The sequence below is a fragment of the Pseudomonas abieticivorans genome, from assembly GCF_023509015.1.
Lineage (GTDB): Bacteria > Pseudomonadota > Gammaproteobacteria > Pseudomonadales > Pseudomonadaceae > Aquipseudomonas > Aquipseudomonas abieticivorans.
In genome coordinates this window covers 407036-460973 of record NZ_CP094975.1, presented here as the reverse complement: position 1 = coordinate 460973, position 53938 = coordinate 407036, and the positions used below count along the sequence as shown (strand labels likewise).

Genomic DNA, 53938 nt, shown 5'->3' with positions numbered 1-53938 from the left:
ACTTGTTTCTACAACCCATTGAATTAAATCAATTTTTATTATTGGTAAAACTGGCACGTGCGCTGCACTCACTTTCAGTGCAGTCACTTTAATCGAACCATTCGATCCTGCCGGGAGTACCACAATAATGATGACTAACGCAGAAGTAACCCATGGCGTACTGCCTGACTCCTCGAGTCATTCGGGCGTCTCCTGGGCGGCGATCTTCGCAGGTGCCGCGGGGGCGGCGGCCTTGTCGATGATCCTTGTGCTGCTGGGCTTTGGCCTCGGCTTTTCGGCGGTATCGCCGTGGGCTGGGCACGGCATGAGCGCCAAGGGCCTGGGCATCTCGACGATTGTCTGGTTGGCATTCACCCAGATCGTGGCGTCGGGCCTGGGCGGTTACCTGGCCGGACGTCTGCGGGTCAAGTGGGCCAGCGTGCATGGCGATGAAGTGTACTTTCGCGACACCGCGCACGGCTTCCTGGCGTGGGCGGTAGCAACCCTGGTCACTGCCGTGCTGTTGGTAGGTTCGGTCAGCAGCGTGGTCGGTGGCGGTGTGCAAGCCGGTGCCAGCGTTGCTTCCGGGGCTGTGAGCGCCATCGGTGGGGCGGCCGGTGCCGGCGCCAGCAATGGCTCCAACGACCCGTTCGGTTACTTCGTCGACACGCTGTTTCGCGATGATCGCCCGGCTGCCGTCAGCGATGACGCCGCACACGGTATCGTCACCCGCATCTTTGCCCGTACCGTCAACAACGGTGGCCAGTTGAGCGCCGAAGACCGTACCTACCTGGCCCAGTTGATTGCCCAGCGTACCAACCTGTCCCAGGCCCAGGCCGAACAGCGTGTCGACCAGGTGTACGGCCAGGCTCGTCAGGCCGTCGAGGATGCCAAACTCGCCGCGCAGAAAGCTGCAGACACTGCGACCAAAGTCGCCGCCTGGACGTCTATCTGGATGTTCATCGCCCTGTTGTGCGGTGCCTTCTTCGCCAGCCTGTCCGCAACCTACGGTGGCCGTCGCCGTGATGCGGTGATTGTGCTGGGCAGCGACCGTTATACCACCACCCCGACTACCACGACCGTTCGTTAAACCTGGAGAACGACCATGCGCTCATTACTGCTGTTTTTCCTCGGTGTGCCGATCCCGGTGATTATTTTGATTGCCCTGTTCATGCACTAAACACCTCGCGTTCACTGCCGATACACCTTGAAACCGCCTGGGTCTTAACCCAGGCGGTTTTTCTTGTACGCTTGTCTCATTTTGTATAAAGTTTGTACAAGTAAGGCGTTTTGATATCGGTTTATCGAAAGTCCCTTTGCTCAAGGCCGAGCGCGACCCAATAACCCTTGAGAAAGCCACCATGTTGTTTTCCTCTGCCCGCAAGACCATCGATGCCCTCGAACTGACCCTGGCCAGCCAGCTAGGCCTGATCCAGGCGCTGGACCGTTCGATGGCGATCATCGAGTTCGACCCCAGCGGCCAGGTGCTGCACGCCAACGCCAATTTCGAAAAGACCATGGGTTACCGCGCCGAGCAGATCATCGGGCAGCCGCACCGGATGTTCTGCTGACCCTGCCTACGTGCGCAGCGCCGAGTACACGCAGTTGTGGGCGCGGCTCAAGGCCGGGGAGTTCGTTGCCGACACCTTCGAGCGATTCGACGCACAGGGCCGCCGTGTGTGGTTGCAAGCCAGCTATAACCCGGTGAAGGACGCCAGCGGGCGGGTGCTCAAGGTGGTCAAGTACGCGGTGGACGTGACCGCGCGCATCGAGCAGGAGCATGAGGCCGAAGGCAAGTTGCACGCCATCGAGCGCGCCATGGCGGTCATCGAGTTCAACCTGGACGGCACCATCATCACCGCCAATCGCAACTTTCTCGACCGCGTGGGCTACACCCTGGCCGAGATCAAGGGCAAGCACCACAGCCTGTTTTGCCCGCCGGCGCTTGCGGCCAGCAAGGATTACCAGGAGTTCTGGCGCAGCCTTAACAAGGGCGAGTTCTTCAATGGCCAGTTCCAGCGCGTGGGCAAGCACGGGCAGACCGTGTGCCTGGAGGCCAGTTACAACCCGGTGTATGACAGCAGCGGCAAGCTGAGCAAGATCGTCAAGTTCGCCTCCGACATCACCGAGCGCATCAACCGCCAGGAGCATGACGGCCAGAGCGCCGCCCAGGCTTATCACATCTCGGTGGACACCCGCCGCGTGGCCCAGGAAGGTACCGGGGTGATCCAGCAGGCGGCCGGGCAGATGCGCGAGATCGCCGGTAACATCGACGAGTCCTCGCAAATACTCGCTCAACTGGGCGAGCGCTCCCAGCAGATCACGGCCATCGTCAACACCATCCGCGGCATCGCCGACCAGACCAACCTGCTGGCGCTCAATGCCGCCATCGAAGCGGCCCGCGCCGGCGAGATGGGCCGTGGCTTTGCCGTGGTCGCGGACGAGGTGCGCTCGCTGGCTGGCCGCACCAGTGGGTCAACGGCCGAGATCTCGAACATGATCCACCTGATCCAGGAACAAACCCGCGCCGCCATCGCCAGCATGGAAACCACCCGGTTGCAGGCCAGCAAAAGCGTGGAGTTGGCCGACCAGGCTGGCGAGGTGATCGTGCAGATCTACGACGGCACCAGCCGGGCGGTAGAGGCGGTGAGTATGTTTGCGGCGGATCGTTGAGCGGGTCGCCTCAAGCCTGAACCTCTGGCCGCGGCAACGCCAACTGCGGGTAGTACTGAGCAAATTGCACCTTGTCGCTCTGGTCCACCAGTTTTTTCAAACGCTCGTTGAACGCCCGGCTCACCCCGTACTGGCCACCGGAGATGGTGCGAAATTGCGCCGTCAGGGTGATGCCGTTCAGGTCCATCTTGTCGACGCCGAACACCTGCAACGGGCCTTGCAGGTTGTGTTTGAGCACGATGTCTTCGCTGATGGACTGGCCCGCTTCGCGGATCATGTCCAGTGCCGAGTCGACATCGGTCTCATAGCTCACCTGCACCGAGAAAAACGCATAGGCAAACTGGCGTGACTGGTTAGTAACCGCCTTGATCTGGCCAAACGGCACCGAGTGCACGAAGCCCTTGCCGTCACGCAGGCGCAGGGTGCGGATGGTCAGGCTCTCTACGGTGCCGGCATGGCCGGAGTCGAGCACCACCCAGTCACCGATGGCGATGGTGTCTTCGATCAGGATAAACAGCCCGGTGATCACGTCCTGCACCAGTTGTTGGGAGCCAAAGCCGATGGCCAGGCCCACCACCCCGGCACCGGCCAGCAGGGGCGCCACGTTGATGCCCAGGTTGGCCATGGTGGTGATCGCGCAGATCACCACCAGGATGATTTTGATGGCGTTGCGGATCATCGGCAAGATGGTCTTGACCCGGGTCGAGGGCTGGCGTGAGGCGCGTTTGCCTACCGAGGGTTTCAGGGCTTCCTGGATCGCGGTGTCCAGTACCACCCACAGCAACCAGGTCACCAGCAGGATCACGCCAATACTACTGATCGAGTCACTGATGGCCCGGCCCAGGGAGTTGTTGGCGGCAAACGCCAGGATCGACAAACCCCAGATGCGCCCCAACAACTCTATGAAGGCCACGGCCATGGCGATGCGTGCCAGGGCGTGCGCCAGGCTGCGCAGCAGTTCCTTGTAGGGCCGCAGGCGCTGGGCCGGCTCATCGGCGGGGCTTCGAAACAGGTGTTGCAGCAAGGTACTGAGGAACACCGTGCCTACCAGCAACAGGGTGGTCAGCAGGGCGCTTTGCAGGGCTTGCTGGCTGCCTTGGCCGGCGCCAATCAAGTGCACCACCGACACCAGGATCATCAGCAGGATCGGCAGGTACCATAGCCCGGAAAAGATCCGCAGCGTCTCTTGCACCGCCCGATGTTGCAGGCGTTGATGCAAGGGGCGGTTGCGGATCAGGTGCGCGACCGGGCGGCGCATGCGAATCACCAGCACGGCGAAGGCCAGGGTGGCCAGCAGGCCGGCGAACACGGCGATGCTGGCGGTGATGTTGCCGCCCAGTTGGCGGGCGATCTGCGGGCTGGTCAGGGCGTCGGCCAGTGCCACCAGAAAGCCGATCACAAACAGCCGCCGTGGGGCTTCGCGGCGCAGGATCGCCACTGCGGTGCGTTTGTGCCCGGCGTTGAACAGCACGATCACGCACAAGATGATGGAGGTCGAGAATACCCCGCTGCTGGTCGCGTAGCCCAGGCATAGCGCCAGCGCACGGGCAACCGAGGGGGGCAGGCTGTGACTGGCCGCCAGCGTCAAGGGCAGGCTGGCCAGCGCTGGTATCGTGTAGGGCAGCACATAGCCCAGCAAGGCCAACACCCGAGGCCTGCGGGCAATAAAGCGTTTGCGCCCGGCACTGCGTACCAACAGCCGGCCCAACACTGACAGCAGGCCGAAGGCGACCATCCAGCACAGGGTGAGCAGACCGAAGTCGCCGATCAGGCCCAGGGGCGACAGGGTCGACTGGCGGTTGACCAGTTGGTCGACCTCGTCGGCCGCACGGTCAGCCCGCAGGCGCCAGGCGTCGGCGAGGTGGCCGTCCAAGGCCAGGCTGTCTTGCACCTCATCGATCCCGCTGGAGAGGGTTTCCAGCAAGCCGCCCTGTACCAGCACCTCCTTGGGCTCGGCAGGGGCGGCTGGCGTGGCGGCGTACAGATTGAAACTGAGCAAAACGCCAGGCAGCAGCGTCAGGATCCGGCGAAGGGGTGGGCGTTGCACACGATGTCTCCTTGGTCCCAGGCAGGGTTACCTGAGAACTGATCGAAATATCGCGCGTGAGTTCGTTTTGACTCGATGAAACCTCAGGCTTCGCCCGCCAGCGCCGCCAACACCGAGGGGCGCCGGGCCAGCCGTTGCAGGTAGTGCTGCAGCGCCGGCCACGGCGCCAGGTCAATGTCCAGATGGCAGGCCCAGCCCATCACGGTGAACAGGTAGGCATCGGCCACGCCAAACGTCTCGCCCAATAACCAGGCCTGCTGCGCCAAGTGCTGGTCGAGCAGGGCGAACCGCAATTGCAGGCGCTGGATAAACACCTCGCGCACCGGCGCAAGCGTCGGGTTGAACAGCGGCGCCAGGCCGCCGTGCAACTCGCAGGCTATGAAGTTAAGCCACTCCTGCAGGCGCACCCGTTGCCAACTGCCGGGTGGGGGAGCTAACCCCTGTTCGGGTTTCAGGTCGGCCAGGTACTGGAGAATGGCCGGGCCCTCGGTCAGCACCCGGCCGTCGTCCAATTGCAGCGCGGCGACATAGCCCTTGGGGTTGATCAGCCTGAAGTCCTCACCTTGGGCGGTGAGCTTGGTCTGGTTGTTCACGCGGATCAGTTCGAACGGCAGATCCAATTCTTGCAGCACGATGTGCGGTGACAGGGAGCATGTGCGTGGGGCGTAGTAGAGCTTCATGGGGGGTGTCCGCTGGAGGGTTGCGTGCAGTGTCCAAGTGCCCAGGGTTGCAGTAAAATTAATGATTCAACGTTCTTCCATAAGGCCAGCTACTGCCATGATGAATTTGATGCACTGGCGCCTGCTGGTGGCGGTGGCCGATTGCGCCAACATCACCCGTGCTGCCGAGCAGGTGGGGATGACCCAATCCGGCGCAAGCCAGGCCATTGCGCTGTTGGAGGATCACCTGCAGGTCAGCCTGTTCAGCCGCGAACACCGCAGCACCCTGCCCACGGCAGTGGGCCTTGAAGTGGTGGCCCAGGCACGCCTGATGCTCGCGGCGCTCGACGGCATACGCCAATGCGCCGATGCTGCGCGCGGTGCGCAACGCGCCACGGTGCGCCTGGCAAGCTTTCCCATGGTGCTGGCGAACCTGTTGCCGCCTTTGCTGCGCAGGCTTCGCCAGCGCCACCCGGGCATTCAGGTGGTGGCGTTGGAGGCCAGTGATAGCGAGGTGGAGGCGATGCTTGCGGCCGACACGGCGGACCTGGGCGTGGTACTCAACCCCGGCCCAGGGCGCCAGACCTGGCCATTGGGCCGCGAGCAGTGGTGCGTGGTGGTGCCGCGCAACCACCGCTGGGGCGCCGGCCCCGTGGCCTTGGCCGCGTTGGTGGGCGAGCCGTTCGTGCTGGCCACTGGTGGTTGCTCGGTGAATGCCCGCAGCATCGCCCTTGACGCAGGCCACGCATTGGCCGATGTGCGGGTGGAGGTGCGCGACTGGTCCACCGCGTTTGCCTTGGTGCGTGAACAGTTGGGCGTTACGCTGGTCCCGCAGATGACCTTGCCGGTGGAACGCCAGGGCTTGCGTGTACTCGAACTGAACGAGCCAATCTATCGCGAGTTTGCCCTGGCGGCCTCGCCAGCAGGCCTGCGCTGCCCGGCAGTTCAGGCTTTGCTGCGCACCCTGGCTGAGCCGCATTAAGCTTGCTTTCCTGTCGCGTCACGGCCAAGGTTGTGACCGATGACACCCCCGACTAGGCCGTTTTCAATGTCTTCCAGCAGCACCTATGCCCAGGCGCAGCCGCGCAAGTACGAGCAGTTTTCTACGCGCATCGCTTTTTTTATCGCAGGCTTCACCATGTCGGCCTGGGCGCCGCTGGTGCCCTTGGCCAAACAACGTGCGGGGCTGGATGACGGCGCCTTGGGCTTGCTGTTGTTGTGCCTGGGCGTGGGCTCGATCGTGGCCATGCCCATGGCCGGTTTTCTTACTTCGCGCTTTGGTTGCCGCCGGGTCATCCTGGTGGCGGGCACCGCGCTGTGCCTGGTGATGCCATTTTTGGCCATCGCCTCCAACCTGTGGTCTTTGATGCTGGCGATCCTGGTGTTTGGCGCGGCCATCGGGGGCGTCGACTGCGCCATGAACATCCAGGCGGTGATCGTCGAGCGGGCCAGTGGCCAGGCGAAGATGTCTGGTTTCCATGGCCTGTTCAGTGTCGGCGGGATCGTTGGTGCGGCGGGCATGACGGCGTTACTCAGCCTGGACCTGAGCGCTGTGCAGGCGGTGCTGTGCGTGGTTGCCATCACGGCAGTGGCGCTGCTGGCCGCCGGGCCGCACCTGCTGCGCGAAGGCAGTGGCAGCGGCGGCCCGCTGTTTGCCGTGCCCCACGGCATCGTGCTGTTCCTGGGGGTGGTGTGCTTTATCGTGTTCCAGACCGAGGGCGCGATACTGGACTGGAGCGCGGTCTATCTGGTCGGCTCCCACGGCATGCAGGCCGCCTACGCAGGCCTGGGCTATGCCACCTTTGCGGCCACCATGACGTTGGGGCGCTTGACCGGCGACGCCATCGTCACCCGCTTGGGCGGGCCACGGGTGGTGATATATGGCGGAGCCCTGGCTGCCGTGGGCATGGCCCTGTCGATCCTGGCGCCAGGCTGGCAACTGGCGTTGGTGGGCTATGGGTTGGTGGGGGCCGGGTGTTCGAACATCGTACCGGTGCTGTTCACTGCAGTCGGTCGGCAAAAGGTCATGCCGCAGAACGTCGCCGTGCCGGCGATGACCTCGCTGGGGTACTTGGGTATCTTGATGGGGCCTGCGGCCATCGGCTTTATTGCCCACCTCAGCAACCTGTCGATCGCCTTGGCAGTGTTGGTGCTGCTGCTGATGTATGTCTCGTTCAGCGGGCGCAAGCTGGCGCGGGTGTGAAACGAACGGTGTGCATTGAGGGTCTAGGGTTGTAAGCCCCACGATCTGGAGGTTACCCCCATGCACCTTGAAGGCTCCTGCCATTGCGGCGCCGTGAGTTTCAGCCTCGACAGCGCCCATCCCTATCCTTACCAACGTTGCTATTGCTCGATCTGCCGCAAGACCCAAGGCGGTGGCGGCTATGCGATCAACTTGGGCGGCGACGCAAAAAGCCTCAAGGTACAGGGCCGCAAGCACATCTCGATCTACCACGCACGCATGAAGGAACAAGGCGCCAGCCGCGCCCACGCCAGCACCGCCGAGCGGCACTTTTGCAACCTGTGCGGCACCGGCCTGTGGCTGTTCAGCCCAGAGTGGCCGGAGCTGATCCACCCCTTCGCCAGTGCCATCGACACACCGCTGCCGGTGCCGCCGGAACATACGCATTTGTTACTGGATTCGAAGGCATCGTGGGTGGAGGTGGACGTAAGGAAGGGCGACCAACAGTTCGAGCATTACCCCGAGGAGTCGATTGCGCAGTGGCATGAACGACTCAACCTCACCCGCTGACGGGATGCCCTGTAGGAGCGGATTCATCCGCGAAGGCCGCACCGCGTACGACAAGCGGCACCGCGGCGATCTTTTCGCGGATGAATCCGCTCCTACGGGGGGGGCGGTAGCCAGTAGGAGCGGATTGATCCGCGAAGGCCGCACCGCGCACGACCAGAGGCACCGCGGCGATTTTTTCGCGGATAAATCCGCTCCTACGGGGGGGGGCGGTAGCCAGTAGGAGCGGATTGATCCGCGAAGGCCACGCCGCGCACGACCGGAGGCACTGCGGCGATCTTTTCGCGGATGAATCCGCTCCTACGGGGGGGGGCGGTAGCCAGTAGGAGCGGATTGATCCGCGAAGGCCGCACCGCGCACGACCAGAGGCACCGCGGCGATCTTTTCGCGGATGAATCCGCTCCTACGGGGGGGCGGTAGCCAGTAGGAGCGGATTGATCCGCGAAGGCCGCACCGCGTACGACCAGCGGCACCGCGGCGATCTTTTCGCGGATGAATCCGCTCCTACGGGAGGGGGCGGTAGCCAGTAGGAGCGGATTGATCCGCGAAGGCCGCACCGCGCACGACCAGAGACACTGTGGCGATCTTTTCGCGGATAAATCCGCTCCTACAGGGGGGGCGGTAGCCAGTAGGAGCGGATTGATCCGCGAAGGCCACGCCGCGCACGACCAGAGGCACTGCGGCGATCTTTTCGCGGATAAATCCGCTTCTACAGGGGGTGCGGTAGCCAGTAGGAGCGGATTCATCCGCGAAGGCCACGCCGCGCACGACCAGAGGCACTGCGGCGATCTTTTCGCGGATAAATCCGCTCCTACAGGGTGTGGAGCGGTTGCCGGTAGGGGCGGGTTAGTTGATGGGGGTTTGCCGCCATTGCCTGGGGCTCACCCCGAACCAGCGCTTGAAGGCCCGGGAGAACGCGCTGGTTTCCGAATAGCCGAGCAACGGTGCAAGTTGGGAAATACTCATGGTTTGCTGGCGCAGGTACTGCAAGGCCAGGTCCTGGCGAACCTGGTCTACCACTTGGCTGAAGCTCAGGCCAAAGTCACGCAGTTTGCGTTGCAGGGCCGAGTCAGTCAGGTTCAGCCCCTCGGCGATCTGCTCCAGCACCGGCTCGCCGTGGTGCAGCAACGTGCGGATCAGTTGCCGGGTGCATTCCAGCAGATCGGGGCCGGTGTCGGCCTCGCCCAGCTGGCGGATGGCGTCCTTGACCAGCATCAACAGCACCGGGTCGTGGCCGGGCATGGTCTTGCCAGTCAGTTCGCGCTTGGGAATCAGTAGCGAGTTGCAAGCCTGATCGAAGCGCACCGGCGCATCGAACACTGCGCGGTGTTCTTGCCAATCCTGGGGCCGGGAGTGTTCGAACAGCACTTCGCGCGGCGCCCATTTAGGCCCGAGCACGTGGCGCACCAGGTTCATGGCCATGCCCATGGTCAGCTCGGCGTCTTGCCGGCGTTCCAGAATGGCGCCATGGCGCACTTGATAGTCAAAACGGTAACACTCGCCCTGGTCCACCAACTGGATCAGCGTGCTGTGCTGATGAAAAGGAAAGGCTTCGGAAAAATTGATCAGCGCCTCTTCCAGCGTTCCCGAGCACAACCCCACATAGCCAAGCAGGCCCAGGGCCTGGGGCTGGAACTGCTCGCCGTAACGCAGCCCGAAGTTGTCGCAACCGGTTTGCCGGGCGGCTTCTTCCAGCACTTGGCAGTAATTGGGCAAGCCCAGGCTCAGGGTGGGGTGGCGCAGTTGCTCGGGGTCGATGCCGGCATGGCCGAACACCCGGTCCAGATCGCCGCCATGGTGGGTGATGAAGGTGTCCAGGCCATTGGCCGCAGCCGACAGTACCCCCCTGTTGTTGGCCCGTGGCGCGGAGGGTGGAGCGGGCTGGAACAGGGAGGGGGTCATGGGAAGAAACTGCCTGACGAGTGTGTATGAAAATATTTCAAGCAAGGTTTGTTCCGCATTCATGTTTTCCGCAGGGTTGCGGGGTTGCGACGGGCGGCTGATGAAATTCGTGCACAAGGTTGATACCCATGGAAACACCTGTGCGCCGTTATGGGGCGCCAATCGCATAACTTGACCGCAGGGCGCAAAACCGGCTTTGAGCGGTCAAGTCTTGGCGCGATGGCCTTGGTTATGCTGGGCCTTGCCGGGTGGCCTCTGACCCCCAGGCATCCTTTCGGGTCAGCATTGAAGGTGAACAGACATGAGCAGCACGCAACTCAAACCGACATTGGGCACCCTGCACCTCTGGGGCATTGCCGTGGGGCTGGTGATTTCCGGCGAGTACTTCGGCTGGAGCTATGGCTGGGGCACGGCGGGTACCTTGGGCTTTTTGGTGACCACGCTGATGGTCGCGGTGATGTACACCTGCTTTATCTTCAGCTTCACCGAGCTGACCACCGCCATCCCCAATGCCGGCGGGCCGTTTGCCTATAGCCTGCGCGCCTTTGGGGTGGGCGGCGGGATGATTGCCGGCATGGCCACCTTGATCGAATTCGTCTTCGCACCACCGGCCATCGCCATGGCCATCGGTGCCTACCTCAACGTGCAGTTCCCGGGGCTTGATCCCAAGTGGGCGGCGGCGGGGGCTTACCTGGTGTTCATGTCGCTGAACATCGTGGGCGTGAACATCGCCGCCACCTTCGAGTTGGTGGTCACCATCCTCGCGGTGCTGGAACTGCTGGTGTTCATGGGCGTGGTAGCGCCGGGCTTCAGCTTCAGCAACTTCGTGCTGGGCGGCTGGTCGGGCAGTGACACCTTCAGCTTGCCGGCGTTGTCCGGGATCTTCGCGGCCATCCCGTTCGCGATCTGGTTTTTCCTGGCCATCGAAGGTGCGGCCATGGCCGCCGAAGAGGCCAAGGACCCGAAGAAAACCATCCCCCGAGCCTACATCGGCGGCATCCTGACCCTGGTGGTGTTGGCCATCGGCACCATGATCTTCGCCGGCGGCGTGGGTGACTGGCGCGCGCTGTCGAACATCAACGACCCGCTGCCGCAGGCCATGAAAGCGGTTGTGGGCAACAACTCCAACTGGATGCATATGTTGGTGTGGATCGGCTTGTTCGGCCTGGTTGCCAGCTTCCACGGCATCATCCTGGGTTACTCGCGCCAGTTCTTTGCCCTGGCCCGCGCCGGCTTTTTGCCTGCCAGCCTTGCCAAGCTGTCGCGCTTCCAAACCCCGCACCGTGCCATCCTGGCCGGCGGCGTGATCGGTATCGCGGCGATCTTCAGCGACGGCCTGGTCAACCTGCAAGGCATGACCCTGACCGCAGCCATGATCACCATGTCGGTGTTCGGCGCCATCGTGATGTATATCATCAGCCTGCTCAGCCTGTTCAAGCTGCGCCGCAGCGAGCCGAACCTTGAGCGTAGCTTCCGCGCACCGGGCTATCCTGTGGTACCGGCCATCGCCTTGGTGCTGGCGGTGGTTTGCCTGATCGCGATGATCTGGTTCAACCTGCAGATTGGTTTGATCTTCCTCGGCCTGATGCTTGCAGGCGCACTGTTCTGCAAAATCATCCTCAGCCGCGGCGCAGCACGTGCCGCGCTGGTGGGTGGGGCTTGATACAGGAGTACGGCGATGAGTGGTTTTGTGCATACCGTGGGCGGGCAGGTGTGGCGGTTCGACAGCTTGAAAGAGCTGATGGCCAAGGCCAGCCCCGCGCGTTCCGGTGATTACCTGGCCGAAGTCGCCGCCGGCAGCGATGCCGAGCGCGCGGCGGCACAGATGGCCCTGGCTGATGTGCCGCTCAAGCGCTTTTTGCAAGAAGCGCTGATCCCCTACGAGGACGACGAAGTCACCCGGCTGATCATCGACAGCCACGACAAGGCCGCGTTTGCCCCGGTCAGCCACCTGACCGTGGGCAGCTTTCGCGACTGGCTGCTGGGCGACGCCGCCGATGAATCCAGCCTGCGCGCCCTGGCGCCGGGCCTGACGCCTGAGATGGCGGCGGCGGTGTCCAAGATCATGCGCGTGCAGGACCTGGTGCTGGTGTCGCAGAAGATTCGCGTGGTCAGCCGCTTTCGCAACACCGTGGGCCTGCGTGGCCGGTTGTCGACCCGCCTGCAACCCAACCACCCCACGGATGACCCGGCGGGCATCGCCGCCAGCGTGCTGGATGGCCTGCTGTACGGCAACGGCGATGCCATGATCGGCATCAACCCGGCCACCGACAGCTTGAGCGCCATCAGCGAGTTGCTGAAGATGCTCGACGGGGTGATCCAGCACTATCAGATCCCGACCCAGTCCTGCGTGCTCACCCACGTGACTTCGTCTATCGCTGCGATCGAGCGCGGCGTGCCGCTGGACCTGGTGTTCCAGTCCATCGCCGGCACCGAGGCGGCCAACAGCAGTTTCGGCATCAGCCTTGAGTTGCTGCGCGAAGGCTACGAAGCCGGCCTGAGCCTTAAGCGCGGCAGCGTGGGCGAGAACCTGATGTACTTCGAGACGGGCCAGGGCAGTGCGCTGTCGGCCAACGCCCACCATGGCGTCGACCAGCAAACCTGCGAGGCCCGCGCCTACGCCGTGGCGCGCCACTTCAAGCCATTCCTGGTAAACACCGTGGTCGGCTTCATCGGCCCGGAATACCTGTACAACGGCAAGCAGATCATTCGCGCAGGCCTGGAAGATCACTTCTGCGGCAAGCTGCTGGGCGTGCCCATGGGCTGCGACATCTGCTACACCAACCATGCCGAAGCCGACCAGGACGACATGGACATGCTGCTGACTCTGCTGGGGGTGGCCGGCATCAATTTCATCATGGGCATCCCGGGTTCGGACGACATCATGCTCAACTACCAGACCACCTCCTTCCACGATGCCCTGTACGCGCGCAAGACCCTGGGCCTGCGCCCGGCACCGGAGTTCGAGGACTGGCTGGCACGCATGGGCATCCTGCATCAGGGCGAGGGCACGCTGCGCCTGGGCAACGGCCTGCCGCCGGCATTTCGCCAGGCGCTGGCGCACTTGAGTTAAGGACAGGGCATGAGCGACGAACCCCGCAACCCGGCGCAGGCCGACCCCTGGCAACAACTGCGCGGCCTGACCTCGGCGCGCATCGCCTTGGGCCGCGCCGGCACCAGCCTGCCAACCGCCGCGCAGCTGGATTTCCAGTACGCCCACGCCCAGGCGCGGGACGCGGTGCACACGCCGTTCGAGCAGGCCGAAATCATCCAGGCGCTCAAGCTGCGCGGGCGCGAGGCCATCAGCCTGCACAGCGCCGCTGCCGACCGCAACCAGTACCTGCAGCGGCCGGACCTGGGCCGGCGGCTGCACCAAGACAGTGCTCAGGCTTTGCGCGACGACCCACGGCACGGCTTTGACCTGGCCGTGGTAGTGGCCGACGGGCTTTCATCGCTTGCCGTGCATCGCCACGCCTTGCCCATGCTGCAACGCGTCGACGAGCTGGCCGGCGCCGAGGGTTGGACCTTGGCGCCGATCACGCTGGTGGAGCAGGGCCGAGTGGCGGTGGCCGACGAGGTGGGGCAACTGCTGGGGGCAAAAATGGTGGTGATCCTGATCGGTGAACGGCCAGGCCTCAGTTCGCCCGACAGCCTGGGGCTGTACTTCACTTACGCGCCGCGGGTGGGCCTGAACGATGCGGCGCGCAATTGCATTTCCAACGTGCGGCTGGAGGGCATGAGCTATGCCATGGCGGCGCACAAATTGTTGTACCTGATGCGCGAGGCGCAGCGGCGACAACTGTCGGGGGTTAATTTGAAGGATGAAGCCCAGGTGCCGGTGCTGGAGGGGGATGCCGAGGTGCGGCCGGGGAATTTTCTGTTGGGGCCGGATCGCGGATAGACCGGCTCCCCGGTTATCCGCGAACAGTTCAACGACCGTATCGGCGTACCACGCTGGTATTGGCCAGGATGTGCCCCTTGATCTTTGCCTGCAATGCCTCGCGGGTCAGCGCTGCTGGCAGGGCATCGGGGGCCAGGTCCAGCGCGTAAATCTGAATCACGTAGTGATGCGGGTTCTCGCCCACCGGCGGGCAAGGCCCGGAGTAGGTGGTCAGTTGCTTGCTGTTGGTGCCCCCCAGGCCTTCGATCTTGCCCTTGAGGCTCGCGTCCGCTGCCAACTGATGGGTGCTGGCATTGATGCCGTAATGCACCCAATGGTTGACCCCCAGGCCTTTTTGGCCGTCAGGGTCGTGCATGATCAACGCAAAACTTTGCGTGCCAGCGGGGGCATTGCTCCAGCTCAGCGCCGGCGAGACATTCTCGCCGCCGCAATCGCCGGTGTTCGCCGCGTTGGTTTCGCGCAGCAGCGAATTGTCTTCGCCGTCGGGCGTTTTCAGGGTGAAGGCGCCCGCCGCCAGGGCAGGCAGTTGCAGGCAAAGGGTCAGGGCCGTGCCGCACATCAAGGCAGTGGAACGCCGCATACAGTCATCTCCGTTTGAGTTCCCCCAACAGTCTAGCGTGCCGTTGCGAAAGCCTTCAGCTGTTCGCCGGCCAGGCGGTAGCGAACCCACTCCGGTTGCGCGCTGGCACCGATCGACTGGTAGAACTGGATCGCCGGTTCGTTCCAGTCCAGCACGCTCCATTCCAGGCGCCCGCAACCACTTTCAAAGGCCAGCTTGGCCAAGTGCTGCAGCAATGCCTTGCCCGCGCCAATGCCGCGGTGCTGGTTGGACACGTACAGGTCCTCCAGGTAAATGCCCTTGCGCCCAAGCCAGGTGGAATAGCTCATGAAGTACAAGGCAAACCCCACGGGCGTGTCGTCCAGGCTGCAGATCATGGCCTTGGCCGGTGACTCGGGGTCGGCCAGGCTGGCGCGGATCTGGGCGGCGTTGGTCACCACCTCATGCTCGGCTTTCTCGTAGATCGCAAGCTCGGTGATATAGCCCAGGATCAGGTCGGCGTCGGCGGGGGTGGCCTGGCGGATGTGCAGGTTCAAGATGAGGGTCCTCCTGGATGAGTGGGCAGAATCGATCCGCCCATTGTGCACCATACTGAAGGTCCGATCAGGAGGTGAATCATGACAACACTACAAAAAATCAGCCCCTGCCTGTGGTTCGATGGGCTGGCCGAGGAGGCCGCGAACTATTACGTCGAGATTTTCCAGGAAGCAAAAATTACCGCCATCAGCTATTTCGGCAAGGCCGGCTTCGAGGTTCACGGCCGCCCGGAGGGCTCGGTACTGACCGTTGAAGTGCAACTGGCCGGGCAGGCCTTCACTTTTCTCAACGGTGGGCCGCAATTTAAGTTCAGCGAGGCGGTATCGTTCCAGATCAACTGCGAAACCCAGCATGAGATCGACTATTACTGGGAGCGATTGACCGCCGGCGGGCCGCTGGAGGCACAGCAGTGCGGCTGGCTGAAGGACCGCTTCGGCGTGTCCTGGCAGGTGGTGCCCACCGAACTTGCAACGTTGATGAGCGATCCCGACAGCCGCCGTACCGAGGCGGTGATGACCGCTTTGTTGAGCATGCACAAGCTGGACCTGGCGCGACTGCGCAACGCCTTCAACGCGGTGTGACGGGGGGCGGATAAATCCTGGCGTTGGCGGCGCAGCATTTATCCGTGAGGTGCGCCGGCTCAACCTTGGGCCATGGCTTCCTGGCGCCGAATATTCCCGATCTGGCGCAAGCTCAAGCCGTACTTGTCGGCCAGCGCGCTGCGCGACAGGCCATCGCAACTTTCCTGCTGGATCTGATGGTTACGCAATTGGCGGTGGAAATGGTCGACTTTGGGGATCTCCAGGGCTAGCCCGGCAAAGCGTTCGATCAGTGCGGCCAGGGCTTGCGCGGGCAAGTGCTGCGCCAGCGCCGTGCGTTTGCTTTGTTTGGGAATGTATTTGGGCCGCCCACCGTACAGGTAGGTCAGGTGGTAGGCGTGCTCCACACCGATGCAGTCGATCAATGCCTGCAGTGACTGGGGCAGTTGCCGGATGTCGATGCGATTGAGGTCGTCGAGGTTCATGAAATACGTCCTTGTAGTGAGGGTAGCGAGTGAATCGTTCACTCCTGGCAAAGGATCACTCCTGCAAGCACTGGCTGTAGGCAGCCAGGACCTTGAGGTGATTCTAGGGTGAATGGCGGCCTACCACAGCGGGCCATTTATAGCGGTGAAGGTAGGACGTAGGAGTTTTTTGTGTAGAGCAAAACCACAGCGCGAGGCTACAAGTCTTGAAAACCGTGCAAGGGTAGAGGTGTGTAATGCACGTCTACCCCAACAGGTTCACAGTCTAGCGGCCGATCATCTGCATCACGGCAGCCGGGTAACGCAGACCTGCCGCCGCATCGGCCGGGAACACCTGCTCCAGGGCCTGCAGGTCGTCGGCACTGAGCGTCACCTGCAACGCGGCGAGGTTTTCTTCAAGGTAGCGCCGCTGCTTGGTCCCCGGGATCGGCACGATGTCATCGCCTTGTGCCAATACCCAGGCCAACGCCAGTTGCCCGGCGCTGATGCCCATCTTGGCCGCCAGTTGCTGGACCTGTTCGACCAGGTGCAGGTTGCGGGTGAAGTTCTCGCCCTGGAAGCGCGGGCTGGCGCGGCGGTAGTCATCGGCGGCAAAGTCTTCCGGGCTTTTCAGGGCGCCCGTCAGAAAGCCCCGGCCCAAAGGGCTGTAGGGCACGAAGCCAATCCCTAGTTGGCGACACATGGCCAGGGCGCCGTTGGTTTCAGGGTCGCGGCTCCACAGCGAGTATTCGCTTTGCAGCGCGCTGATGGGGTGCACCGCGTGGGCCCGTTGCAGGGTGCCCGCCGACGCTTCGCTCAGGCCCAGGTAACGCACCTTGCCAGCAGTGACCAACTCGGCCATGGCGCCTACCGTTTCTTCGATGGCCACTTCAGGATCCACGCGGTGCAGGTAGTACAGATCCAGCACCTCCACGCGCAGGCGCTTGAGGGTGCCGTCGATGCTTTCGCGCACGTAGTCGGGGCGCCCGTTCACGCCACGCACCTGCGGGTTGGCGGGGTCGCGTACCAGGCCGAACTTGCTGGCCAGGATCACCTGGTCGCGCTTGCCGGCCAACGCCTCGCCCAACAGTTGTTCATTGGTGTGGGGGCCGTACGCGTCGGCGGTGTCGAACAACGTCACGCCCAGTTCCAGCGCGCGGTGCAACGTGGCCAGGGCTTGCTTGCGGTCGATGCCGGTGGTGTAGAAATCGCTCATGCCCATGCAGCCCAGGCCAATTGCGCCAACCCTAAGGCCTTGGTTGCCCAGTGTACGAGTATCCATGGTCAAGCTCCTTCGATTGAATAGGCTGGCATTGTTCTCCTCGACACTGCCTGAATAAACCGGCTAAATCCGCTATCACTGTTTAGAAATTCCAATCAATCGGAGGGCTGGTGGACCGATTCAATGCCATGCGCGTGTTTACCCGCATCGTCGAACTGGGCGGTTTCGCTCGGGCGGCCGATAGCCTGGGGCTACCGCGCGCCTCCGTGAGCATCCTGGTCAAACAGTTGGAGGCGCACCTGGGCGTGCAGCTGCTGCTGCGCACCACTCGCCATGTCAGCCCCACGCTGGATGGCGCTGCCTACTACCAGCGATGTGTGAGCCTGCTCAATGAGCTTGAAGAAACCGAAGCGCTGTTCACCCAGTCACCCCACAGCCCCAGTGGCCTGTTGCGGGTCGACATGCCGGCGGGTATCGGCAAGCTGCTGGTGTTTGCCCACCTGGCCGAATTCACCGCGCGCTACCCCTTGATCAACCTGGAGGTTGGCCTGAACGATCGCCCGGTGGACCTGTTGCGCGAAGGGGTGGACTGCGTGTTGCGCGGCGGCGCACCGCTGGACGAAACCCTGGTGGCGCGGCCCTTGGTGCAGTTGCTGCAAGTGACCTGTGCCAGCCCCGGTTACCTGCAGCAGCGCGGCGTGCCGGTGCGGTTGGACCAGTTGCAGGGGCATGAAATGGTCGAGTACTTCTCGGCCACTTCCGGTAAACGCTTTGGCTTGGAGTTCGCGCAGGGTGGTGCGATCGAGTTGCCCAAGCGCATTGCGGTGAACAGCGCCGATGGCTACCTGGCAGCGTGTGAGGCGGGGTATGGGCTGGTGCAAATGCCCTATTACCACGTGCGTCGGCAGTTGCGCGAGGGCACGTTGCTCGAGGTGCTGGCGAACAACCCTCCGCCCACCTTGCCCCTGACCGCGATGTACCCGGCGCACCGCCATTTGTCGCGGCGGGTGCGGGTGTTCGTCGACTGGCTGGTGGAGTTGTGCGCCCGGCCTGGGTTGGGGTTGCACCATCGCGATCAGCCGTAGGGGCTAATCGGCGCGCATAAAAAACGAGCCCCGAAGGGCTCGTCATAGGGCTCAGCGACCTTGGCTGAAGCCTGGGCCGCCACCGCCACCAGGGCCGCCGTGACCACCACCACCACCACCACCACCACCACCACCACCACCACCACCACCACCACCACCACCACCACCACCGTGGCCGCCACCGCCGCCCGGTGGCATGAACATCCAGCAGCCACTCAGGCTGACGGTCAGAAGAAGCGGAATCAGCAGAGTGATTCGACGAAGCATGTGTAAGTCCTCATGGTTAAGAGTGCCCAGTCCCAAAAGGTCGTTGGGCACTGTAATATGAGACCGCACAAATGCAGGTCCATTGCCAGAGTCGCGTACGCACTTGGCAAGGCCTGCGATACACGCCCGATACAAATGAAACCAGGAAACCGCAATGACTCAAAAGCAGCGCTTGATTTACTCCGTCCTGATTGCCCTGGCCGTGCTGGCCATCATGCTGGGGCTGTCGTGGCTGCAGAACACCGGGATCATTACCGAAAAACAGTTCCAGTACATCGCCATGGGTGTGGCGGTCGTGGTGGTGGTGATCAACGGCTTCATGCGTCGCAAGGTCAAGCCCTGACTAACTCCCTTCCAGAATCGCCAAGGCAGGCGCTGTCAGGCAGTAGGATTTGTCTTCATTGAGGTCGATCACACCCTCCACGCACAAGCGCTTGAGCACCTCGCGCACGCTCAGGAACGACAGGGGGATGCCCAGCGCTTCCAGGTGGGTGTGCACCCCGCGCACGCCCACCGGGCGGTTTTCATGGGCGGCATTGAGCAGGGTGTCGATGACTTTGAGGCGGATCAAGCTGGTGCGCAGGCCGAAGGTCTTGAGCAGCAATTTGATCTGGCCGTTGCCGCAGCGGTCGGCATCGGTAGGCAGCGCGACCGGCTCGCGGCTGGCCGTGGCTCGTTGCCGCAACTCCTTTGCGGCGCTGTGCAGTGTGGGGTGGTGCATGCGAATACTCCTTTTCAGAGCCTGTAGCGATTACGATTTCTCGTCCATTACTCATTAAGACGAATGACGAGCGAGAATCATGAAGGGCCAGGTGTCGAAAATTTGTCAAAGGCATGCTTTCGTTGATCAAATCGTCGAACGCTCAGCGCCGTGGCCAGCCCACGATTGCCTTGGGCCGAGGCTTGGCGTAGGTGCGCACCTTGGAGGTGCTCAAGCCTAGCCGCACCAGCGACTCTGCCAGGGTCACGGCGGCGGTGACGCCATCGACCACCGGCACGCCGGTACGTTGGCGGATCTGCTCGTCGAGGCCGGCCATGCCACCGCACCCCAGGCAGATCACTTCGGCCTTGTCCTGGCGCACGGCAATTTCAGCCTCGCTGACGATCGCATCCACCGCCCGCGCCGGGTCTTCTTCCAGTTCAAGCACGGCCAGGCCACTGGCGCGCACCGATGCGCAGCGTTCGAACAGCCCGGCCAGCTTCAGGCGGTCTTCGATCAAGGGCACCGTACGGTCAAGTGTAGTCACCACCGAGTACTTGTGGCCCAACAACATGGCCAGGCTTGCGGCCGCTTCGGTGATGTCCACCACCGGCACGTCGAGCAACTCCTGCAGGCCTTCGCGGCCGTGCTCGCCGTAGCCGGCCTGGATCACTGCGTCATACGGCTGGTCGTAGCTGAGCACGCGGTCCATCACCGCGATGGCGGCCAGGTAGCTTTCGTAGTTGCCCTCCACCGACTCGGCGCCAAAATACGGGGTGAGCCCGATGATCTCGGTACCGGGTGCGGCCACGCTGCGGGCCTGCTCGGCGATGGCCTGGGTGATGGATTCGGTGGTGTTGACGTTGACGACCAGGATGCGCATGGGAAATACCTGATTTGAATGATCGAATGTGCACAATATTGGCATTTTATAACCTTTTTTGTATACATCCTGGCGCCCATGTTGCGTTCTTGACACAGCCTTGGCCCAAGTGCCATTAATCGTGGTGCCTACTTCCCTGCAACGGAGTGTCTGATGTCTGCCGTAGCCTCTGCTGAAACCGAACACTTGAGCTTTGCCGAGCTGGTCGAGCTGTTACAACGCATCTTCGAGCGCCACGGCACCTGCGCCCAAGTGGCGGCGATCCTTGCCGAAAATTGCGCCACCGCCCAGCGTGACGGTGCCCACAGCCATGGCGTGTTCCGTGTTCCCGGTTACCTGTCGACACTGGCCAGTGGCTGGGTGGATGGGCAGGCGGTGCCCACGGTGGAGGACTTGGCTAGCGGCTTTGTCGGCGTTGATGCTCACAATGGCTTTGCCCAGCCGGCCCTGCATGCGGCCCGCCCATTGTTGGTGAGCAAGGCGCGCAGTGCCGGTATCGCGGTGTTGGCGATCCGCAACTCGCATCACTTTGCCGCCCTGTGGCCAGACGTCGAGCCGTTTGCCCGGGAAGGGTTGGTGGCCTTGAGCGTGGTCAACAGCATGACCTGCGTGGTGCCCCACGGCGGGCAAAAGCCGCTGTTTGGTACCAACCCCATCGCCTTCGCCGCCCCCTGCGCCGGCAGCGAGCCCATCGTGTTCGACATGGCCACCAGTGCCATGGCCCACGGCGATGTGCAGATTGCCGCCCGCCAAGGCCACGCCGTGCCACCGGGCACTGGGGTAGACCGCCTGGGCCTGCCGACCACCGACCCCAAGGCGATCCTCGACGGCGGGGCGTTGCTGCCGTTTGGCGAGCACAAGGGTTCGGCGCTGTCGATGATGGTCGAGTTGTTGGCCGCAGCGCTCACGGGGGGCAATTTTTCGTTCGAGTTCGATTGGAGCCAGCATCCGGGGGCCAAGACGCCGTGGACCGGGCAGTTGATCATCGTCATCGACCCCAGCAAAAGCGCAGGCGCAACGTTTGCCGAGCGCAGCGGCACCTTGGTCGAGAAAATGAAAACGGTAGGGGTCACGCGATTGTCTGGCGAGCGGCGCTATGCCGAACGGGCAAAGGCCTTGGAGGCGGGTGTAGCGTTGGGCCGGATGGAACTTGAGCAGTTGCGGCAACTGGCGGGCTAGGCGGTTCCGCTCCTGCGTAGGAGCGGATTGATCCGCGAAAAAACCGACGCGGTCTTAAAACCCTACGAACGACGCCCCAACAACAACCCCACTACCAACCCAAAACCTGCCGAAATGGCCACGGTCTGCCAAGGGTGGCCACCGATGTAATCCTGGGTGGCCTCTACCACCGGCGCGGCGCGATCCCGCACACCGGTCACTGATTCGCGCGCTTGCTTGAGTTTCAGGCTGACCTGTTCGCGCAAGGTGTCGGCTTCTTCACCCACCAGCGAGGCACCGTCCTTCAGGAGTTTTTCCGATTCTTCTATCAGCGACTGCAGCTCGCTGAACGCTTGGTCCTTGATTTGATCTTCTGCTGCTTGCACGGCGCTTTTGCGGGCCATTTGCGATGCTCCTGATGATTGAACACAGTGAACAATGGAGTACGGTGGTGCGGGAAAGTTGCAGGAAATTAATCCGTGCAGGCTTGGGACTTTTCCTGATGGGTTCGGGGATTTCGTTCACTAGGGTGTAAGATGTAAACCATTTTAAGCGGCAGGAACCATGCAATGAGTTTCAACCTGGCCAACCGATCCCTCGCCGAGCGGGCGACGATCGAGGACGAGAAATCCCGTCTGTTCGACCTGTGGCAATCCAACCTGGGCAAAGCCAAGGCCGAGGCTGCCCGGCTGATTGCTGACAAGGCCAAGCGCAAGGGCAAATGGGCCGAATGGGTGCGCGCGGAACTGGACGGCATGTCGCCCCCCGAATTCGCGCAAATGGTCCGTGCCGAGGTCAACCGGCTTATGGCTGCGGCCAAGTAATCAAGCGTTGAAACACGCGGCGATGGCCTCGCGAACGCGTACCACGGCCGGGTCGATCTGCGCGCTGGTGCGCCAACCCAGTTCGATCGGGTAGCGCGGCAGGGGCAGCGGGCAGGGCACCAGGGCCAGGCCCGTGAGGGCGGCGATCGCCTGCGCCGCATGAGCGGGGAGGGTGGCCACCGCCGCCGTGCCTTTGAGCAAATAGGGCAAGGCGGCGAAATGTGTGGTGGAAGCCCGTACCTTGCGCGCCCGGCCCAAGGTGGCCAAGGCCTCATCGATAATGCCAATAAACCCTCCCGATGAAATCAGCACCTGTTCACGTTCGACGAATTCGTCCAGGTTCAACGAGGTCTGCCCTGGGGCGTCCAGCAGGCACAGGTAATCGCCTTCGCCCAGCACCTGGCGGCTGAGCATGCGCTCGCTAAAGCCACCGGCGGTGATCGCCAGGTCCAAGCTGCGTTCCACCAGGGCGTTGGCGACGATCTGGGTGTGGGTTTGGCGAAAGATCAGGCGCAGGCCCGGCGCGCGCTCGCGGGTTTCTTCGATCAGCCGCCTACCGTAGGCGATTTCAAAATCATCCGACAGCCCCAAGGTCACTGCCCGGCCGCTGTAGTCACGGGCCACGGGGTCGAGCAGGGTCAGGCTTTGCCGGCATTTGTTCAGGGCTTCGCTGATCAGCGGCTTGAGCTGGTTGGCCCGCAGCGTAGGCGCCAAACCGCGCCCGGTGCGCACGAACAATGGGTCGCCATAGGCCTCGCGCAGGCGCCGCAAGGCGGCACTGACCGCCGATTGGGTGACCCCCAGGCGCAGCGCGGCACGGCTGGCGCTGACTTCGTCGTGCAGCGCCTCGAAGACTTTCAGCAGGTTCAGGTCCATCTCGGCGATATTCATTTGGCTCATATCATGTAGAAGCGCTTGGGGCTTTATTCATGATTGATCAGGTGCGCAAAATTGGCAATCCCCAGCCCATCCGGAGTCACCCATGCCCAAGTCCATCGTCGCGGCCCTGCAGATCGGTTCATTGCCCAGCGGCAAGGCCGACACCCTGGAGCAGATCCTGTCGTATGAAGACACAATCCGCGCAGCGGGCGCCCAACTGGTGGTGATGCCCGAAGCGTTGTTGGGCGGCTACCCAAAAGGTGAAAGCTTTGGCACGCAACTGGGTTACCGCCTGCCTGAGGGGCGTGAAGCCTTTGCTCGCTATTTTGCCAACGCCATTGACGTGCCGGGTGCCGAAACCGACGCGTTGGCCGGCCTTGCCGCTCGCACCGGTGCCAACCTGGTGCTGGGGGTGATCGAGCGCGGTGGCAACACCCTGTATTGCACGGTGCTGTATTTCTGCCCGCAACAGGGCCTGGTGGCCAAACACCGTAAATTGATGCCCACCGGCACCGAGCGGCTGATTTGGGGCAAGGGCGACGGCTCGACCCTACCGGTGATCGAAGGCGCCAGCGGGCGCATAGGGGGTGCCGTGTGTTGGGAGAACTACATGCCGCTGTTGCGCATGGCCATGTACGCCAAGGGCGTGGAGATCTGGTGTGCGCCCACGGTGGATGAGCGCGAGATGTGGCAGGTCACCATGCGCCACGTGGCCAGCGAAGGCCGCTGTTTTGTGGTCAGTGCCTGCCAGGTGCAGGACTCGCCCGCCGACTTGGGCCGAGCGGTGGCCAATTGGCCAGCCGAACGCCCGCTGATCAACGGCGGTAGCCTGATCGTCGGGCCGCTGGGCGAAGTACTGGCCGGGCCAATGGTGGCCGAGCGTGGCTTGCTGGTGGCCCAAATCGATACGGATGACCTGGTACGCGCCCGCTACGATTTCGATGTGGTGGGGCACTATGCGCGCCCGGACGTGTTCGAGTTGACGGTGGATGAGCGCGCCAAGCCCGGGGTGCGCTTTATTTAACGGCGCAGGGTCTTGCCGATGTCCTGCAGCCAGTCGCCCATGTTGCCCGGCACGATGATCTGGTGGCGGGCGCGAGAGCTTGCGGTATACAGCTTGGAGCAACGGCTGGCGACGTCTTCCACGTTACCGGCACGCGGCGGGCGCATCAGGTCGCGCGATACCAGCACCGAATCGAACTCCATGTTCTTGGCGTCGCTGGCCCGGCCAAGCTTGATCTTGGCTTTCGCCTGCTTCATGTAGCGGGCGTTGTCCTCGGCAAACTGCGCGTGGTCGAAGCCTTTTTCCAGCAGGGCGCTGGCGGCCTTGAACGCGTAGCTGCCGCCCATGGCCGAGGCCAGGGCGTCCCACGAGCCATAGCGGAAAATCATCTTGTGTCGCGGGCGCGTGCCGGCGAAATACAGTTCAATCACGTCGCTGACGAACGCATGAAAGTCCCGCTCGGCGCCGTCCAACAGCACGAACGAGGCCCCTGCGCGGGTCAGGCGATCGAACCAGAGAAACAGTCCCCATTCGTCATCCACCAAAATGGTGGTGGGTGTCTGCGGGATGCTGGTGGTGCCATACAGTTGCACGTCGGTGCCGTGCTCGGCGCTGCCTTCGTAGGCATCCTTGAGCCGGCTGGGGTGCGCCTGAATCATTGGGTTGAGCACCTCGCCCATGGGCGCGCCGGCACGCAACGAGCGGGTCACGTGACGCTGGCGCACGAACGGGCCGTGGGGCCGGGTCATGCCCTGCAGGTGCTGGAACTCATCGCCCAAGGTAATCACCGCTTGGGGGCTGCGGTCCAGGATCTGGATCATCGGCGCCGTCAGTTCGTGGCTTTCGTCGACGATGACGTGGGTGAACGCCTCGGGGATCACTTCATCCAGCAGCGCCAAGTATTTGATGCGGTGGTAGCCGCGCACCGGCAGTTCGATCTCGGGAGCTGAAGGGCGGATCATTTCCTGCCACAGCAGGCGGCTGTATTCCACGGCCACGCGGCTGTCCAGGTCGCTCAGGCCTCGGGCGGCGATGGGCAGGTGCTTGGCCGACAGCTCGCGGTCCACGCCATGGCAATAGCGGCTGACGGTACGCCGGCACAGCCGCGCCACCTCGCGCGGGCGGAACAAGCCCACGGCCTGCAGGCCCAGCCACAGGGCAATCTGCTCGTCGGTGACCTGCCAGTTGCTGCTGGTGCGGTTGCGCTGCTGGATGCGCCAACCCTGGGAGGTGAGGTCACGGTTGAGCAAGCGGTCGGCCAGGCCTGCGAACAGCAGGGTGGTCATGCCCGAATCGGCGGTGCGTGCGTCCAGTGCGTCGGCCTGCACCTTGGTCTGGGTCAGCAACAGGGTGGTCTTGGGGTTGATGAACCCCAGGAACCCGTTGATCAAGAACGTCTTGCCGGTACCGGCATAACCCTGCACGTGGAACGACTCTTCGGGGTTGCTGCGAAACTCATCGAACACTCTATTCTGGCCGTCGTTGAGGGCCAGCACGCTGCCATTGGCCGCCACGAATTCGCGCCGCGGTGGGCCGCTGCGTTCGGCCTGGCGCTGCCTGAAGGTGAAGTCCCACAGGCCTTCGTCGGTCAGGTAGTCGTGCTCGCCACTGAACGCCAGGTGGGCCTTGCCCATCAGCGTGAGCCCCTGGGAAAACGCGACCCCATCGAAGTGCTGGCGCACCTGGTCGGCAAACCCGCTGCCGGCTTTCAAGCGAATGACATCGGCCAGGCGTATTTCCAGGGCGTCGACGCTGGCGTTTTTCTTGACCAGGGCAGCAAGGCTCTGGATCAGCAGCACGGCGGCCAGTGGGGCCACGGTGGCGGTGGCGAAAAACGCATCTGTGTCGAGCCCCTGGGCCAGCGCCGTGGCGGTGTCTTCGGCAAGCGGGAGGTAAAGCGGGGTCATCGGCTATCCAGTGGGTTCATTGGCGGGTGTTGTGGTACGGGTTGGCAGGCTCTTGCAAGGGTGCCAAAGGCGCCAGCGACAGGTTGCCATGGTCGCTGAACAGCACCGTGCCGAGCAGGCCGTTGGCCAGTTTGCCGTGCAGTTCATAGGGCACGTTGTCCAGCGACTGGCCTTGGCCGAGCACAAACGTCTGGCGCAGCACCGAGAAGGCCGTGACGCTGACGGGCACGCTCAGCACCACTTCTGAAAAGCGCTGCAGGGTACCACTTTCATCGCTCACCCCGGAGGCCAGCGGGCGGCCGTTGACGTCCAGGTTCAGCGACACGCCGTTGTAGGTGATGGCGCGGTCATTGGGGTTTTGCACGCGAATCTTCACTGCCAGGCGCATTTCCAGGTCTTGGGAGGGCAGCGGGTCGATGCCCACCACGTTGATGTTCAGCGGGTCGGTGGGCGGGAACAGGGCGCAGGCACTCAAGGCCAGCAACAACATCGCGGCAAGGCTGTGACGCAGGATGGAACGGCGCATAAAAGGCTCTCTGGCATTGCATTCATCACGAAGGTAGCGCGCTGAACACGGCCCGTAAATCTTCTTCGAAGGCCAACTGCGCATCGCCCGGCACCTGGGCCCGATGGCGGGCCAGGTAAAAGGGTACTTCGAAACTCAACTCGCCCATGCGCAAAGGTTGTAACAAACCTTGCTCGACCCAGCCGGCGGCGTAGTGCTGTGGCAAGTAGCCCACGTGGCGCCCCGACAGAATGAACGCCAGGGTGCCTTCCACTTGTTCGGAGCGCGCCGAGCATCGGCCGCTGCGCAAGGGCTCATCGGTTTCCAGGAAGGGGTAGGGGTGCTCCACCCGGTCGACCTGGGCCAGGGCCTGGTCACTGATGCTGCTGGCACCAAACAGCGGGTGCCCGGGGGCGCAGTACAGGTGCTGGGTTTCACTGAACAGATGGTCGTAGTCGAACGCCGTCTGGGCCCCGGAAAAATAGCCGATGGCCAGGTCCAGACGCTGTTGCAGCAGCAAGCGCTCCATGTCGGCGGGCATGGCACTGATCAGCTCGATGCGCACTGCTTCGTCGCGCTGGCGAAAGCGCGCGATGGCTTGGCCCAGGCGCTGGGTCACCGAGCGATCCAACGCCTCGGAAAAGCCCACGCGCACCTCGCCCAGCAAGCGCCCGGCGACGCCATTGGATTGATGGCGGAACACTTCGATGGACTCGAACAGCCCGCGAGCAGCGCCAAGCAGTTGCTCACCCTTGGGCGTGAGCTTAAACCCCGCCTTGCCGCGGCTGCACAGGCGGTAGCCCAGGCGGGTTTCCAGGCGGGCCATTTGCTGGCTGATGTTCGGCTGGCTCAGGCCCAGGGTGCTCTGGGCTGCGCTAAAGCCGCCGGCCTCGACCACGGCGACGAACAGGCGCAGCAATTGCAGATCGATGTCGTGGACCTGGCCAAGCATCACATCACTCCCTGGGCATGCCAGCTTCATAAAGTTGCTATTTTTATTATGTTAACCGGCGCGCATGCTCCGTGCACTCCCTGTCATGAGGTGCTCGCCATGCGTTCGTTGCTTCTGCTTGTTTCCATCGCCTTGGCCCTGCCTGTGCAGGCTGAAGACAAGGTGGTCAACCTGTACAGCTGGGCCGATTACGTGGCCCCGGCGACCCTGGCCCGCTTCGAGCAGGCAACCGGCTACAAGGTGCGCTATGACACCTTCGACACCCCGGAAGTGCTGGAAACCAAGCTACTCACCGGTGGCAGCGGCTACGACGTGGTGGTGCCGTCTTCCAGCGTGCTGGCCCGGGCGCTGAAGGCCGGTGGGCTGCAGCGCACCCAGCAACAGGGCATGAGCGGCTACGCCAACCTGGACCACGACCTGCTGGGCAAGCTGGCGGTGGTCGACCCCGGCAACCAATATGCGGTGCCTTACACCTGGGGCACCCTGGGCCTGGGGATGAACGTGGAGGCGGTGCGCAAGCGCCTGCCGGATGCGCCGCTGAACAGCCTTGACCTGCTGTTCAAGCCCGAATACGCCAGCAAACTGGCCGACTGCGGCATCGCGGTGATCGATTCGCCCCAGGAGGTCATCGGCCTGGCCCTGCATTACCTGGGCAAAGACCCCTACACCTCGGACAAGGCCGACCTTGCGGCCGCCGCCGAACTGCTGCATAAACTGCAACCCTCGGTGCGCTACGTGGCCAACGGCCGGCAGATCAGCGACCTGGCCAATGGCACGGTGTGCCTGGCGCTGACCTATAACGGCGACGCGGCAATGGCCGCCGACCAGGCGAAAAAGGCCAACAAGCCGTTCGAGGTGGCCTATCGCATCCCTCGCGAAGGCACGCTGATCTGGCAGGACAACCTGGCCATCCCCAAGGACGCGCCACACCCTGAAGCGGCCCGCGCGTTTATCCAGTTCATGCTGCGCCCCGATTCCGTGGCGGCGCTGACCAACACGCTGTTCTTTGCCAACGCCAACCAGGCGGCCACCCCGCTGGTGGATGAAGCGGTGCGCAATGACCCCGATATCTACCCGCCAGCCGAAGTGCGCAACCGTCTGTTTGCCGACCAGAGCATGGCCTTGCCCGACCTGCGCCAACGCACCCGCCTGTGGACTGCCTTCCGCACCCGTGAATAACCCATAAGGAGATAAGACCATGGATCTTGCCCCGCAAAACGACCAGGCCCTGACCCGCGAAAGCCTGTTTGGCACCCATGCCGAAAGCACCTACGCCGGCATTACCAGTTTCTCGCGCAGGCGCTACAGCCGCGACCTCAATGGGGTGGACGTGGTGGTCAGCGGCGTGCCGTTCGACACCGCCACCAGCAACCGTCCCGGTGCGCGCTTTGGCCCGCGTGGGGTGCGCACTGCGTCGGTGCAGTCGGCCTGGGCCCGGCATTGGCCGTGGACGTTCGACCCGTTCGACCACCTGGCGGTGATTGACTACGGCGATTGCGCATTCGATTACGGTGCACCGCACACCATTGCGGACAGCATCGAGGCCCATGCCGACCATATCCTCGCGGCCGGTTGCGCGATGCTGACCCTGGGCGGCGATCACTTCATCACCTACCCGCTGCTCAAGGCCCATGCCCGCCGCCATGGACCGATCTCGCTGATCCATTTCGACGCCCACAGCGATACTTGGCCAGATGATGACAGCGGTCGGGTCGACCACGGCACCATGTTCTATCACGCGGCCCGCGAAGGCCTGGTCGACCCGGCCCGTTCGGTGCAGATCGGTTTGCGCACCACCAACGATGACACCTTGGGCTTTGAGGTGCTGGACGCCCGCCAGGTGCATCGTCAAGGGGTGGATGCCATTGTCCAGGCCATTCGCGCGCGGGTGGGCGACCACCCGGTGTACCTGACCTTCGACATTGATTGCCTGGACCCGGCCTATGCGCCCGGCACCGGCACCCCGGTGTGCGGCGGCCTGAGCACGCTGCAAGCGCTGGAGATACTGGGGGGGCTGCGCGGTATCAACCTGATCGGCATGGACGTGGTGGAAGTCGCGCCGGCCTATGACCATGCCGACATCACCTCCCTGGCGGCGGCAACCTTGGCGATGGAGATGCTGTGCCTGTACGCCGCGCGGCATAAGATCTAACGCCGATATGGCCTTCTACAGAAGGAATGCGTTCCCCCTGTAGGAGCGGATTTATCCGCGAAAAGATCGCTGCGGTGTCGCTGGTCGTGCGCGGTGGCCTTCGCGGATAAATCCGCTCCTACAGATTGATTGCGATGCCCCTGTAGGATTTATCCGCGAAAAGATCGCTGCGGTGTCGCTGGTCTTGCGCAGTGGCCTTCGCGGATAAATCCGCTCCTACAGATTGATTGCGATGCCCCTGTGGGAGCGGATTTATCCGCGAAGAGATCGCTACGGTGTCTCTGGTCGTGCGCGGTGCGGCCTTCGCGGGTAAAGGGCCTGCTAGACAACATGTTGTTTCGTACATTTCGCAGGGTTCGTATATGTCGCAGGTTTCATCGAACCTTGCCGGTCGCTGCGTCGTCCAAAGCCTATGATGACGTAGGCAACAGACGAGGAGGCTAGCAATGAAAACGCTCTCTTACGGTATGGCCGTGTTGATGTTTTGCGCGGCCGCTGGCGCGCAGGCCGCCAGTGACCCCAACAACCCCTACAACAGCGCCACCCGCCGGGCAAACCCCAACAGCATGCAGGGCACCACGCCCGTCACGCCCGGCCAGGGTGTGAATCGCCAAGTCAACCCACGCCCGCCCACCCTGCAGAACGGCGGCATCGGCAACGGCAACAACCTGCGCCGCGACCTGTCCAAACCCGACTTCGACAGCCAACGCCCCGCCCGCCCCACCGACCGAACCCCGTGATCACAGGCTTCATTCCAACGTTTGCAGAAGGAACCATCCATGTTGCGTAAAACCTTGTTGGCCACCTTGTGCGCGGCGGCCCTGTGCCATTTGCCCTTGAACGCCTCGGCAGCTCCCCTGCATGAATACCCAAGCGAGGCGGGTACGCTGGAAGTGGCCACCGTGGCCGAGGGCCTCAAGCACCCCTGGGCACTGGCATTCTTGCCCGACAAAAAGGGTTTTCTGGTGAGTGAGCGGCCGGGTGACCTGCGTATCGTCAGCGCCCAGGGCAAGTTGTCGGCGCCTATCAGTGGCGTGCCGAAGGTGTACGCTCAAGGCCAGGGTGGCCTGCTCGACGTGGTGCTGTCGCCGCAGTTCAAGCAAGACCGCCTGGTGTACCTGTCCTACGCCGAAGCCGGGAAAGACGGCAAGGCAGGCACCGCCGTGGGCCGCGGGCGTTTGTCGGATGACCAAACCCACTTGGAGAATTTCGAGGTGATCTTCCGTCAGGAGCCCAAGCTGTCCACGGGCAACCACTTCGGTTCGCGACTGGTGTTCGATGGTGCCGGCTACCTGTTCATTGCCCTGGGCGAAAACAACCAGCGGCCCACCGCACAGGACCTGGACAAACTGCAGGGCAAGGTGGTGCGCATCTTCCCCGATGGCAAGATCCCCGACGACAACCCCTTTGTCGGCCAAAAAGGTGCGCGCCCGGAAATCTGGTCCTACGGCCATCGCAATCAACAAGGCGCTGCGCTGAACCCCTGGACCGGTACCCTCTGGACCCATGAGCATGGCCCTCGCGGTGGCGACGAAATCAATGTGATCGAGCGCGGCAAGAACTACGGCTGGCCCATGGCGACCCATGGCATCAACTACTCGCTCACGCCCATTCCCGAAGCCCAGGGCAAGACCGCCCCCGGCACGGTAGGCCCGCATCACGTGTGGGAAAAATCCCCGGCCATCAGCGGCATGGCGTTCTATGATGGCGACCGCTTCAAGGCCTGGCAGCATGACCTGTTCATCGGCGCCCTGGCCGACCAGGAACTGATCCGCTTGCAGTTCGACGGTGACAAGGTCAGCCATGAGGAGCGCCTGTTGGGCGACCTGAAGGCCCGCATCCGTGATGTGCGCCAAGGGCCGGACGGCTACCTTTATGTGCTAACCGATGCCGCCGACGGCCAGTTGCTCAAGGTGGGCCTCAAGCAAGGCTCATGAGGCCAGCGCGACCTGGCTCACCTCAAACTGGCCCACCAGTTTGCGCAGTTTGTTGGCGTCGAGCCGCACGTGCTCGGCGCTGCTCTGCAGCACCCCCACGGTCTGGCGCATGTCGCCAGAGGCCTGGTCCACGCGCTTGATGGTTTGCCCGCAGTCCAGGCTCTTTTCGTTGAGCTGCTGGATGATGTTGAACAGGTTGTCCACCGCCTGATGCAGGTGCACGTTCTCCGATGAGGCCTCTTCGGCCAGGCGCAGGCTGTTGTCGACGTTCTCCACGCCGCCTTCCATGAAGGCCACCGCCTGGCGGGTTTCGCCTTGCAGGCCCTCGACCATTTCGCGGATCTGTTCGGCGGCCTTGGCGGTGCGGGTGGCCAGGGTGCGCACCTCGTCGGCCACCACCGCGAAACCTCGGCCATTCTCGCCGGCGCGGGCCGCTTCGATGGCCGCGTTCAAGGCCAGCAGGTTGGTCTGGTTGGTGATGTCGGTGATCAGGCCGGTGAAGGCGCTGATCTCGGTCATGCGCTTGTCCAGTTGCTGCACGCTGGCGGCCGAGCGGGCCACCACGTCACGGATGGAATGGGTGCCGGCCTGCACGGCTTCGAATTGCTCACGGGCACGCAGCACCACTTCGTCCATGGCCTGCTTCATCTGTTCTGCGGTCAACGAGGCCTGCTGGATTTCACCCAGTTGTGCTTCGACGATGATCATCATCCGGTGGATCGCCTCCGCCACTTCCCCCGAGGTGGTGTTGGCCGCCTGGCTGCGGCCGAGCATCTGCTCGTTGGTCTGGCCGACACTGTGGGAGGCTGCGATCACCTGGCCCACCACGGCGTCTAGGTTGTCGATGAAACTGTTGATCCAACGGCCCATGTCGCCGGTTTCGTCGTTGGCCATTTTGCCGGTGTCCAGGCGCTGGCGCAGGTTGCCTTCACCCTCGGCGATGGTGCGGATCACCTCGGTCATGTCGTTCAGGCGTTGGGCCAGGCGGCGCGGGCCCAGGGTGCCAAACACCCAGGCGGCGAGCAGCATGCTGCCGACCTGGAAACCGTCGATCAAGGCCTGGTCCAGGCCGCTGTAGTGCTGCACCAAAAAATTACTGGTGAACAGGCCGCCCATGGTCGCCAGGTACGGCTTCATCAAGCCGTGGCTCAACGAGCGGCGACGGTAGACTTCTTCCAGGTCCGCCTCGCACATCATGCCCCAGCGGTCGGGCGACCCCGGCAGTTGGAAGGTCACGCCCTTGCCGATCACCGGGATGTGACGGTAGTCCGAATAGCCGGGGTAGGTGACGAACAGGTTGGAGCCGCTGCGGATGGTTTCGCGCACGCCGGGGTGCAATTGCCCGGTGGCGGGGTCGGTGAAGCGCAGTTCAAGTTCGGTGTGCTGTTTGATCTGCACGGTGCCCCAGGCGGTGTGCACGCCGCTCTTGAGGTTTTCACCGTGGGTAAAGGCGTCGTCTTCGAAGCGCGAGCGCGACAAAGCAATCCCCGGCTGCAAGCGGGTGTCGAAAGCCGATTGCACCATGAACAGGTAGTTGTCGCCGGACTCGGGGTAGATGTGCCCGGCCTCGCGCTGGATCAGGTCGCCCAGCACATCGTTGGGCACCCGCCCGCACAGCACGCCCAGGGTTTTACCGTTGTGGCGCAGCGGCTGATAGAACATCAGCGTGACTTCATCGTGAAAGCGCGAGCTTGAAGGGCCTATGGTCAGGGTCAGCGGGTCGCTGTAAGGGCCATGCAGGAATGGCTGCTTGAGCCCGCACGCCAAGGCCGCGGGGTTCAGGTCGCGGGCCTGGCAATGCTGCGGCCATGTGGACACCAGCACCTGGCCGTCGGGCTTGGCCACGAACAGTTCGGAAAAGTCGCCGGCCTTTTGCAGCTTGTCCTTCAGCGAAGGGTTGTCCAGGTGCTCGAAATCCTGGGCGAGGGCACTGGCCAATTCGCCCAGGTGCTGCCACTGTTCCTGAGCCCAGTTATGCAGCAATTTGACACGGGTTTGTGCAATCGCCTCGAAGGTGCTCTCGATGATGGGGTAGGCCGGGCGGTTCAGGCGGCACGACCAGCGCATGGCCAGCTTGCCGGTTTTGCCGAACAGCGGCAGCCAGCTTTTTTCGGCGGACGAGAGGGGCATCGAGAGGCTTTTCAAGGGCATGGTGCATTCCTTAACCGTGACTTCAAAGGATAATGGCACTTAGCAATTAGCAAGCCAGCTAACGATTTGGTGCGTCAAAAGGTGGAGCACACGCATGTCCAGTTTCGAAAAACCGTCCCCGCTCGGGGCCTATCAACAGGCCGTGAATGAGCAAGGGTTCCACCCCGATGCCGCGCAGCAGCAGGCCGCTCACGCGTTGCAACAGTGCTTTGAACGGGTGCAGGCAGGCGCTGCGGATGCACAGGGCGTGTACCTGTGGGGGCCGGTGGGGCGCGGCAAGACCTGGCTGATGGACCAGTTTTACCAGTGCCTTGAGGTGCCCGCACGGCGACAGCATTTTCACCATTTCATGGTGTGGGCGCACCAACGGCTGTTTCAGCTCAACGGTACCAGCGACCCGTTGAAAGCGTTGGCGCAGAGCCTTGCCGATGAGATTCGGGTGTTGTGTTTCGACGAGTTTTTCGTCAGTGACATTGCCGATGCAATCATTCTCGGCCGCTTGCTGCAGGTGCTGTTCGAGGTGGGCGTGGTGGTGGTCTGCACCTCCAACCAGCCGCCCGATCAACTGTACGCCGAGGGTTTCAACCGCGAGCGCTTCGTGCCGGCCATCGCCGCCATCGAGCAGCACATGCAGGTGGTGGCGGTGAACGGCGATCAAGACCACCGTTTGCACCCGGGGGCTGGGTTGCAACGCTATTGGGTGCGCACCGGTAATGAAGCCAGCCATATTGGCGAAGTGTTTCAGGGGCTGAACAAAAATGCCCCGATCCAGCGCGAAAAGCTGGCGGTTGGCCATCGTTGCCTTACGGTGGTGCAATACAGCGAAGCGATTCTATGGTGCCGCTTCGCCGACCTGTGCGACCAGCCGTGGGCGGCCATGGACTTCATGCTGCTGTGTGATCGCTTCACGGCCATCGTGATCAGCGAGATACCCGACCTTGGCGCCCATCAGCGAGAAGCAAAGATTGCCCGTGGCACCGAAGATGGCGCGGCGCGGGTGGCGGCCGGCGATCGGGAGTTGCCAGCGCTGTCGGTGCATGACGACAGCGTGCGGCGCTTCATTGCCCTGGTCGATGAATGCTATGACCGCCGCGTGCCCTTGTACCTGGAGGCTGCCGTGCCGCTGACGGCGCTCTACACTCAAGGGTACCTGGCGTTCCCTTTTCGCCGTACCTTGAGCCGGCTGCAGGAAATGCAATTGCAACGTTTTAGCGGAGGATAGTCCCGTGGTCGAGCCCTTGTCCCATCACCTGTTGACCATGGCCTACAACAACGGCTGGGCCAACCATCGGCTGTACAAGGCCTGCCGGCAACTGAGCCAGGACGATTTCGTCGAGCCGCGCAGCAGTTTTTTTCCGTCGATCAAATCAACCCTCAATCACATCCTGACGGTGGACTGGTTTTACTTGCAGGCGCTGGAGTGCGAACAGGCGGGCGATGCGCCCGAGCTGGACAGCCTGCGTTTTTTCGACCCCGAGGAGCCTTACGCTGACTGCCTGGCCCTGCACCGCGAGCAGGCCCAGGCCGACCACCGGCTGATTGCCTATTGCCGCCTGTTGAAGGACGACGACGTTAGCCGTCACGTGACCATCCTGCGCCCTGATCGCACCCAGCGCGACACCCGCCTGCGGCTGCTGGCGCACCTGTTCGAGCACCAGATCCACCACCGTGGCCAGGTGCACGCGATGTTGGCGGAAACCCCGATCAAACCGCCCCAGCTCGACGAATTCTTTTGCGAAGGCGAAGCGCACCTGCGCGCCCTCGACTTTGCGGAGCTGGGCTGGACCGAGGCCCAGGTGTGGTCAGGCCAGTAGGCGGATCGGCTGGCCAGCATGCCAGGCCAGGATGTCTTCGATCATCTGGCTGAAAAACAGCCGGTAGTTATTGGCGGTCACGTAGCCCACGTGGGGCGTGGCCAGCACGTTGGGCAGGCGCCGGAACGGGTGTTCGGGGGGCAGCGGCTCCTGGCTGAAAACGTCCAGTGCTGCGCCGGCAAGGCGGTTGGCCACCAGCGCTTCGACCAGCGCGGCTTCGTCCACGATCGGCCCACGGGCGGTGTTCACCAGCATGGCCGACGGCTTCATCCAGGCCAGTGCCTGGCGGTCGACCAGGCCGCGGCTGCGCTCGCTCAACACAAGGTGCACGCTGAGCACGTCGGCCTGTTCGAACAGTTCCTGCTTGCTGACCCAGGTCACGCCTGCCGCAGCGGCGCGCTCGTGGGTGAGGTTTTCGCTCCAGGCGATCACGCGCATGCCGAACACCTGGCCGTACTGGGCGACCTTTTGGCCGATGCTGCCCAGGCCCAGTATCCCCAGGGTTTTGCCGTGCAAGTCGCCGCCCAGGCCGATCTGCCAGCCACCGTCGCGCAGCGACGCGGTTTCGGCGACCAGGTTGCGGGTCATGGCCATCAATAGTGCCCAGGTCAGCTCCGGCGCCGCCTGTTTGTAACTGTCGGTGCCGCACACTTGGATGCCCAGCGTGGTCGCGGTCTGGATGTCCAGGGCGGCGTTGCGCATGCCGCCGGTCACCAGCAGCTTGAGGTTGGGCAAGCCGCGCAGCAGCGCCGCATCGAACGGGGTACGTTCGCGCATCACGCAAATCACCTGGTAGGGCGCCAGGCGCGCGATCATCTGCTCGGTGCTGGCCGGGTAGTCCGGTAAAAAGTCCACTTGGGCGATCGCGCTTACCGGCGACCAGTCCACCACATCGCTGGCAACGTCCTGCCAGTCATCGATCACGGCTATGCGCACGGCATTCATCCTTTCAAGGTTGTTTGGCGAGCCAGCCCAGCAGGGCGGCGTGGAAACGCTCGGGTTCTTCCATCTGCGGCGCATGGCCCAGGCCAGGGAACTCCACCAGGGTGCCATGGGGGATCAATTGGCTGACCTGCTTGCCCAGCACGTTGTAATGGCCGATGCGCGCCTTGACCTCGGGCGGCGCGATGTCGCTGCCGATGGCCGTGGTGTCGGCGTCACCGATCAGCAGCAAGGTGGGCATTTGCAGGTTCTTGAATTCGTAGTACACCGGCTGGGTGAAGATCATGTCGTAGATCAGCGCCGAGTTCCACGCCACCAGGTTGTGCCCCGGGCCTTGGTTCAAGCCCGCCAGCATGCTCACCCAGCGCTCGAACTCAGGCTTCCAGCGCCCGGCGTAGTAAGTGCTGCGTTCGTAGTTGCGAATGCCATCGGCGTTGAGTTTGCTTTCGCGGGCAAACCATTGGTCCACCGAGCGGTAAGGCACGCCCAGGGCTTTCCAGTCTTCCAGGCCGATCGGGTTGACCAATGCCAGGCGCTGCACCTGGGTGGGGTATTGCAGGGCGTAGCGGGTGGCGAGCATGCCGCCGGTGGAGTGGCCCAGCACGGTGACGTTCTCAAGGCCCAACGAAGCCAGCAGCTCATGGGTGTTGCTGGCCAGTTGCTGGAAGCTGTACTGGTAGTGCTCAGGTTTGCTGGAGGTGCAAAAGCCAATCTGGTCGGGCGCCACCACGCGGTAGCCGGCTTGGGTCAGGGCCTTGATCGATGATTCCCAGGTGGCGGCGCAAAAGTTTTTGCCATGCATCAGCACCAGGGTCTGGCCGTTGGCCTTGCCACTGGCCGGCACGTCCATGTAGCCCATTTGCAGGGACGTGCCCTGGGACTCGAATGAGTAATGCTTGAGCGGGTAGGGGTAGTCAAACCCCTGCAGTTCGGGGCCATAGGTGGGCGGCGCCGTGGCGGCGAACACGGAGCCGGCAAACAGGCCCAGGGCGAGGAGCGAAGCACGCAACATGGGAGCGACCTTGTGTGATTAATTCGGGTACTGAGCAATGACCTCTTCGGCGCCCTGCTGGTTCACGCCGATGACTTGATAAGTGTCTTTGCGATCACCCATTTCCATGCCGGGCGACCCCATCGGCATGCCCGGCACGGCCAGCCCGCGCAGGTCGCTGCGCTGGGCCAGGGCCTTGATCTGCTCGGCCGGCACATGGCCTTCGACGAACTTGCCGTTGATCACGGCAGTGTGGCACGACGCCAATTTGGGCTCCACGCCCAGGCGCTGCTTGACCGCGCTCATGTTCGGCTCCACATGGTCGGTCACCTTGAAGCCGTTGGCCTCCAGGTGCTTGATCCAGTTGGTGCAGCACCCGCAATTGGGGTCGCGGTACACGTCGATCGGCAACAGGTCGGCGGCCTGGGCCAGGGAGCTTATCAGCAGGCTGGCGAGCAGGGCGGGGCGGGCGAATTTCATGGGCGGCGTCTCGGGCGTTCGTAATCTTCAACCATAACCCGTGGCGGCTGACAGTCAACTGATCGGTGGCTGACATTTGTGTCAGGTGTCCTTCGTCAGGGGCGCTGTCCAGGTTTTCTGTAGGGGCGGATACATCCGCGAACCTGACGCCGCAAATAGATCGCCGTACACTCACCTCAAATAACCCCAAGAGCCCACCCATGCTTCAAAAGGACACCATCGCCGTCCCACTGCTGCGCGAGGCCCTGTTGCAAAGCGGTCTGACCGATGGCCAGACCCTGCACCTGTTGGCCAGCGTCGGAATCGCCCCCACGTTGCTGGAGCAGCCAGAGGGCCGCATCCCCGCCCTGGCCTACGCCCGCCTGTGGCGGCGCCTGGCGCTGCTGCAAGATGACGAATTTTTCGGCATGGACCCGCGTCGCCTGCGCAGCGGCAGCCTGGCATTCCTGTGTCGCTCGTCCATGGCCCAGCCCACGGTTGCCGGGGCGATTGCATCGGGGCTGGGTTTTTTGTCGTTGATGCTTGAGGGCTTGGCCGCAGAATTTTCACAGCAACAAGGCCTGGCCGAAATCGTGCTGAGCGAGCGCGACCCGCAGCCGCGCCGGGCCTTCACCTACTTCACGTATTGGATGATCGTGCACGGCGTGCTGTGCTGGCTGGCCGGGCGGCGCATGCCAATTTTGGCGGTGGAACTGCGCTGCTCGGAACCGGCGTTCACCGACGATTATCGGGTGATGTTTTCCCACAACCTGCGCTTCGAGCGGCCACGCACCCGCATCATTTTTTCCGCCGAGGGCCTTGAGCAACCCGTGCGCCGCACCGAGGCGCAGCTGCAGCGTTTCCTGAACCGTGCGCCGGGCAATATCCTGGTCAAGTACCGCGACCCGGACAGCCTGGGCCGGCGTATTAGCCAACAACTTCGCCAGTTGCCCCCCGACACCTGGCCGGAGGCGGCGCGCCTGGCCCAGGACCTGTGCATGTCTGCGTCCACCCTGCGGCGCCGGCTGGGCGAGGAGGGCCACACCTGGCAGGGGCTCAAGGACAGCGTGCGCAAGGAGCTGGCGATCCAGTGGCTGGCCGAGGGCGAAAGGCCCTTCAGTGATATCGCCGAGCACTTGGGGTTTGCCGATGCCAGCTCGTTCTACAAGGCCTTCCGCAAATGGACCGGCGCCAGCCCCGGGCACTATCGCGGCATGATCCTGGACGGCACTGGTCAAATCCGTCAGTTCGATTGACAGCTTTGGCCATTGTGGGCCACCGCTTGCGGCGCGACTATTGGGGCAATGCTTGAGTCGCGGAGATGTCCATGCAAATCAATAACAACGTATTCATGGTCAGTGGCGGCGCATCCGGTCTGGGTGCGGCGACTGCACAACGGTTGGTGGCGGCGGGTGCCCGGGTCATGTTGGTCGACCTCAATGCCGCCGTGGCCGAAAAGGCGCAGGCGTTGGGTGGCAACGCCCGGCATGTGGTCGCCGATATCACCCAGGCCGATGCTGCCCAAGCCGCCGTGGACGCAACCCTTGCGGCATTCGGCCAGCTCAATGGGCTGATCAATTGCGCCGGCATCGTCAGCGGCGAAAAAATCCTCGGCAAAACCGGCCCTCATGCGCTGGAGAGCTTCAGCCGCATCATCGACGTCAACCTGATCGGCAGCTTCAACCTGATGCGCCTGGCCGCCGCGGCCATCGCCCAGAGTGCGCCGAACGAGGACGGTGAGCGCGGGGTGATCATCAACACTGCCTCGGTGGCCGCCTACGATGGGCAAATCGGCCAGGCTGCCTATGCGGCGTCCAAGGGCGCCATTGTCAGCCTGACCTTGCCAGCCGCGCGGGAGTTGGCGCGCTTTGGCATCCGGGTGATGACCATCGCGCCCGGCATTTTCGAAACGCCGATGATGGCCGGCATGACCGACGAGGTGCGCGCCAGCCTCGCGGCCGGCGTGCCGTTCCCACCCCGGTTGGGCAAGCCTTTGGAGTATGCCGCGCTGGCCCAGCACATCATCGAGAACAGCATGCTCAATGGCGAAGTGATCCGCCTGGACGGCGCCCTGCGCATGGCGGCCAAATAAGTGAGGGACACCGCATGAACGACCCTATTGTCATTGTCAGCGCCGTGCGCACGCCCATGGGCGGCCTGCAGGGTGACCTGAGCAGCTTGACAGCGCCGCAGCTGGGCGCCAACGTGATCCGCGCGGCCGTAGAGCGCGCCGGCATCAGCGCCGATGCCGTCGAGCAAGTGCTGTTCGGTTGCGTGCTGCCCGCAGGGCTGGGCCAGGCACCCGCCCGGCAAGCAGCGCTGGGTGGCGGGCTGAACAAGGCAACCACCTGCACCACCCTGAACAAGATGTGCGGTTCGGGCATGCAGGCGGTGATCATGGCCCACGACCTGCTGGCGGCCGGCAGCGCCGAGGTGGTGCTGGCCGGCGGCATGGAAAGCATGTCCAATGCCCCCTATCTGCTGGACAAGGCCCGCGGTGGCTACCGCATGGGCCATGGCCGGGTGCTCGACCACATGTTCCTCGATGGCCTGGAAGATGCCTACGAGCCAGGCCGATTGATGGGCACCTATGCCGAAGACTGCGCCCAGGCCAACGGTTTTAGCCGCGAGCAACAGGATGCATTCGCCATTGCTTCCCTGACCCGTGCCCAGCAAGCGATCACGAGCGGCGCCTTTGCGGCCGAGATCGTGCCGGTCAGCGTGACGTTGGGTAAAACCCAATGCCTGATCAGCGACGACGAACAACCGCCCAAGGCCCAGCTAGACAAGATCCCCACGCTTAAGCCGGCGTTTCGCCAGGGCGGCACGGTCACGGCGGCCAACTCCAGTTCCATCTCCGACGGTGCCGCGGCCCTGGTCTTGATGCGCCGCTCCCACGCAGAGGCGCGGGGTCTCAAACCCCTGGCGGTGATCCACGGGCATGCAGCCTTTGCCGACACCCCGGGGCTGTTTCCGGTGGCACCGGTGGGCGCCATCGAAAAGCTGGTCAAACGCACTGGCTGGACGCTCGACCAGGTCGACCTGTTCGAGATCAACGAGGCCTTCGCGGTGGTGACCCTGGTGACCATGGCGCGCCTTGAACTGCCCCACCACAAGGTCAACATTCACGGCGGTGCCTGTGCCCTGGGCCATCCCATCGGTGCCTCCGGGGCACGAATTCTGGTCACGTTGCTGTCGGCCTTGCGCCAACAGGGCAAGCGTCGCGGTATTGCCGCCATTTGTATCGGCGGCGGTGAAGCCACGGCCATCGCCGTCGAATGCCTGTATTAAGGAGCGCCCATGTTAGCTAACCAAGAGCAACGCCAGATCAGCGACGCCGCCCGACAATTTGCCCAAGAGCGCCTGCGCCCGTTTGCCGCCGACTGGGACCGTGAGCATACCTTCCCCCGCGAGGCGTTGGCGCAGATGGCCGACCTGGGCTTTTTCGGCATGTTGGTGCCCGAGCAGTGGGGCGGTTGCGACACCGGTTACCTGGCCTACGCCATGGCCCTGGAAGAGATTGCGGCCGGTGACGGCGCCTGCTCCACCATCATGAGCGTGCACAACTCGGTGGGCTGCGTGCCCATCCTCAACTTCGGCACCGAGGCGCAAAAAGCCCAGTACCTGGAGCCGTTGGCCAGCGGCCGCATGCTCGGCGCCTTTGCCTTGACCGAAGCGCAGGCCGGGTCCGATGCCAGCAACCTGAAAACCCGCGCGCGCCGCGACGGCGACGAGTGGGTGATCAATGGCAGCAAGCAGTTCATCACCTCGGGCAAGAACGCCGGCGTGGTGATCGTGTTCGCGGTCACTGACCCGGCCGCCGGCAAGCGCGGCATCAGTGCTTTCCTGGTGCCTACCGATGCGCCGGGGTACCAAGTGGTGCGGGTGGAACACAAGCTCGGTTTGCATGCCTCCGATACCTGCCAGTTGGTGTTCGACAACCTGCGCATTCCGGCGGCCAACCTGCTGGGCGCCGAGGGCGAGGGCTACAAGATCGCCTTGGCCAACCTTGAAGGCGGGCGCATCGGCATTGCCGCCCAGGCGGTGGGCATGGCCCGGGCGGCGTTCGAGGTGGCGCGCGATTACGCCCGTGAACGGCAAAGCTTTGGCAAGCCCCTGATCGAGCATCAGGCCGTGGCGTTTCGCTTGGCCGACATGGCCACCCAGATCGCCGTGGCGCGGCAGATGGTCTACCACGCCGCCAGCTTGCGCGACGCCGGCCAACCGGCCTTGGTGGAGGCGTCGATGGCCAAGCTGTTCGCCTCGGAAATGGCCGAGAAGGCCTGCTCGGACGCGTTGCAGACGTTGGGCGGTTATGGTTACCTCAATGACTTTCCGCTGGAGCGAATTTACCGCGACGTGCGTATCTGCCAGATCTACGAAGGCACCAGCGACATCCAGCGGCTAGTCATCGCGCGCAATTTATAAGAAAGGAGAATCAATCGATGCCGTATCACACCTTGCTGCTGGAAACCCGGGGCCGCGTCGGCCTGATCACCCTCAACCGGCCCGAAGCGTTGAACGCCCTCAACGCCCAGTTGATCGCTGAGTTGAACCAGGCGCTGGACGGCTTTGAAGCGGACCACGGCATTGGCTGTATTGTGCTCACCGGCTCCACTAAGGCCTTCGCCGCCGGTGCCGACATCAAGGAAATGGCCGAGCTGACCTACCCGCAAATCTATCTGGATGACCTGTTCAGCGAAAGCGATCGCATCGCCAACCGGCGCAAGCCTTTGATCGCGGCGGTATCCGGGTTTGCCTTGGGCGGGGGCTGCGAGCTGGCCTTGATGTGCGACTTTATCCTGGCGGCCGACAACGCCAAGTTCGGCCAGCCGGAAATCAAGCTGGGCGTGTTGCCGGGCATGGGCGGCACCCAGCGCCTGACCCGCGCGGTGGGCAAGGCCAAGGCCATGGAACTGTGCCTCACCGGGCGCTTGATGGACGCGGTGGAAGCCGAGCGTGCCGGTATCGTCGCGCGCATCGTGCCCCAGGCGCAGTTGCTGGAAGATGCGATGAATGTCGCCGCGCAGATCGCTGCCAAGTCATTGCCGGTGGCGATGATGGTCAAGGAAAGCGTGAACCGCGCTTTCGAGGTCAGCTTGAGCGAGGGCGTGCGTTTCGAGCGCCGGGTGTTCCATTCGGCGTTTGCCACGCAGGATCAGAAAGAGGGGATGGCGGCTTTCATCGCCAAGCGCGAGGCGAATTTCAAACACTGCTGAACGGCGCCAACGTCACGCCGCGGTTTTTCGGATATACCGTGGCGGGCGTTTCGCGGAAGAATCCGCTCCTACAGGGCGGGGTGTTGTAGCCCTTGGCTGATGGCGCCGCGAAATGCGCAGCACGCCCCACAGCATCGCGGCCGCTACCAGCAACCAGGCGCCGATCAACATGAAAATGGTTAGGGTCAGGCTCATATAGCCTCCTCGAAATCCAATAACTGCCTTGTTACACCTGACAGTCTAGTCCCCTCAGTGTTTCAAGCTATTGACCAAAGGTCGCGAGCCTTGGGCTGTTTGGCTCTATCGCATAGATGAAACTGCACATAATCGCTATACCCCGTGCCAGGGGCCGCCTATGATTCAGGGCTAGGCCCATGGGCACTGACAAGAGCGTTGAAATGTTGCAGGGACTCGCCTCATTCCTACCCCCCAAGCGCTGGCTGGCCGCGACGGCCGTCGCACTGTTGCTCGCAGGTTGTGGCACCTCCAGGCCCGGGCCGCCGATACCCGGCCTGGCCGATCGCGTTGAGCTGGGCAGCGTGCCGTTTTTCCGCGGTGAAGATAATAGCGGTAGCTCCTTGGCCCTGGCAGGGCTGATGACTGCCCAAGGCGTGCCCATCACCCCAGGCTTGATCGAAAAATCGATGCGCCTGCCGCAAGAGGGTGAAAAGCTACAGGCCTCGGTGCAAAATGCGGCCCGTGAATTCGGGTTGGTCGTCTACCCCTTGGACGCCAGCTTGCCGGCATTGTTTGCCCAGGTGGCGGCGGGCAATCCGGTGCTGGTGCGATATGCCGACGGCACGGTCTGGACCGAACCCCGTTACGCCGTGCTGGTAGGTTATGACCGCTACAAGCAACGCGTGCTGCTGCGTTCGGGTAACGAGCGGCGCAAGGTCATGTCGTTCTCAAGCTTTGAGTCGGCGTGGAAAGGCAGCGGCAGCTACGCCGTGCTGGTTCAACCGCCCACCCGCCTGCCTGCCCAGGTAGATCGTCAACGTTGGCTGGCTGCAGCCCATGAACTGGCCCAGGCCGGTCAGGAACAGGCCGCTGCCAGGGCGGTGAAAGCCGTCGGGCCTTAAAAAAACGGCACCCCATGAGGTGCCGTTTTTTATGCCGGTTGCGTTTTAGAAGCCCAGCTTGTCGCGCAGGCTGTAGTACCAGGCACCCAGCGCGGTCAGTGGCGTGCCCAGCAAACGGCCACCGGGGAACGGGTAGTGCGGCAGCCCGGCGAATGCATCGAAGCGCTCGGCCTGGCCGCGCAGGGCTTCGGCCAATACCTTGCCTGCCAAATGGGTATAGGTCACGCCGTGGCCGCTGCAGCCTTGCGAATAGTAGATGTTGTCGCCCAAGCGACCCACCTGCGGCAATCGCGACAGGGTGAGCAGGAAATTGCCCGTCCAGGCGTAGTCGATCTTCACGTCCTTGAGTTGGGGGAAGGCTTTGATCATTTTCGGGCGGATGATCGCCTCGATGTTGGCCGGGTCACGCGCGCCATACACCACGCCGCCGCCGAAGATCAGGCGTTTGTCGCTAGTCAGGCGGTAGTAGTCCAGCAGGTAGTTGCAGTCCTCTACGCAGTAGTCCTGGGGCAGCAGGGTGCGCGCCAACTCGTCGCTCAAAGGCTCGGTGGTAATCACCTGGGTGCCGCACGGCATGGATTTGGCCGCAAGCTCCGGCACCAGGTTGCCCAGGTAGGCGTTGCCCGCGACGATGATGAACTTGGCGCGTACCTTGCCCTGTGGGGTGTGCACCACGGGGTTGGCGCCGCGCTCGATGCGGATGGCCGGGGACTGCTCGTAGATCGTGCCACCCAGCGACTCGACCGCCGCGGCTTCACCCAAGGCCAGGTTCAGCGGGTGGATGTGGCCGCCGCTCATGTCCAGCATGCCGCCGATGTACTGGTCGCACGCCACCACTTCACGAATGCGGCGTTGGTCCAGCAGTTCCAGCTGGGTGTGGCCAAAGCGCTCCCACAGGCGCTTTTGCGATTCCAGGTGGCCCATCTGCTTGGCCGTCAGCGCAGCGAACACGCCGCCGTCCTTCAGGTCGCACTGGATGTTGTACTTGGCCACGCGCTCGCGGATGATGCGGCCGCCCTCGAAAGCCATCTGGCCCAGCAATTGCGCTTGCTTGGGGCCAACGGTGCGTTCGATCACGTCGATGTCGCGGCTGTAACTGTTGACGATCTGGCCGCCGTTGCGGCCCGAGGCACCGAAACCGACCTTGGCGGCTTCGAGCACGGTCACCGAGAAGCCGTTTTCCAACAGGAATAGGGCACTGGAAAGGCCCGTGTAGCCGGCGCCGATCACGCACACATCAGTCTGGACTTCGCCTTGCAGGGCAGGGCGGACCGGCGCTGCATTGGCAGACGCCGCGTAATAAGACTGTGGGTAGGGAGTGTTCGCCATCCTGAAACCTCTGTTTAATATTTTTAACGTATGGGCGGATGCTACCTGAGATCAAATGGCCCTGCCAGCGTCGGATGAAAAATCTGTCGTGCGCTTTTTACTAAAAATTGCGCTTATTCAGGGGGTTAGCTAAAAAAATTGATTGACAGCATGGCGTAATTCCGTAGAATGCCGCCTCACAGCAGGCACGTAGCTCAGTTGGTTAGAGCACCACCTTGACATGGTGGGGGTCGTTGGTTCGAGTCCAATCGCGCCTACCAAACAAAATCCGCTCTGCTGGGCGGTGTGAAAAAGGCGATCCGAAAGGGTCGCCTTTTTTGTTGCGCGCGAAAAAAGTGTTGGCCGAATTGGGGGTGGGGTCAAACCGGTTTTGTAGGTCTTTTCTGATTTTTTGCCGCTGGGTTGTTTATGTCGGTGTTGCCACTGATACTTTCTGGCAAGCGACGGCTATTGCCGTGCGGTCACGGATGATTCAAGTCGAGCAAACAGGGTGCAGGAGGAGTGTCATGTTCAGCAGGGAGCCGCGTCGTAACAAGTCGTATCTCATCCCCCGTCGGTTCATGGACATCACTGTGATTGCGACCACGGCAGGCTGTGCGTCGATGGCCAATATGCTGTGCCCCAGCCTGGGTAGTGCCGTGGTCGGCGCAGTGCTTGGGGCCATGTTCGGTCTCATCGTTTCCCGCCCATCCTGAGCGGCGAGCGTACGCATGCCCTTTGATCAAATCAGTTGGTCCATAGGTTCCAGCCTGTTTTTCATCGTCCTCTATTTGGTGCGTTCCATGCTTTATCGGTGCAAGCCGGACCTGACCCATGCGGTGATCATTGCGATGTCCTGCTCCAGTGTCGTGGCGGCCATTTCGCTGGGTACGCTGACTTACCTTTCCGTGCCTGAAGACTTGGGCGTCTTGCGGGGGCAGAAGGCAAGTATCCTCATCGGGGCGCTGGTCATGACCTGGGCCTCTGCCATGTCCGCCTACTCCAGTGTGATGCATCCGGCCAGAAGGGCGCGGCTATCGTTGCTCCCCTGAGGCGGTGTATTTGTCATTGTTTTTTAATTACTTAACGAAATATTTCCGATACATACCAGAACTCCGCCGGCGTTTTTTGATCCAACCCACGATGGCAGCGAGATCTTCGTCTTGCATTCGGAGAAGGTTCACATGAAACGCACGGTAGTAATGATCACCCTGTTGGCAGGTTCGCTTTTGCTGAGTGGTTGCTGGCCTTATTGGCATGACCATGGTCACGGTGGCGGCGGTCGGGACCATGGCCGTTATTATGACGACCACCGTGGTTACGGTGATGATCGACGTGGCGACGACGGCTATCGTCGCTAGGCAAGTCTTTTTGGCGGGGCTGGCAGGAGCTGGCTCTGCACACTGGTTTTTCGCCCCCGCTGTTCTTGCTCCCCGCCCCCTTGTTCTTCATGCAACGCCGCTTGTCGGAACTCGACGATCACGCCTATATTGGAGGTGAGTGTTGATCGCCGCTGTTGGGCTGTGCGTGGAGGATTCACCTGTGCGAACGTTAACGATCGTTTTGGCTGCCATGGCGCTTGGCGGGTGCGGCAACAGCGCCGTCGAGAATGCCCACAAGGCCGTGGCCTACCAATTGATGGACCCCGAATCCGCCAAATTTCGTGAAGACCAAGTCTTGGCCGACGGCAGCGTGTGCGGCCAGGTCAATGGCAAGAACGCTTATGGCGCCTACTCGGGCTACAACCATTACGTCGCGCGCAAGGCCCCGACGGGTTTCGATGTGTTGATCGACCTGCAAGGCAATAACCCGCAGGCTGCCAAGCTGTGCGGCTACCCGCTGGCCGTCGTGCCGGTGGTGGCGCCGGCTGCCACCCATGCGGTCAACGAAATTGCCGGGGTCAAGTGGTCGGTGCAATTGGCCTCGACCAGTAGCCCGGAAACCGCACGCATCCTGAGCAATAAACTGGCCGGTTACGGCTTCACGCCCTACGTCGCGCGGGAGGAGGGGGTGAGCCGCGTGCTCGTCGGCCCTTACGATTCGCGCACGGTGGCCACGCAAAAGCTTGATGAGTTGCGTCATGCCCACAAGCTGCGCGGTGTGCTGGTGCGCTACCGGGGTGTAGGCGATCTACCGAGTGCGCAAACCCCAGGCTAGCTCAATCTTCGATGGCGTTGAAGTCGCGGTATTCCTCCCAGCTCAGGCCCAGGGCCTCGGCCACTTCCTGATGCACTTCCAGGCGCATGGCCTTGAGCTCTTCAGGGCTTTGCGCAATCAGTTGCAGGGCCAGCTCCCATGACTCGATGCCTTGGGACTCAGCCTGGTCTTCAAAGGCCCACTGGATCTGCTGTTGCTGTTCTTTGTCGCTCAGCGCCTTGATTTCGTCGAGCAGCTCGGGGTTGGCCTTTTTGAACAGTTCAATGGCGGCGGTGTTGCGGTCTGCTTTAGGGATCATGGTCGTCTCATTGATCGATGAGTGCGGGCGCCTTCCAAAATGCGCGCGCAATCATGCCACAGACCCGCTCGCGTTGGGCAAATCTCGAAACATGAGCGAAATGGTGGCGCGGGCTCGTTCGGTGATAAAATCGTCGCCTTATTTTTGGGAGGCAAGCGCGTGCGCAGATTGACGATGGTGGTAGCGGTACTGGCATTGGCCGGTTGCGGCAGTGCGGTGGAGAGCGCCGCCAAGGTAGTGCTGCAGCAACTCGATAATCCGAAAACGGCCCGTTTTGCCAACGTGCGCACCACCCAGAAGGGTGATATTTGTGGCCAGGTCAGAACCAAGGACGCTGCCGGCAAGTACACCGCCTACCAGAACTACGCGGCCATCAAGACGGCCGATGGCTTTACCGCCATCCTCGACAAGGACGGCAATAACCCCGACGTGCGCGCGGTGTGCGGCGAAGGTCAGGAAATCACCCAGGCGGTCGACGATACCGACCAAACCTCGGCCACCGGTTGGGAAGTTCAGATCGTCGACGGTGCCAACATGGGCGCGTTGAGCGACATGACCACCCGCTTGATCGAGCACGGTTTTGCCTCCAACGTGGCCACCCGCGATGGCGTGCAACAAGTCTATCTTGGGCCTTTCGACACCCGCGAAGCCGCTGAGCAGAAGCGCTCCGAGTTGTTGGCGTCCGAAGGCATCAAGTCGGTGGTGGTCAAGCACAAGGTGCAGTAGCTGCTAGCCACTTGGCTGGAATAGACTGGGCCTCGACTTCAAAAGGAAGAGAAGCCCCATGACTGACCCTGCCGTCATAACAATAGAGCGTTGCGGCGAACAACATGCCGACCAGGTCGCCGCCCTTTACAGCGACCCCCAGGTCGCGCGCCAGGTACTGCAACTGCCTTTTCAGCCGACCGAACTGTGGCGCAAACGTATCGTGGCCATGGAAAACGAGCGCAACGTGGGGCTGGTGGCCTTGCATCAGGGTCAGGTGATCGGTTTGTGCTCGTTGCAGCAGCATGAGCGCGTGCGCCTGAGCCATGGCGGCGCTGTTGGCATGGGCGTTGCGGCGCAGTGGCAGGGCAAAGGCGTAGGCAGCCGGTTGCTGGCCGCCGTGCTGGATGTTGCAGACAATTGGATGAACCTGCGCCGGGTGGAATTAACGGTTTACACCGATAACCAAGCGGCCGTGGCGCTGTATCGCAAGTTCGGCTTCGAGATAGAGGGCGAACTGCGCGACTACGCGGTGCGCGATGGCCAGTGGGTCAATGCCTACACCATGGCGCGCTTGCGAACTGTCGCGTCCTAGCTCTGTACGAAATGTATCCCAGCTCAGCCATGCTGCGTTGAAAACAGGCCTTCGCTGGAACACATTTCGTGCAGAGCCTAGTCGCTGCCTAACCACACGCCTTCAAATCCACCGGCCCGACAAACGCGTTGCCGCGCCCCATCACGCACGCCACGCGTTGGTTGCGTTGGCGCTCCCACGCCTGCACCGGGTAAGTCTTGTTCCAGGCTTCATACAACTGCCGATCCTGGCGGGACAGGGTCAGCCCGTACTCCCTGCTCATGTAGAAGTAGGTGCGGGCGATCATGCCGCGGATCGACGGCCGCGGCATGACTTTCTTGGCCTTGAAATCGACCTGGGTCAGGCACGAGCCATATTGCCCGCTTTGAACCGGCAGCCAGCCAAAACTGAAATTGTTGCGGTCACCGTTTACCTCGCCAATGCTCGGGACCAGGTTGTGCAGGTCGGCTTCGGCGCGCTGGTAGGTCTTGTCGTGGGCGGTGCAATTCTTGCGACCACCACGTTGCCAACACTGGCGTTGATGGCCAATCGCCCAGGCCGGCACGATGTGTTCCCACTCGATACGTTCGGCGCGCTTGAGGTTTTTGCGCGGTACATAGCCGCAGGCCGCCAGGTTGACCCGGTTGCCCGAGTACTTGCAGCCGCAGTAGAACTCGGTGGATTGCGGGGCATACAAGCGCCAGGCAACCTTCTTGGCTTCACTGAAGGTGCGTGGCGCGTCGGCGTGGGTGGTCAGGCTCAAAAGCAGGCAGCAGCCGGCGAATAGGCGGGCAATCATTCGCTCAATCTTCCTTCGGCACGACCCAAAATATCTGCACGCCGCCGTCATCGCGCCAAGCCAACGTCACGTTGTCGTTCTCGGCGATTTCTTCAAGCAATTGCGCCCAATCTTCGGGTGACTCGTGTTCAAGCTTGAAAATCAGCGCCGAACGGGCCTTCTGGGCCGTAGGGGCGTTGATGATTTTCGAGATGCGGATGCCCAACTGTTCATAGCTGCCGGCTGGGGTTGCTGCGGAGGAGGTGGTTGCCACGGAGCATTCCTTGTTTTTGCTGTACGGGCATACAGTATTTTACTGTAGGCAATTTCGCAACTGATCATCGTGATCAAGAAGCGCTTGCGAGAGGATTTTTACGTTTTACTGGGGAGAAGGAAATTTTTCTGTCACTTGGAGTCTCTAAACCCTGTAGGTAACTTCCCAAGGACAAGGATTAACGTATGAACATGAAAATAGCGGTCGCCGGCTTCGTATTGATCGCAGGCGTTGGCCTGGCCGGTTGCTCGACGCAAACGGTGGTCACCCTGCAAAACGGCACGCAGTACGTGACCAAGGATGCGCCGAAGACCAAGTCCGAGGACGGCTTCTACGAATTCGTCGACATTTCCGGGAAGCACGTGAAGGTGCGGGCTGACGAGGTGGCGACGGTCAAGGAAGAGGATTGAAGTTCGTGCACTTTGGTGCAACATTTCCCCGTTAAATTACGACCTTTCCTACATTCCTTTGTCGTAGTATCTGGAATCATCCCCCCACGCCACGCGGCCAGTTGACAAGCGCCCGTGGCGCTACCATAGTTCTATCACGCAAACGTTTGCGCTACACGGTCTCGCCGTGGGTTGCGCACGCGTTCGCCCTAAAATAATCATAAGATCGGAGTCAACCCATGAAGTTGCCATTCGCTGGACGCGTCATCGCTGTGTCTGTTCTGGCTGCCCTCTGCGCCGCCGCGCCGCTGTCTTCGGCCCTGGCCGATACCCCCGAGAAACCCAAGGTCGCCCTGGTGATGAAATCCCTGGCCAACGAATTCTTCCGCACCATGGAAGACGGCGCCAAGGATTACCAGAAGGCCCACGCCGCCGATTTCGACCTGGTCTCCAACGGCATCAAGGACGAGTCCGACACGGCCAACCAGATCCGCATCGTCGAGCAGATGATCTCCACCAAGGTTAACGCCCTGGTCATCGCCCCGGCTGACTCCAAGGCCCTGGTGCCGGTGATCAAGAAGGCGATGGACGCGGGCATCACCGTGATCAACATCGACAACCAGTTGGACCCTGGCGTGCTCAAGAGCAAAGACATCAGCGTGCCGTTCGTGGGCCCCGACAACCGCAAGGGCGCGCGCCTGGTGGGTGAATACCTGGCCAAGGACCTGAAGGCCGGCGATGAAGTGGGCATCATCGAAGGGGTGTCTACCACCACCAACGCCCAGCAGCGCACCGCAGGCTTCAAGGATGCGATGGACGCCGCGCAGATGAAGGTGGTGTCCACCCAGTCCGGCAATTGGGAGATCGACAAGGGCAATGCCATTGCCGCCGCCATGCTCAACGAATACCCGAACCTGAAGGCGCTGCTGGCCGGTAACGACAGCATGGCCCTGGGCGCGGTTTCGGCAGTGCGCGCGGCGGGCAAGGCCGGCAAGGTGCAGGTGGTGGGCTACGACAACATCAACGCCATCAAGCCGATGCTCAAGGACGGCCGTGTGCTCGCCACCGCCGACCAGTTCGCCGCCAAGCAAGCGGTGTTCGGTATTCAGGCTGCGTTGAAAATGCTCAAGCACGAGCCTATCGATGGCGCCGCCAACGGCGTGATCGAAACGCCGGTGGAGTTGGTCACCAAAGACACCGTCGCCAAACCGTAAGCGCCCTTTGAGCAATCGCGCCTGCCTGCAAGGGCAGGCGCCTGGAGAACTCCCATGTCGGCTACTGCCCCCCATGTTGTGTTATCGGTCAGTGGTATTGGTAAGACCTATGCGCAACCGGTGTTGTCGGGCATCGACCTGACCCTGGTGCGTGGCGAGGTATTGGCCCTGACCGGTGAAAACGGCGCGGGCAAAAGCACCCTTTCCAAAATCATCGGTGGCCTGGAAGCACCCACCACCGGCGAGATGCTGTACCAGGGGCGGCCCTACTTGCCGGGCAGCCGAGCTGCGGCAGAAGCGCAGGGCATTCGCATGGTCATGCAGGAACTCAACCTGCTGCCCACCCTGACCGTGGCCGAAAACCTGTTTCTGGATAATTTGCCCAGCAGCGGCGGCTGGATCAGCCGCAAGAAGTTGCGCGAAGCGGCGCGCGAGGCGATGGCGCAAGTGGGCCTGGACGCCATCGACCCTGACACCCTGGTGGGCGAACTGGGCATTGGTCACCAGCAGATGGTGGAGATTGCCCGCAACCTGATTGGCGATTGCAACGTGCTGATCCTGGATGAGCCGACCGCCATGCTGACGGCGCGCGAAGTCGACATGTTGTTCGAGCAGATCGGCCGGCTGCGGGCTCGCGGCGTGGCCATCGTGTACATCTCCCATCGCCTTGAAGAGTTGCAGCAAGTGGCCCAGCGCATCGCCGTGCTGCGCGATGGCCAATTGGTGTGTGTCGACGACATGGCCAATTACAACAGTGAGCAGTTGGTCAACTTGATGGTCGGTCGCGAGCTGGGCGAACACATCGACCTGGGTGAGCGGCGTATCGGTGGGCCGCTGTTGGCGGTCAAGGGCCTCAGCCGGGCCGGCAAGGTGCACGACGTGTCGTTCGAGGTGCGCAGCGGCGAAATTTTCGGTATCTCCGGGTTGATCGGGGCGGGGCGCACCGAACTGTTGCGGCTTATTTTCGGCGCCGACGCGGCGGACAGCGGCAGCGTTGCCATTGGCAGCCCGCCCAAGCCTGTGACCATTCGCTCGCCAGCCGACGCCGTGCGCGAAGGCATTGCCTTGATCACCGAAGACCGCAAGGGCGAAGGCCTGCTGCTGACTCAGTCGATCAGCGCCAACATTGCCCTGGGCAACATGCCGGCTATCTCCAGCGCCGGCATGGTCAGTGGCTCCAATGAACGCGCGCTGGCCCAGCGGCAAGTTCAGGCCATGCACATCCGCAGTTCCAGCACGGCGCAATTGGTGTCGCAACTGTCGGGTGGCAACCAGCAAAAAGTGGTGATTGGCCGCTGGCTGGAGCGCGACTGCGACGTGCTGTTGTTCGACGAGCCGACCCGCGGCATCGACGTGGGGGCCAAGTTCGACATCTACGCACTGCTGGGCGAGCTGACTCGCCAGGGCAAGGCGCTGGTGGTGGTGTCCAGTGATTTGCGCGAACTGATGTTGATTTGCGATCGGATCGGCGTGCTGTCGGCCGGTCGCTTGATCGACACCTTCGAGCGCGATCGCTGGTCCCAGGACGAACTGTTGGCTGCCGCCTTTGCCGGTTATCAAAAACGCGATGCGCTGGTCTCTGACACAGCGCCCAGGAACCTTGCATGAAAACGACTTCCGACGCTGCCCCCGTGGTCAAGCGCAGTGGCACCTACTTTGGCCTGGGCACTTACCTGGGCCTGGCTGGCGCCTTGCTGGCGATGATTATTCTATTTTCCTTCCTGAGCAGTCACTTCCTGTCCTACAGCACGTTCAGCACCTTGGCCAATCAGATCCCGGACCTGATGGTGCTGGCGGTGGGCATGACGTTCGTGCTGATCATCGGCGGCATCGACCTGTCGGTCGGTTCGGTGCTGGCGCTGGCGGCTTCGGCGGTCAGCGTGGCCATCCTCAGTTGGGGCTGGAGCGTATTGCCTGCCGCAGTGTTGGGCATGGGCTGCGCCGCATTGGCCGGTACCCTGACCGGCTCCATCACCGTGGCCTGGCGCATCCCTTCGTTTATTGTTTCGCTGGGGGTGCTGGAGATGGCCCGGGGCGTGGCCTACCAGTTGACCGATTCGCGCACCGCCTACATCGGCGACGCCTTCGCCTGGTTGTCCGACC

General features: G+C 62.8%; 60 protein-coding genes, 1 tRNA gene and 2 pseudogenes (1 of these 63 only partly in view). 38 read left to right on the top strand and 25 right to left on the bottom strand.

Features of this window, described 5'->3' with window-relative positions:
* Positions 1-127: 127 nt before the first annotated feature.
* The 4 genes and pseudogenes from L9B60_RS02125 (at position 128) to L9B60_RS30610 (ending at position 2652) form a co-directional block, all read left to right on the top strand.
* Positions 128-1069 (top strand): CsbD family protein, encoded by a 942-nt coding sequence (locus L9B60_RS02125; protein ID WP_249675714.1) that lies wholly within the window; start codon positions 128-130, stop codon positions 1067-1069.
* A 271-nt stretch (positions 1070-1340) separates the two neighbouring features.
* Complete coding sequence (locus L9B60_RS30620; RefSeq protein WP_438866052.1) at positions 1341-1550, top strand: PAS domain S-box protein; 210 nt, start codon at positions 1341-1343, stop codon at positions 1548-1550.
* 10 nt (positions 1551-1560) lie between these two features.
* Positions 1561-2067, top strand: a pseudogene (locus L9B60_RS30615) (PAS domain-containing protein); the annotation flags it as partial.
* A complete protein-coding gene (locus L9B60_RS30610) occupies positions 2050-2652 on the top strand; it encodes a methyl-accepting chemotaxis protein (protein ID WP_438866119.1) in 603 nt (200 codons plus the stop codon). The pseudogene L9B60_RS30615 and the gene L9B60_RS30610, both read left to right, overlap by 18 nt.
* A gap of 10 nt (positions 2653-2662) precedes the next feature.
* Here L9B60_RS30610 and L9B60_RS02115 read toward each other — a convergent pair whose 3' ends face one another.
* Together L9B60_RS02115 and gstA are read right to left on the bottom strand one after the other, a co-directional pair.
* Positions 2663-4675, bottom strand: coding sequence for a mechanosensitive ion channel family protein (locus L9B60_RS02115; protein ID WP_249679640.1), 2013 nt, complete (start codon positions 4673-4675; stop codon positions 2663-2665).
* A 107-nt stretch (positions 4676-4782) separates the two neighbouring features.
* Complete coding sequence (gene gstA / locus L9B60_RS02110) at positions 4783-5379, bottom strand: glutathione transferase GstA (protein WP_249675712.1); 597 nt, start codon at positions 5377-5379, stop codon at positions 4783-4785.
* A 97-nt stretch (positions 5380-5476) separates the two neighbouring features.
* On the opposite strand from gstA, the gene L9B60_RS02105 reads away from it, so the two are divergent.
* The 3 genes from L9B60_RS02105 (at position 5477) to L9B60_RS02095 (ending at position 8110) form a co-directional block, all read left to right on the top strand.
* Positions 5477-6340: a LysR family transcriptional regulator gene (locus L9B60_RS02105; RefSeq protein WP_249675709.1), complete on the top strand. Its 864-nt coding sequence runs from the start codon at positions 5477-5479 to the stop codon at positions 6338-6340.
* A gap of 66 nt (positions 6341-6406) precedes the next feature.
* Positions 6407-7561: an MFS transporter gene (locus L9B60_RS02100; RefSeq protein ID WP_249675707.1), complete on the top strand. Its 1155-nt coding sequence runs from the start codon at positions 6407-6409 to the stop codon at positions 7559-7561.
* 60 nt (positions 7562-7621) lie between these two features.
* Positions 7622-8110 carry a GFA family protein gene (locus L9B60_RS02095; protein ID WP_249675704.1) on the top strand — a complete coding sequence of 163 codons (489 nt, stop codon included), beginning with the start codon at positions 7622-7624 and terminating at the stop codon, positions 8108-8110.
* An 843-nt stretch (positions 8111-8953) separates the two neighbouring features.
* Here the strand turns inward: L9B60_RS02095 and qhpR are convergent.
* Entirely contained in the window at positions 8954-10009 is a 1056-nt protein-coding gene (qhpR, locus tag L9B60_RS02090) for an AraC-like transcriptional regulator QhpR (RefSeq protein WP_249675701.1), read from the bottom strand.
* Positions 10010-10310: 301 nt separating this feature from the next.
* Here qhpR and eat point away from each other — a divergent pair, with 301 nt between their 5' ends.
* The 3 genes from eat to eutC are packed head-to-tail and all read left to right on the top strand — an operon-like array spanning position 10311 to position 13910.
* The gene (eat, locus tag L9B60_RS02085; RefSeq protein WP_249675700.1) at positions 10311-11672 is read left to right on the top strand and encodes an ethanolamine permease; all 1362 of its coding nucleotides are present in this window, start codon (positions 10311-10313) and stop codon (positions 11670-11672) included.
* A gap of 15 nt (positions 11673-11687) precedes the next feature.
* On the top strand, positions 11688-13082 hold the full coding sequence (locus L9B60_RS02080) for an ethanolamine ammonia-lyase subunit EutB (RefSeq protein WP_249675697.1): 1395 nt from the start codon (positions 11688-11690) through the stop codon (positions 13080-13082).
* A 9-nt stretch (positions 13083-13091) separates the two neighbouring features.
* On the top strand, positions 13092-13910 hold the full coding sequence (eutC, locus tag L9B60_RS02075; RefSeq protein WP_249675694.1) for an ethanolamine ammonia-lyase subunit EutC: 819 nt from the start codon (positions 13092-13094) through the stop codon (positions 13908-13910).
* A gap of 28 nt (positions 13911-13938) precedes the next feature.
* Here the strand turns inward: eutC and L9B60_RS02070 are convergent, their stop codons facing one another.
* Together L9B60_RS02070 and L9B60_RS02065 are read right to left on the bottom strand one after the other, a co-directional pair.
* Positions 13939-14490, bottom strand: a complete 552-nt coding sequence (locus tag L9B60_RS02070; protein ID WP_249675692.1) for a YbhB/YbcL family Raf kinase inhibitor-like protein — start codon at positions 14488-14490, stop codon at positions 13939-13941.
* A 32-nt stretch (positions 14491-14522) separates the two neighbouring features.
* Positions 14523-15005, bottom strand: a complete 483-nt coding sequence (locus tag L9B60_RS02065) for a GNAT family N-acetyltransferase (protein WP_249675690.1) — start codon at positions 15003-15005, stop codon at positions 14523-14525.
* 81 nt (positions 15006-15086) lie between these two features.
* Between L9B60_RS02065 and L9B60_RS02060 the strand changes: the two genes are divergently transcribed.
* Positions 15087-15587 carry a VOC family protein gene (locus L9B60_RS02060; RefSeq protein ID WP_249675689.1) on the top strand — a complete coding sequence of 167 codons (501 nt, stop codon included), beginning with the start codon at positions 15087-15089 and terminating at the stop codon, positions 15585-15587.
* Between the two features lie 59 nt (positions 15588-15646).
* On the opposite strand, the gene L9B60_RS02055 is transcribed toward L9B60_RS02060, so the two are convergent.
* The gene (locus tag L9B60_RS02055) at positions 15647-16030 is read right to left on the bottom strand and encodes a Mor transcription activator family protein (RefSeq protein WP_249675686.1); all 384 of its coding nucleotides are present in this window, start codon (positions 16028-16030) and stop codon (positions 15647-15649) included.
* 265 nt (positions 16031-16295) lie between these two features.
* Complete coding sequence (locus L9B60_RS02050; RefSeq protein ID WP_249675683.1) at positions 16296-17291, bottom strand: aldo/keto reductase; 996 nt, start codon at positions 17289-17291, stop codon at positions 16296-16298.
* 110 nt (positions 17292-17401) lie between these two features.
* Here L9B60_RS02050 and L9B60_RS02045 point away from each other — a divergent pair, with 110 nt between their 5' ends.
* On the top strand, positions 17402-18316 hold the full coding sequence (locus L9B60_RS02045; RefSeq protein WP_249675681.1) for a LysR family transcriptional regulator: 915 nt from the start codon (positions 17402-17404) through the stop codon (positions 18314-18316).
* Here L9B60_RS02045 and L9B60_RS02040 read toward each other — a convergent pair.
* Positions 18307-18531 carry a hypothetical protein gene (locus L9B60_RS02040; protein WP_249680236.1) on the bottom strand — a complete coding sequence of 75 codons (225 nt, stop codon included), beginning with the start codon at positions 18529-18531 and terminating at the stop codon, positions 18307-18309. The two genes, L9B60_RS02045 and L9B60_RS02040, sit on opposite strands and share 10 nt — an antisense overlap.
* Positions 18532-18737: 206 nt before the next feature.
* On the opposite strand from L9B60_RS02040, the gene L9B60_RS02035 reads away from it, so the two are divergent.
* Positions 18738-18926 carry a hypothetical protein gene (locus L9B60_RS02035; RefSeq protein WP_249675679.1) on the top strand — a complete coding sequence of 63 codons (189 nt, stop codon included), beginning with the start codon at positions 18738-18740 and terminating at the stop codon, positions 18924-18926.
* Here the strand turns inward: L9B60_RS02035 and L9B60_RS02030 are convergent, their stop codons facing one another.
* Both L9B60_RS02030 and L9B60_RS02025 read right to left on the bottom strand, forming a co-directional pair.
* Positions 18927-19304 (bottom strand): fe2+ zn2+ uptake regulation protein, encoded by a 378-nt coding sequence (locus L9B60_RS02030; protein WP_249675677.1) that lies wholly within the window; start codon positions 19302-19304, stop codon positions 18927-18929. It lies immediately after the preceding gene.
* Positions 19305-19446: 142 nt separating this feature from the next.
* On the bottom strand, positions 19447-20166 hold the full coding sequence (locus L9B60_RS02025) for an aspartate/glutamate racemase family protein (RefSeq protein WP_249675674.1): 720 nt from the start codon (positions 20164-20166) through the stop codon (positions 19447-19449).
* Between the two features lie 153 nt (positions 20167-20319).
* Here L9B60_RS02025 and L9B60_RS02020 point away from each other — a divergent pair, with 153 nt between their 5' ends.
* Positions 20320-21345 carry an Ldh family oxidoreductase gene (locus tag L9B60_RS02020; protein WP_249675670.1) on the top strand — a complete coding sequence of 342 codons (1026 nt, stop codon included), beginning with the start codon at positions 20320-20322 and terminating at the stop codon, positions 21343-21345.
* A 62-nt stretch (positions 21346-21407) separates the two neighbouring features.
* Here the strand turns inward: L9B60_RS02020 and L9B60_RS02015 are convergent, their stop codons facing one another.
* Entirely contained in the window at positions 21408-21728 is a 321-nt protein-coding gene (locus tag L9B60_RS02015; RefSeq protein WP_249675666.1) for an ElaB/YgaM/YqjD family protein, read from the bottom strand.
* A 165-nt stretch (positions 21729-21893) separates the two neighbouring features.
* Between L9B60_RS02015 and L9B60_RS02010 the strand changes: the two genes are divergently transcribed.
* Complete coding sequence (locus L9B60_RS02010) at positions 21894-22148, top strand: hypothetical protein (RefSeq protein WP_249675664.1); 255 nt, start codon at positions 21894-21896, stop codon at positions 22146-22148.
* Here the strand turns inward: L9B60_RS02010 and L9B60_RS02005 are convergent, their stop codons facing one another.
* Positions 22149-23048, bottom strand: coding sequence for a LysR family transcriptional regulator (locus L9B60_RS02005; RefSeq protein WP_249675660.1), 900 nt, complete (start codon positions 23046-23048; stop codon positions 22149-22151).
* A gap of 82 nt (positions 23049-23130) precedes the next feature.
* Between L9B60_RS02005 and L9B60_RS02000 the strand changes: the two genes are divergently transcribed.
* The gene (locus L9B60_RS02000) at positions 23131-24051 is read left to right on the top strand and encodes a carbon-nitrogen hydrolase family protein (RefSeq protein WP_249675656.1); all 921 of its coding nucleotides are present in this window, start codon (positions 23131-23133) and stop codon (positions 24049-24051) included.
* Here L9B60_RS02000 and L9B60_RS01995 read toward each other — a convergent pair.
* Genes L9B60_RS01995 through L9B60_RS01985 form a run of 3 tightly spaced genes read right to left on the bottom strand, consistent with a single transcriptional unit; the run spans position 24048 to position 27394 of the window.
* Positions 24048-25937 (bottom strand): hypothetical protein, encoded by a 1890-nt coding sequence (locus L9B60_RS01995; protein WP_249675652.1) that lies wholly within the window; start codon positions 25935-25937, stop codon positions 24048-24050. The two genes, L9B60_RS02000 and L9B60_RS01995, sit on opposite strands and share 4 nt — an antisense overlap.
* A gap of 16 nt (positions 25938-25953) precedes the next feature.
* Positions 25954-26463, bottom strand: a complete 510-nt coding sequence (locus tag L9B60_RS01990) for an LEA/WHy family protein (protein WP_249675650.1) — start codon at positions 26461-26463, stop codon at positions 25954-25956.
* Between the two features lie 25 nt (positions 26464-26488).
* On the bottom strand, positions 26489-27394 hold the full coding sequence (locus L9B60_RS01985; protein ID WP_249675647.1) for a LysR family transcriptional regulator: 906 nt from the start codon (positions 27392-27394) through the stop codon (positions 26489-26491).
* A gap of 99 nt (positions 27395-27493) precedes the next feature.
* On the opposite strand from L9B60_RS01985, the gene L9B60_RS01980 reads away from it, so the two are divergent.
* The 4 genes from L9B60_RS01980 to L9B60_RS01965 all read left to right on the top strand — a co-directional run bounded on the left by L9B60_RS01980 (position 27494) and on the right by L9B60_RS01965 (position 31483).
* Complete coding sequence (locus L9B60_RS01980) at positions 27494-28573, top strand: extracellular solute-binding protein (RefSeq protein WP_249675644.1); 1080 nt, start codon at positions 27494-27496, stop codon at positions 28571-28573.
* Positions 28574-28592: 19 nt separating this feature from the next.
* Positions 28593-29546 carry an agmatinase gene (gene speB, locus L9B60_RS01975; RefSeq protein WP_249675642.1) on the top strand — a complete coding sequence of 318 codons (954 nt, stop codon included), beginning with the start codon at positions 28593-28595 and terminating at the stop codon, positions 29544-29546.
* Between the two features lie 446 nt (positions 29547-29992).
* A complete protein-coding gene (locus L9B60_RS01970) occupies positions 29993-30286 on the top strand; it encodes a hypothetical protein (protein ID WP_249675639.1) in 294 nt (97 codons plus the stop codon).
* 39 nt (positions 30287-30325) lie between these two features.
* A complete protein-coding gene (locus L9B60_RS01965) occupies positions 30326-31483 on the top strand; it encodes a PQQ-dependent sugar dehydrogenase (RefSeq protein ID WP_249675636.1) in 1158 nt (385 codons plus the stop codon).
* Here the strand turns inward: L9B60_RS01965 and L9B60_RS30605 are convergent.
* Both L9B60_RS30605 and L9B60_RS30600 read right to left on the bottom strand, forming a co-directional pair.
* Positions 31478-32191, bottom strand: a complete 714-nt coding sequence (locus L9B60_RS30605; RefSeq protein ID WP_438866118.1) for a methyl-accepting chemotaxis protein — start codon at positions 32189-32191, stop codon at positions 31478-31480. The genes L9B60_RS01965 and L9B60_RS30605 overlap by 6 nt on opposite strands.
* 135 nt (positions 32192-32326) lie before the next feature.
* Positions 32327-32512 (bottom strand): annotated as a pseudogene (locus L9B60_RS30600) (hypothetical protein); the annotation flags it as partial.
* Between the two features lie 1216 nt (positions 32513-33728).
* Between L9B60_RS30600 and zapE the strand changes: the two are divergent.
* Both zapE and L9B60_RS01950 read left to right on the top strand, forming a co-directional pair.
* The gene (gene zapE / locus L9B60_RS01955; protein WP_249675631.1) at positions 33729-34856 is read left to right on the top strand and encodes a cell division protein ZapE; all 1128 of its coding nucleotides are present in this window, start codon (positions 33729-33731) and stop codon (positions 34854-34856) included.
* 37 nt (positions 34857-34893) lie between these two features.
* Positions 34894-35448, top strand: coding sequence for a DinB family protein (locus L9B60_RS01950; protein WP_249679639.1), 555 nt, complete (start codon positions 34894-34896; stop codon positions 35446-35448).
* Here the strand turns inward: L9B60_RS01950 and L9B60_RS01945 are convergent.
* The 3 genes from L9B60_RS01945 to L9B60_RS01935 are packed head-to-tail and all read right to left on the bottom strand — an operon-like array spanning position 35437 to position 37861.
* Positions 35437-36393 carry a D-2-hydroxyacid dehydrogenase family protein gene (locus L9B60_RS01945; protein ID WP_249675629.1) on the bottom strand — a complete coding sequence of 319 codons (957 nt, stop codon included), beginning with the start codon at positions 36391-36393 and terminating at the stop codon, positions 35437-35439. The two genes, L9B60_RS01950 and L9B60_RS01945, sit on opposite strands and share 12 nt — an antisense overlap.
* Before the next feature lie 4 nt (positions 36394-36397).
* Positions 36398-37402: an alpha/beta fold hydrolase gene (locus tag L9B60_RS01940; protein WP_249675627.1), complete on the bottom strand. Its 1005-nt coding sequence runs from the start codon at positions 37400-37402 to the stop codon at positions 36398-36400.
* An 18-nt stretch (positions 37403-37420) separates the two neighbouring features.
* Positions 37421-37861, bottom strand: coding sequence for a DUF411 domain-containing protein (locus L9B60_RS01935; RefSeq protein ID WP_249675625.1), 441 nt, complete (start codon positions 37859-37861; stop codon positions 37421-37423).
* Between the two features lie 200 nt (positions 37862-38061).
* On the opposite strand from L9B60_RS01935, the gene L9B60_RS01930 reads away from it, so the two are divergent.
* From L9B60_RS01930 to L9B60_RS01910, 5 genes are all read left to right on the top strand, one after another.
* Complete coding sequence (locus L9B60_RS01930; protein ID WP_249675622.1) at positions 38062-39096, top strand: AraC family transcriptional regulator; 1035 nt, start codon at positions 38062-38064, stop codon at positions 39094-39096.
* Between the two features lie 71 nt (positions 39097-39167).
* Complete coding sequence (locus L9B60_RS01925; RefSeq protein WP_249675620.1) at positions 39168-39932, top strand: SDR family NAD(P)-dependent oxidoreductase; 765 nt, start codon at positions 39168-39170, stop codon at positions 39930-39932.
* A gap of 14 nt (positions 39933-39946) precedes the next feature.
* On the top strand, positions 39947-41131 hold the full coding sequence (locus tag L9B60_RS01920) for an acetyl-CoA C-acyltransferase (RefSeq protein ID WP_249675618.1): 1185 nt from the start codon (positions 39947-39949) through the stop codon (positions 41129-41131).
* 9 nt (positions 41132-41140) lie between these two features.
* The gene (locus L9B60_RS01915; RefSeq protein ID WP_249675615.1) at positions 41141-42268 is read left to right on the top strand and encodes an acyl-CoA dehydrogenase; all 1128 of its coding nucleotides are present in this window, start codon (positions 41141-41143) and stop codon (positions 42266-42268) included.
* A gap of 17 nt (positions 42269-42285) precedes the next feature.
* Positions 42286-43059: an enoyl-CoA hydratase gene (locus L9B60_RS01910; protein ID WP_249675613.1), complete on the top strand. Its 774-nt coding sequence runs from the start codon at positions 42286-42288 to the stop codon at positions 43057-43059.
* 12 nt (positions 43060-43071) lie between these two features.
* Here the strand turns inward: L9B60_RS01910 and L9B60_RS01905 are convergent, their stop codons facing one another.
* On the bottom strand, positions 43072-43254 hold the full coding sequence (locus L9B60_RS01905) for a hypothetical protein (RefSeq protein ID WP_249675610.1): 183 nt from the start codon (positions 43252-43254) through the stop codon (positions 43072-43074).
* A 203-nt stretch (positions 43255-43457) separates the two neighbouring features.
* Between L9B60_RS01905 and L9B60_RS01900 the strand changes: the two genes are divergently transcribed.
* On the top strand, positions 43458-44138 hold the full coding sequence (locus L9B60_RS01900; protein ID WP_249675607.1) for a peptidase C39 family protein: 681 nt from the start codon (positions 43458-43460) through the stop codon (positions 44136-44138).
* Positions 44139-44183: 45 nt separating this feature from the next.
* Here the strand turns inward: L9B60_RS01900 and L9B60_RS01895 are convergent, their stop codons facing one another.
* Entirely contained in the window at positions 44184-45467 is a 1284-nt protein-coding gene (locus L9B60_RS01895; RefSeq protein ID WP_249675604.1) for an NAD(P)/FAD-dependent oxidoreductase, read from the bottom strand.
* 183 nt (positions 45468-45650) lie between these two features.
* Here L9B60_RS01895 and L9B60_RS01890 point away from each other — a divergent pair.
* From L9B60_RS01890 to L9B60_RS01875, 4 genes are all read left to right on the top strand, one after another.
* A tRNA-Val gene (locus L9B60_RS01890) sits at positions 45651-45727 on the top strand.
* 450 nt (positions 45728-46177) lie between these two features.
* On the top strand, positions 46178-46498 hold the full coding sequence (locus tag L9B60_RS01885) for a hypothetical protein (protein WP_249675602.1): 321 nt from the start codon (positions 46178-46180) through the stop codon (positions 46496-46498).
* Between the two features lie 132 nt (positions 46499-46630).
* On the top strand, positions 46631-46807 hold the full coding sequence (locus L9B60_RS01880; protein ID WP_249675599.1) for a hypothetical protein: 177 nt from the start codon (positions 46631-46633) through the stop codon (positions 46805-46807).
* A gap of 181 nt (positions 46808-46988) precedes the next feature.
* Complete coding sequence (locus L9B60_RS01875; protein ID WP_249675597.1) at positions 46989-47603, top strand: SPOR domain-containing protein; 615 nt, start codon at positions 46989-46991, stop codon at positions 47601-47603.
* Position 47604: 1 nt separating this feature from the next.
* On the opposite strand, the gene L9B60_RS01870 is transcribed toward L9B60_RS01875, so the two are convergent.
* Complete coding sequence (locus L9B60_RS01870; RefSeq protein ID WP_249675594.1) at positions 47605-47901, bottom strand: DUF6388 family protein; 297 nt, start codon at positions 47899-47901, stop codon at positions 47605-47607.
* A 159-nt stretch (positions 47902-48060) separates the two neighbouring features.
* On the opposite strand from L9B60_RS01870, the gene L9B60_RS01865 reads away from it, so the two are divergent.
* Both L9B60_RS01865 and L9B60_RS01860 read left to right on the top strand, forming a co-directional pair.
* Entirely contained in the window at positions 48061-48627 is a 567-nt protein-coding gene (locus L9B60_RS01865; protein WP_249675592.1) for an SPOR domain-containing protein, read from the top strand.
* Positions 48628-48685: 58 nt separating this feature from the next.
* Positions 48686-49201 carry a GNAT family N-acetyltransferase gene (locus tag L9B60_RS01860; RefSeq protein WP_249675590.1) on the top strand — a complete coding sequence of 172 codons (516 nt, stop codon included), beginning with the start codon at positions 48686-48688 and terminating at the stop codon, positions 49199-49201.
* Between the two features lie 88 nt (positions 49202-49289).
* Here the strand turns inward: L9B60_RS01860 and L9B60_RS01855 are convergent, their stop codons facing one another.
* Together L9B60_RS01855 and L9B60_RS01850 are read right to left on the bottom strand one after the other, a co-directional pair.
* Entirely contained in the window at positions 49290-49979 is a 690-nt protein-coding gene (locus tag L9B60_RS01855) for an endonuclease (protein ID WP_249675587.1), read from the bottom strand.
* A gap of 4 nt (positions 49980-49983) precedes the next feature.
* Positions 49984-50232: a DUF1654 domain-containing protein gene (locus tag L9B60_RS01850; RefSeq protein WP_249675586.1), complete on the bottom strand. Its 249-nt coding sequence runs from the start codon at positions 50230-50232 to the stop codon at positions 49984-49986.
* A gap of 185 nt (positions 50233-50417) precedes the next feature.
* Here L9B60_RS01850 and L9B60_RS01845 point away from each other — a divergent pair, with 185 nt between their 5' ends.
* The 4 genes from L9B60_RS01845 to L9B60_RS01830 form a co-directional block, all read left to right on the top strand.
* Positions 50418-50642 carry a YgdI/YgdR family lipoprotein gene (locus L9B60_RS01845; RefSeq protein WP_438866051.1) on the top strand — a complete coding sequence of 75 codons (225 nt, stop codon included), beginning with the start codon at positions 50418-50420 and terminating at the stop codon, positions 50640-50642.
* Between the two features lie 218 nt (positions 50643-50860).
* Positions 50861-51835 (top strand): sugar ABC transporter substrate-binding protein, encoded by a 975-nt coding sequence (locus tag L9B60_RS01840; protein WP_249675584.1) that lies wholly within the window; start codon positions 50861-50863, stop codon positions 51833-51835.
* A gap of 54 nt (positions 51836-51889) precedes the next feature.
* The gene (locus tag L9B60_RS01835) at positions 51890-53443 is read left to right on the top strand and encodes a sugar ABC transporter ATP-binding protein (RefSeq protein ID WP_249675583.1); all 1554 of its coding nucleotides are present in this window, start codon (positions 51890-51892) and stop codon (positions 53441-53443) included.
* Positions 53440-53938, top strand: the 5' portion of a protein-coding gene (locus L9B60_RS01830; RefSeq protein WP_249675581.1) for an ABC transporter permease. Its footprint extends 488 nt past the window's final position; only the first 499 of its 987 coding nucleotides appear in the window; its start codon is at positions 53440-53442; its stop codon lies off the right edge, out of view. The genes L9B60_RS01835 and L9B60_RS01830 overlap by 4 nt, the downstream gene beginning before the upstream one ends.

Bases quoted from the DNA above. Each gene is read 5' to 3' on its own strand.
- L9B60_RS02125 (WP_249675714.1), top strand. From the start codon at position 128: ATGATGACTAACGCAGAAGTAACCCATGGCGTACTGCCTGACTCCTCG.
- L9B60_RS02095 (WP_249675704.1), top strand. From the start codon at position 7,622: ATGCACCTTGAAGGCTCCTGCCATTGCGGCGCCGTGAGTTTCAGCCTC.
- gstA (WP_249675712.1), bottom strand. From the start codon at position 5,379: ATGAAGCTCTACTACGCCCCACGCACATGCTCCCTGTCACCGCACATC.
- L9B60_RS02080 (WP_249675697.1), top strand. From the start codon at position 11,688: ATGAGTGGTTTTGTGCATACCGTGGGCGGGCAGGTGTGGCGGTTCGAC.
- L9B60_RS01880 (WP_249675599.1), top strand. From the start codon at position 46,631: ATGAAACGCACGGTAGTAATGATCACCCTGTTGGCAGGTTCGCTTTTG.
- L9B60_RS02030 (WP_249675677.1), bottom strand. From the start codon at position 19,304: ATGCACCACCCCACACTGCACAGCGCCGCAAAGGAGTTGCGGCAACGA.
- L9B60_RS01920 (WP_249675618.1), top strand. From the start codon at position 39,947: ATGAACGACCCTATTGTCATTGTCAGCGCCGTGCGCACGCCCATGGGC.
- L9B60_RS01905 (WP_249675610.1), bottom strand. From the start codon at position 43,254: ATGAGCCTGACCCTAACCATTTTCATGTTGATCGGCGCCTGGTTGCTG.
- L9B60_RS01840 (WP_249675584.1), top strand. From the start codon at position 50,861: ATGAAGTTGCCATTCGCTGGACGCGTCATCGCTGTGTCTGTTCTGGCT.
- L9B60_RS02000 (WP_249675656.1), top strand. From the start codon at position 23,131: ATGCCCAAGTCCATCGTCGCGGCCCTGCAGATCGGTTCATTGCCCAGC.
- L9B60_RS01965 (WP_249675636.1), top strand. From the start codon at position 30,326: ATGTTGCGTAAAACCTTGTTGGCCACCTTGTGCGCGGCGGCCCTGTGC.
- L9B60_RS02010 (WP_249675664.1), top strand. From the start codon at position 21,894: ATGAGTTTCAACCTGGCCAACCGATCCCTCGCCGAGCGGGCGACGATC.
- L9B60_RS02060 (WP_249675689.1), top strand. From the start codon at position 15,087: ATGACAACACTACAAAAAATCAGCCCCTGCCTGTGGTTCGATGGGCTG.
- L9B60_RS01990 (WP_249675650.1), bottom strand. From the start codon at position 26,463: ATGCGCCGTTCCATCCTGCGTCACAGCCTTGCCGCGATGTTGTTGCTG.
- L9B60_RS01895 (WP_249675604.1), bottom strand. From the start codon at position 45,467: ATGGCGAACACTCCCTACCCACAGTCTTATTACGCGGCGTCTGCCAAT.
- L9B60_RS01930 (WP_249675622.1), top strand. From the start codon at position 38,062: ATGCTTCAAAAGGACACCATCGCCGTCCCACTGCTGCGCGAGGCCCTG.
- L9B60_RS01860 (WP_249675590.1), top strand. From the start codon at position 48,686: ATGACTGACCCTGCCGTCATAACAATAGAGCGTTGCGGCGAACAACAT.
- L9B60_RS02100 (WP_249675707.1), top strand. From the start codon at position 6,407: ATGTCTTCCAGCAGCACCTATGCCCAGGCGCAGCCGCGCAAGTACGAG.
- L9B60_RS01935 (WP_249675625.1), bottom strand. From the start codon at position 37,861: ATGAAATTCGCCCGCCCCGCCCTGCTCGCCAGCCTGCTGATAAGCTCC.
- L9B60_RS02035 (WP_249675679.1), top strand. From the start codon at position 18,738: ATGACTCAAAAGCAGCGCTTGATTTACTCCGTCCTGATTGCCCTGGCC.
- L9B60_RS01940 (WP_249675627.1), bottom strand. From the start codon at position 37,402: ATGTTGCGTGCTTCGCTCCTCGCCCTGGGCCTGTTTGCCGGCTCCGTG.
- L9B60_RS01995 (WP_249675652.1), bottom strand. From the start codon at position 25,937: ATGACCCCGCTTTACCTCCCGCTTGCCGAAGACACCGCCACGGCGCTG.
- L9B60_RS02015 (WP_249675666.1), bottom strand. From the start codon at position 21,728: ATGGCCCGCAAAAGCGCCGTGCAAGCAGCAGAAGATCAAATCAAGGAC.
- L9B60_RS01885 (WP_249675602.1), top strand. From the start codon at position 46,178: ATGCCCTTTGATCAAATCAGTTGGTCCATAGGTTCCAGCCTGTTTTTC.
- L9B60_RS02105 (WP_249675709.1), top strand. From the start codon at position 5,477: ATGATGAATTTGATGCACTGGCGCCTGCTGGTGGCGGTGGCCGATTGC.
- L9B60_RS01870 (WP_249675594.1), bottom strand. From the start codon at position 47,901: ATGATCCCTAAAGCAGACCGCAACACCGCCGCCATTGAACTGTTCAAA.
- L9B60_RS01900 (WP_249675607.1), top strand. From the start codon at position 43,458: ATGTTGCAGGGACTCGCCTCATTCCTACCCCCCAAGCGCTGGCTGGCC.
- L9B60_RS02020 (WP_249675670.1), top strand. From the start codon at position 20,320: ATGTCTGCCGTAGCCTCTGCTGAAACCGAACACTTGAGCTTTGCCGAG.
- L9B60_RS01925 (WP_249675620.1), top strand. From the start codon at position 39,168: ATGCAAATCAATAACAACGTATTCATGGTCAGTGGCGGCGCATCCGGT.
- L9B60_RS30620 (WP_438866052.1), top strand. From the start codon at position 1,341: ATGTTGTTTTCCTCTGCCCGCAAGACCATCGATGCCCTCGAACTGACC.
- L9B60_RS02055 (WP_249675686.1), bottom strand. From the start codon at position 16,030: ATGAACCTCGACGACCTCAATCGCATCGACATCCGGCAACTGCCCCAG.
- L9B60_RS01835 (WP_249675583.1), top strand. From the start codon at position 51,890: ATGTCGGCTACTGCCCCCCATGTTGTGTTATCGGTCAGTGGTATTGGT.
- L9B60_RS01950 (WP_249679639.1), top strand. From the start codon at position 34,894: ATGGCCTACAACAACGGCTGGGCCAACCATCGGCTGTACAAGGCCTGC.
- L9B60_RS01910 (WP_249675613.1), top strand. From the start codon at position 42,286: ATGCCGTATCACACCTTGCTGCTGGAAACCCGGGGCCGCGTCGGCCTG.
- L9B60_RS01945 (WP_249675629.1), bottom strand. From the start codon at position 36,393: ATGAATGCCGTGCGCATAGCCGTGATCGATGACTGGCAGGACGTTGCC.
- eutC (WP_249675694.1), top strand. From the start codon at position 13,092: ATGAGCGACGAACCCCGCAACCCGGCGCAGGCCGACCCCTGGCAACAA.
- L9B60_RS02005 (WP_249675660.1), bottom strand. From the start codon at position 23,048: ATGAGCCAAATGAATATCGCCGAGATGGACCTGAACCTGCTGAAAGTC.
- L9B60_RS01985 (WP_249675647.1), bottom strand. From the start codon at position 27,394: ATGCTTGGCCAGGTCCACGACATCGATCTGCAATTGCTGCGCCTGTTC.
- L9B60_RS01980 (WP_249675644.1), top strand. From the start codon at position 27,494: ATGCGTTCGTTGCTTCTGCTTGTTTCCATCGCCTTGGCCCTGCCTGTG.
- L9B60_RS02025 (WP_249675674.1), bottom strand. From the start codon at position 20,166: ATGCGCATCCTGGTCGTCAACGTCAACACCACCGAATCCATCACCCAG.
- qhpR (WP_249675701.1), bottom strand. From the start codon at position 10,009: ATGACCCCCTCCCTGTTCCAGCCCGCTCCACCCTCCGCGCCACGGGCC.
- L9B60_RS02050 (WP_249675683.1), bottom strand. From the start codon at position 17,291: ATGGATACTCGTACACTGGGCAACCAAGGCCTTAGGGTTGGCGCAATT.
- L9B60_RS02070 (WP_249675692.1), bottom strand. From the start codon at position 14,490: ATGCGGCGTTCCACTGCCTTGATGTGCGGCACGGCCCTGACCCTTTGC.
- L9B60_RS01855 (WP_249675587.1), bottom strand. From the start codon at position 49,979: ATGATTGCCCGCCTATTCGCCGGCTGCTGCCTGCTTTTGAGCCTGACC.
- L9B60_RS01970 (WP_249675639.1), top strand. From the start codon at position 29,993: ATGAAAACGCTCTCTTACGGTATGGCCGTGTTGATGTTTTGCGCGGCC.
- eat (WP_249675700.1), top strand. From the start codon at position 10,311: ATGAGCAGCACGCAACTCAAACCGACATTGGGCACCCTGCACCTCTGG.
- speB (WP_249675642.1), top strand. From the start codon at position 28,593: ATGGATCTTGCCCCGCAAAACGACCAGGCCCTGACCCGCGAAAGCCTG.
- L9B60_RS30605 (WP_438866118.1), bottom strand. From the start codon at position 32,191: ATGATCATCGTCGAAGCACAACTGGGTGAAATCCAGCAGGCCTCGTTG.
- L9B60_RS01845 (WP_438866051.1), top strand. From the start codon at position 50,418: ATGAACATGAAAATAGCGGTCGCCGGCTTCGTATTGATCGCAGGCGTT.
- L9B60_RS01915 (WP_249675615.1), top strand. From the start codon at position 41,141: ATGTTAGCTAACCAAGAGCAACGCCAGATCAGCGACGCCGCCCGACAA.
- zapE (WP_249675631.1), top strand. From the start codon at position 33,729: ATGTCCAGTTTCGAAAAACCGTCCCCGCTCGGGGCCTATCAACAGGCC.